This window comes from Kitasatospora sp. NPDC036993 (genome assembly GCF_055607525.1).
The window spans coordinates 55618-113288 of sequence record NZ_JBVJRP010000019.1 but is presented as its reverse complement, the minus strand read 5'-3'; the positions used below and the strand labels follow the sequence as shown (position 1 = coordinate 113288).

Annotated in this window: 43 protein-coding genes (2 of these 43 only partly in view); 9 read left to right on the top strand and 34 right to left on the bottom strand. The window is 73.7% G+C overall.

Going from position 1 to position 57671, the window contains the following annotated elements; translation table 11 throughout:
* Both ACZ7C5_RS31820 and ACZ7C5_RS31815 read right to left on the bottom strand, forming a co-directional pair.
* Nucleotides 1-1330, bottom strand: the 5' portion of a protein-coding gene (locus ACZ7C5_RS31820; RefSeq protein ID WP_470324012.1) for an ABC-F family ATP-binding cassette domain-containing protein. 308 nt of this gene lie to the left of the window's left edge; 1330 of the gene's 1638 nt are visible here — the first part of the coding sequence; it begins with the start codon at nucleotides 1328-1330; its stop codon lies beyond the left edge, outside the window.
* A 94-nt stretch (nucleotides 1331-1424) separates the two neighbouring features.
* Entirely contained in the window at nucleotides 1425-2636 is a 1212-nt protein-coding gene (locus ACZ7C5_RS31815) for a trypsin-like serine peptidase (RefSeq protein ID WP_401079567.1), read from the bottom strand.
* 544 nt (nucleotides 2637-3180) lie between these two features.
* Here ACZ7C5_RS31815 and ACZ7C5_RS31810 point away from each other — a divergent pair.
* Nucleotides 3181-4794, top strand: a complete 1614-nt coding sequence (locus tag ACZ7C5_RS31810) for an ABC-F family ATP-binding cassette domain-containing protein (RefSeq protein WP_470324011.1) — start codon at nucleotides 3181-3183, stop codon at nucleotides 4792-4794.
* A 3-nt stretch (nucleotides 4795-4797) separates the two neighbouring features.
* Here ACZ7C5_RS31810 and ACZ7C5_RS31805 read toward each other — a convergent pair whose 3' ends face one another.
* The 10 genes from ACZ7C5_RS31805 to ACZ7C5_RS31760 form a co-directional block, all read right to left on the bottom strand.
* Complete coding sequence (locus ACZ7C5_RS31805; protein ID WP_401079571.1) at nucleotides 4798-6279, bottom strand: S41 family peptidase; 1482 nt, start codon at nucleotides 6277-6279, stop codon at nucleotides 4798-4800.
* A gap of 280 nt (nucleotides 6280-6559) precedes the next feature.
* The gene (locus ACZ7C5_RS31800) at nucleotides 6560-7216 is read right to left on the bottom strand and encodes a Pr6Pr family membrane protein (RefSeq protein WP_401079573.1); all 657 of its coding nucleotides are present in this window, start codon (nucleotides 7214-7216) and stop codon (nucleotides 6560-6562) included.
* A 139-nt stretch (nucleotides 7217-7355) separates the two neighbouring features.
* Nucleotides 7356-8072, bottom strand: a complete 717-nt coding sequence (locus ACZ7C5_RS31795; protein ID WP_401079809.1) for a response regulator transcription factor — start codon at nucleotides 8070-8072, stop codon at nucleotides 7356-7358.
* 32 nt (nucleotides 8073-8104) lie between these two features.
* Nucleotides 8105-9403, bottom strand: a complete 1299-nt coding sequence (locus ACZ7C5_RS31790) for a sensor histidine kinase (protein WP_401079575.1) — start codon at nucleotides 9401-9403, stop codon at nucleotides 8105-8107.
* Nucleotides 9404-9413: 10 nt separating this feature from the next.
* On the bottom strand, nucleotides 9414-10376 hold the full coding sequence (locus ACZ7C5_RS31785; RefSeq protein WP_401079577.1) for a hypothetical protein: 963 nt from the start codon (nucleotides 10374-10376) through the stop codon (nucleotides 9414-9416).
* An 81-nt stretch (nucleotides 10377-10457) separates the two neighbouring features.
* Nucleotides 10458-11009, bottom strand: a complete 552-nt coding sequence (locus ACZ7C5_RS31780) for a GNAT family N-acetyltransferase (protein WP_401079579.1) — start codon at nucleotides 11007-11009, stop codon at nucleotides 10458-10460.
* A 103-nt stretch (nucleotides 11010-11112) separates the two neighbouring features.
* A complete protein-coding gene (locus tag ACZ7C5_RS31775; RefSeq protein WP_401079581.1) occupies nucleotides 11113-12177 on the bottom strand; it encodes a hypothetical protein in 1065 nt (354 codons plus the stop codon).
* 54 nt (nucleotides 12178-12231) lie between these two features.
* The gene (locus tag ACZ7C5_RS31770) at nucleotides 12232-13242 is read right to left on the bottom strand and encodes a hypothetical protein (protein ID WP_401079583.1); all 1011 of its coding nucleotides are present in this window, start codon (nucleotides 13240-13242) and stop codon (nucleotides 12232-12234) included.
* A 5-nt stretch (nucleotides 13243-13247) separates the two neighbouring features.
* The gene (locus ACZ7C5_RS31765) at nucleotides 13248-15395 is read right to left on the bottom strand and encodes a hypothetical protein (protein ID WP_401079585.1); all 2148 of its coding nucleotides are present in this window, start codon (nucleotides 15393-15395) and stop codon (nucleotides 13248-13250) included.
* Nucleotides 15396-15414: 19 nt separating this feature from the next.
* Nucleotides 15415-15879: a hypothetical protein gene (locus ACZ7C5_RS31760; protein ID WP_470324010.1), complete on the bottom strand. Its 465-nt coding sequence runs from the start codon at nucleotides 15877-15879 to the stop codon at nucleotides 15415-15417.
* Nucleotides 15880-16188: 309 nt separating this feature from the next.
* On the opposite strand from ACZ7C5_RS31760, the gene ACZ7C5_RS31755 reads away from it, so the two are divergent.
* The 4 genes from ACZ7C5_RS31755 (at nucleotide 16189) to ACZ7C5_RS31740 (ending at nucleotide 22006) form a co-directional block, all read left to right on the top strand.
* Nucleotides 16189-17301, top strand: a complete 1113-nt coding sequence (locus tag ACZ7C5_RS31755; protein WP_470324035.1) for a CaiB/BaiF CoA transferase family protein — start codon at nucleotides 16189-16191, stop codon at nucleotides 17299-17301.
* A gap of 2 nt (nucleotides 17302-17303) precedes the next feature.
* A complete protein-coding gene (locus ACZ7C5_RS31750; RefSeq protein ID WP_470324009.1) occupies nucleotides 17304-18446 on the top strand; it encodes an acyl-CoA dehydrogenase family protein in 1143 nt (380 codons plus the stop codon).
* 120 nt (nucleotides 18447-18566) lie between these two features.
* On the top strand, nucleotides 18567-19781 hold the full coding sequence (locus tag ACZ7C5_RS31745) for an acetyl-CoA C-acetyltransferase (protein ID WP_470324008.1): 1215 nt from the start codon (nucleotides 18567-18569) through the stop codon (nucleotides 19779-19781).
* 29 nt (nucleotides 19782-19810) lie between these two features.
* The gene (locus ACZ7C5_RS31740; protein ID WP_470324007.1) at nucleotides 19811-22006 is read left to right on the top strand and encodes a 3-hydroxyacyl-CoA dehydrogenase NAD-binding domain-containing protein; all 2196 of its coding nucleotides are present in this window, start codon (nucleotides 19811-19813) and stop codon (nucleotides 22004-22006) included.
* Between the two features lie 31 nt (nucleotides 22007-22037).
* Here the strand turns inward: ACZ7C5_RS31740 and ACZ7C5_RS31735 are convergent, their stop codons facing one another.
* The 5 genes from ACZ7C5_RS31735 to ACZ7C5_RS31715 all read right to left on the bottom strand — a co-directional run bounded on the left by ACZ7C5_RS31735 (nucleotide 22038) and on the right by ACZ7C5_RS31715 (nucleotide 27582).
* Nucleotides 22038-22847, bottom strand: coding sequence for a MerR family transcriptional regulator (locus ACZ7C5_RS31735; protein ID WP_401079813.1), 810 nt, complete (start codon nucleotides 22845-22847; stop codon nucleotides 22038-22040).
* Nucleotides 22848-22995: 148 nt separating this feature from the next.
* Nucleotides 22996-24012: a hypothetical protein gene (locus ACZ7C5_RS31730; protein ID WP_470324006.1), complete on the bottom strand. Its 1017-nt coding sequence runs from the start codon at nucleotides 24010-24012 to the stop codon at nucleotides 22996-22998.
* 86 nt (nucleotides 24013-24098) lie between these two features.
* Entirely contained in the window at nucleotides 24099-25142 is a 1044-nt protein-coding gene (locus ACZ7C5_RS31725; protein WP_223244547.1) for an isopenicillin N synthase family dioxygenase, read from the bottom strand.
* 386 nt (nucleotides 25143-25528) lie between these two features.
* Nucleotides 25529-26179 (bottom strand): response regulator transcription factor, encoded by a 651-nt coding sequence (locus ACZ7C5_RS31720; RefSeq protein ID WP_188297832.1) that lies wholly within the window; start codon nucleotides 26177-26179, stop codon nucleotides 25529-25531.
* Nucleotides 26131-27582 (bottom strand): sensor histidine kinase, encoded by a 1452-nt coding sequence (locus tag ACZ7C5_RS31715; RefSeq protein ID WP_470324005.1) that lies wholly within the window; start codon nucleotides 27580-27582, stop codon nucleotides 26131-26133. Before ACZ7C5_RS31715 ends, ACZ7C5_RS31720 begins: the two co-directional genes overlap by 49 nt.
* A gap of 276 nt (nucleotides 27583-27858) precedes the next feature.
* On the opposite strand from ACZ7C5_RS31715, the gene ACZ7C5_RS31710 reads away from it, so the two are divergent.
* Together ACZ7C5_RS31710 and ACZ7C5_RS31705 are read left to right on the top strand one after the other, a co-directional pair.
* Nucleotides 27859-28572 (top strand): ABC transporter ATP-binding protein, encoded by a 714-nt coding sequence (locus tag ACZ7C5_RS31710; protein ID WP_401079600.1) that lies wholly within the window; start codon nucleotides 27859-27861, stop codon nucleotides 28570-28572.
* Complete coding sequence (locus ACZ7C5_RS31705) at nucleotides 28569-30962, top strand: FtsX-like permease family protein (RefSeq protein WP_470324004.1); 2394 nt, start codon at nucleotides 28569-28571, stop codon at nucleotides 30960-30962. The genes ACZ7C5_RS31710 and ACZ7C5_RS31705 overlap by 4 nt, the downstream gene beginning before the upstream one ends.
* Before the next feature lie 188 nt (nucleotides 30963-31150).
* Here the strand turns inward: ACZ7C5_RS31705 and ACZ7C5_RS31700 are convergent, their stop codons facing one another.
* The 3 genes from ACZ7C5_RS31700 to ACZ7C5_RS31690 all read right to left on the bottom strand — a co-directional run bounded on the left by ACZ7C5_RS31700 (nucleotide 31151) and on the right by ACZ7C5_RS31690 (nucleotide 34433).
* Nucleotides 31151-31909, bottom strand: a complete 759-nt coding sequence (locus ACZ7C5_RS31700; protein WP_470324003.1) for a MerR family transcriptional regulator — start codon at nucleotides 31907-31909, stop codon at nucleotides 31151-31153.
* A 223-nt stretch (nucleotides 31910-32132) separates the two neighbouring features.
* Nucleotides 32133-33188: a DUF2332 domain-containing protein gene (locus ACZ7C5_RS31695; RefSeq protein ID WP_470324002.1), complete on the bottom strand. Its 1056-nt coding sequence runs from the start codon at nucleotides 33186-33188 to the stop codon at nucleotides 32133-32135.
* A 108-nt stretch (nucleotides 33189-33296) separates the two neighbouring features.
* Complete coding sequence (locus tag ACZ7C5_RS31690) at nucleotides 33297-34433, bottom strand: SUKH-4 family immunity protein (RefSeq protein WP_401079606.1); 1137 nt, start codon at nucleotides 34431-34433, stop codon at nucleotides 33297-33299.
* Nucleotides 34434-35346: 913 nt separating this feature from the next.
* Here ACZ7C5_RS31690 and ACZ7C5_RS31685 point away from each other — a divergent pair.
* On the top strand, nucleotides 35347-35913 hold the full coding sequence (locus tag ACZ7C5_RS31685; RefSeq protein WP_470324001.1) for an AAA family ATPase: 567 nt from the start codon (nucleotides 35347-35349) through the stop codon (nucleotides 35911-35913).
* A gap of 18 nt (nucleotides 35914-35931) precedes the next feature.
* Here the strand turns inward: ACZ7C5_RS31685 and ACZ7C5_RS31680 are convergent, their stop codons facing one another.
* The gene (locus ACZ7C5_RS31680; RefSeq protein WP_470324000.1) at nucleotides 35932-36522 is read right to left on the bottom strand and encodes a DinB family protein; all 591 of its coding nucleotides are present in this window, start codon (nucleotides 36520-36522) and stop codon (nucleotides 35932-35934) included.
* Nucleotides 36523-36641: 119 nt separating this feature from the next.
* Here ACZ7C5_RS31680 and ACZ7C5_RS31675 point away from each other — a divergent pair, with 119 nt between their 5' ends.
* On the top strand, nucleotides 36642-37481 hold the full coding sequence (locus ACZ7C5_RS31675; RefSeq protein WP_470323999.1) for a class I SAM-dependent methyltransferase: 840 nt from the start codon (nucleotides 36642-36644) through the stop codon (nucleotides 37479-37481).
* Between the two features lie 90 nt (nucleotides 37482-37571).
* Here the strand turns inward: ACZ7C5_RS31675 and ACZ7C5_RS31670 are convergent, their stop codons facing one another.
* The 13 genes from ACZ7C5_RS31670 to ACZ7C5_RS31610 form a co-directional block, all read right to left on the bottom strand.
* Nucleotides 37572-38144 (bottom strand): dihydrofolate reductase family protein, encoded by a 573-nt coding sequence (locus ACZ7C5_RS31670; protein WP_470323998.1) that lies wholly within the window; start codon nucleotides 38142-38144, stop codon nucleotides 37572-37574.
* Nucleotides 38145-38286: 142 nt separating this feature from the next.
* Nucleotides 38287-39024: an SRPBCC family protein gene (locus ACZ7C5_RS31665; protein WP_470323997.1), complete on the bottom strand. Its 738-nt coding sequence runs from the start codon at nucleotides 39022-39024 to the stop codon at nucleotides 38287-38289.
* Complete coding sequence (locus ACZ7C5_RS31660) at nucleotides 39021-39716, bottom strand: ArsR/SmtB family transcription factor (protein ID WP_470323996.1); 696 nt, start codon at nucleotides 39714-39716, stop codon at nucleotides 39021-39023. Before ACZ7C5_RS31660 ends, ACZ7C5_RS31665 begins: the two co-directional genes overlap by 4 nt.
* A 281-nt stretch (nucleotides 39717-39997) precedes the next feature.
* Nucleotides 39998-41062 (bottom strand): DNA polymerase Y family protein, encoded by a 1065-nt coding sequence (locus ACZ7C5_RS31655; RefSeq protein WP_401079620.1) that lies wholly within the window; start codon nucleotides 41060-41062, stop codon nucleotides 39998-40000.
* Nucleotides 41059-44490: a DNA polymerase III subunit alpha gene (locus tag ACZ7C5_RS31650; RefSeq protein WP_470323995.1), complete on the bottom strand. Its 3432-nt coding sequence runs from the start codon at nucleotides 44488-44490 to the stop codon at nucleotides 41059-41061. The genes ACZ7C5_RS31655 and ACZ7C5_RS31650 overlap by 4 nt, the downstream gene beginning before the upstream one ends.
* A gap of 228 nt (nucleotides 44491-44718) precedes the next feature.
* Nucleotides 44719-47217: an amino acid adenylation domain-containing protein gene (locus ACZ7C5_RS31645; RefSeq protein WP_470323994.1), complete on the bottom strand. Its 2499-nt coding sequence runs from the start codon at nucleotides 47215-47217 to the stop codon at nucleotides 44719-44721.
* The gene (locus ACZ7C5_RS31640) at nucleotides 47211-47870 is read right to left on the bottom strand and encodes a hypothetical protein (RefSeq protein ID WP_470323993.1); all 660 of its coding nucleotides are present in this window, start codon (nucleotides 47868-47870) and stop codon (nucleotides 47211-47213) included. Before ACZ7C5_RS31640 ends, ACZ7C5_RS31645 begins: the two co-directional genes overlap by 7 nt.
* Nucleotides 47871-47943: 73 nt before the next feature.
* Entirely contained in the window at nucleotides 47944-48681 is a 738-nt protein-coding gene (locus ACZ7C5_RS31635) for a thioesterase II family protein (protein ID WP_401079629.1), read from the bottom strand.
* The gene (locus ACZ7C5_RS31630) at nucleotides 48678-49922 is read right to left on the bottom strand and encodes a cytochrome P450 (RefSeq protein ID WP_401079631.1); all 1245 of its coding nucleotides are present in this window, start codon (nucleotides 49920-49922) and stop codon (nucleotides 48678-48680) included. The genes ACZ7C5_RS31635 and ACZ7C5_RS31630 overlap by 4 nt, the downstream gene beginning before the upstream one ends.
* Entirely contained in the window at nucleotides 49919-51676 is a 1758-nt protein-coding gene (locus ACZ7C5_RS31625) for an amino acid adenylation domain-containing protein (RefSeq protein WP_470323992.1), read from the bottom strand. Before ACZ7C5_RS31625 ends, ACZ7C5_RS31630 begins: the two co-directional genes overlap by 4 nt.
* Nucleotide 51677: 1 nt before the next feature.
* Nucleotides 51678-51884 (bottom strand): MbtH family protein, encoded by a 207-nt coding sequence (locus tag ACZ7C5_RS31620; RefSeq protein WP_470323991.1) that lies wholly within the window; start codon nucleotides 51882-51884, stop codon nucleotides 51678-51680.
* A gap of 85 nt (nucleotides 51885-51969) precedes the next feature.
* Nucleotides 51970-53178 (bottom strand): MFS transporter, encoded by a 1209-nt coding sequence (locus ACZ7C5_RS31615; protein WP_401079637.1) that lies wholly within the window; start codon nucleotides 53176-53178, stop codon nucleotides 51970-51972.
* Nucleotides 53179-53194: 16 nt separating this feature from the next.
* Nucleotides 53195-57671, bottom strand: the 3' portion of a protein-coding gene (locus ACZ7C5_RS31610; protein ID WP_470323990.1) for an amino acid adenylation domain-containing protein. The gene runs 347 nt beyond the window's last position; only the last 4477 of its 4824 coding nucleotides appear in the window; the start codon falls outside the window, past its right edge; its stop codon occupies nucleotides 53195-53197.

Sequence of the window (57671 nt, the reverse complement as noted above, 5' to 3'; positions counted from 1 at the left end):
CCGGCGAGAGCTCCGGCACGGCGGCCGCGAAGGCGTCCGACAGCGGCTCCCCGCCGAGGAACAGACCGCGCGCCTGGTCCACCTCGCCGACCACCACGCCGGAGCCCAGCGAGGCGCTGCCGCCGTCGAGTTCGAGCCGGCCGAGCAGGGCGGCCAGCAGCGTGGACTTGCCCGCGCCGTTGGCACCGGTGATGGCGACCCGGTCGGCCCAGTCGATCTGGAGGTCCACCGGGCCGAAGGCGAAGTCGCCGCGCCGCACGCTCGCCCCGCGCAGGGTCGCGACCACCGAGCCGGAGCGCGGCGCGGTGGCGATCTCCATCCGCAGCTCCCACTCCTTGCGCGGCTCCTCGACCACGTCCAGCCGCTCGATCATCCGCTGGGTCTGCCGGGCCTTGGCGGCCTGCTTCTCGGTGGACTCGGCACGCGTCGCGCGCGCGTTCTTGTCGTTGTCGGAGGACTTGCGGCGGGCGTTGCGCACGCCGTTCTCCATCCAGCCGCGCTGCATCCGGGCGCGGGCCTCCAGCCCGGCCTTGGTGTCGGCGTAGTCGTCGTACTCCTCGCGGGCGTGCCGGCGGGCCACCGCCCGCTCCTCCAGGTACGCCTCGTAGCCGCCGCCGTACAGGTTGACCTGCTGCTGGTGCAGGTCCAGCTCCAGCACCTTGGTCACGGTGCGGGCCAGGAACTCGCGGTCGTGGCTGATCAGCACGGTGCCCGTGCGCAGGCCCTTGACGAAGGACTCCAGCCGCTCCAGGCCGTCCAGGTCGAGGTCGTTGGTCGGCTCGTCCAGCAGGAAGACGTCGTAGCGGGAGAGCAGCAGCGAGGCGAGGCCGGCCCGGGCGGCCTGGCCGCCGGACAGCGCGGTCATCGGCAGGTCGAGCGAGACCTTCAGCCCGAGCGAGTCGGCGACCTCCTCGGCGCGCTCCTCCAGGTCGGCGCCGCCGAGGTCCAGCCAGCGCTCCAGGCCGGTGGCGTACGCGTCGTCGGCCCCGGCCCGGCCCTCGACCAGACCCTCGGTGGCCTCGTCCAGGGCGGCCTGCGCGGCCGTCACGCCGGTCCGGCGGGCCAGGAAGTCGCGCACCGACTCGCCCTCGCGGCGCTCCGGCTCCTGCGGCAGGTGGCCGACGTTGGCGCTCGCCGGGCTCAGCCGCAGCGAGCCGCCCTCGGGGGTGTCCAGGCCGGCCAGCAGCCGCAGCAGGGTCGACTTGCCGGCGCCGTTCACACCGACCAGGCCGATCACGTCGCCGGGGGCGACCACCAGATCCAGGCCGGAGAAGAGGGTGCGTTCGCCGTGGCCGGCGCTGAGGTCCTTGACTACGATTGTCGCGCTCATGATGGGTCGATTGTAGGAGGAGCGGGCCGGACGACGGAAAAAGCGGGGGCCGCGGCCGTCGCGGCCGCGGCCCCCGGGATCACCGCTCAGCGGGTCACTTGGCCTTCTTCGAGAAGTACTCGAACATGTGCTGGGCCACGTCCTCCAGGTACGGACCGGCCTCGTAGGTGTTCGCGCCGTTGCCGATGGACGTGTCGCTGACCAGGGCCGGCTTGCCGTCCTTGGTCGCGAACCAGCCGCCGCCGCTGCTGCCGCCGGTCATGTTGCAGCCGATCAGCAGCATCGCCGGGCGGCTCGGGTCGCCGGTCTTCCTGGACGGCTTGCCGCCGTCGCAGTGCTCCAGCTCGACGCCGTCGAAGGGCTTGCCCTCGGGGAAGCCGTAGTTGCTGACCGCACCGACCTGGTCACGCGGGGCGTTGAACCAGAGCGGGACGGAGCCGCCGACGGTCTCCTCCAGCGACTTGCCGCCCGGGCTCGGGTTGGTGACCTTGATGATGCCGAAGTCGTACTGGCTCCACGGGCCGCCCTTCTCCGGGTCGGCCTCGGCGGCCCACTGCGGCGAGACCATGCCGGCGGTGGCGGTCCACTCGCCGTACGGCTCGGCGTCCTCCAGCTTGGCCTGCCGGTTGCCGTTGCTCAGCACGCCGTTGCTGTTGAAGGCCGGGGCGAAGGTGATGTCGGTGTAGTACTTGTTGCCCTTGCCGCCGTGCAGGCAGTGGCTGGCCGTCCACACCAGGTTGCTCTTGCCCGGGTTGGCCGGGTCGGAGACGACGGTGCCGGAGCACACGTAGTCCTCGTTGCCGTCCTTGAAGAAGATCTTGCCGTTGACGTGCGTGTTCTTCGGGAACGGGTGCGCCACGGGCTTGGCCGGGACCATGGCGGGCAGCTGGTCGGGACCGGCCGGCTGGGCGGCGGTGGGCTGCGTGGTGGCCGGGGTGCCGGTCGTCGGCGCGGCGCCGGTGGGCTGGGCGGGCGGCTGGGTCGCGTCCGGCGCGGGCTGCGGCAGCGGCTTCGGCTTGGCCTCCAGCAGCTTCTGGAGCGTCCAGTAGCCCTTGACCGCCGGGGTGATCACGTTCGCCTGGGCCCACTTGTCCCAGTCCTCCAGCTTCCAGGTCTTCAGCTCTTCGAGCGTCGGAAGCTTGATCGGAGCCGCGCCCGGCTTGCCGGAGGCGCTGGCCTCGACGGTGGGAGCCGCGGTGATCGCGGGGTCGGCGTTGTCGGGGCCGCACGCGGTCGCGACCAGCATGGTCAGCGCGGCGACGGAGGCGCCCAGGACGGCACGGCCCGGCCGGGATATCGGTGACATGAGTTCAAATCCCCCTGTTGACTACCGCCATGCGGCCCGTCCCCGGGTGCGGCCCCACTCGGCCGCAGGCATGGCAGGTGAGGAGTCTGCCATGCGGATAAGGAACTCCTTACACCCGGCCCTGACGGGGGCGGGGCCGTCACCGGATCGGCACGGGATCGGCACCCGGCCTCCGTTGCGGGGGTTCCGGGGGCGTCCGTCGCGGCCGGTGTGACTGCCGTGACCGGCTCGACCTGCTCGGCCGGGCGGCCGGGCGGCCGGCAAAACCGCTTGCCCGCGCGGACCGGGGCGCCTAGCGTGGTCCGGGTCATCAGCCAGACAAGGAGAAGGCCGTTGCTCTACTGAGGTCCCGGGACACCGCCCCCGCCGCGCAGGCCCTGCTGCCGTCGCGCGGTGCGCGAGTGTGCGACCTCAGTCACGGCCCGTGGCACTCCTCTGCGTGACGCCACCCCTTCGTTCCCCTCCGGCCGTGCCCGGTTCCGCACCCGCGGTGTCTCCCCGTGTTGCTCATCACCCCTTCGGCAACCACCCCCGGGAGGCCTGTATGGCACAACACCCCACCACCACCGCCGTCCTCTGCACCGAGCTGTCGTTCGAGTGGCCCGACGGCAAGCCCGTCCTGGAGGGCTTCCAGCTCGCCGTCGGCACCGGCCGCACCGGCCTGATCGGGCTCAACGGCGCGGGCAAGTCCACCCTGCTGCGGCTGATCGCCGGCGACCTCACCCCGACCGGCGGCACCGTCCGGGTCGACGGCGAACTCGGCTACCTGCCCCAGGGGCTGACGCTCGACACCACCCTGAGGGTGGACGAGACGCTCGGCATCCGCGCCGCCCGCGAGGCCCTGCACGCCATCGAGTCCGGCGACACGGAGCAGCGCCACTTCGACGCGATCGGCGACGACTGGGACGTCGAGGAGCGCGCCCGCGCCACCCTCGACCGGCTCGGCCTGCACCGCCTCGGCCTCGACCGCACCACCGGCGAACTCTCCGGCGGCGAGGCGGTGTTGCTGCGGCTGGCCGCCCTGCTGATGGCCCGCCCCGACGTGCTGCTGCTGGACGAGCCCACCAACAACCTCGACCGGGCCGCCCGTGAGCGGCTCTACGAGACGGTGGCCGACTGGAAGGGCGTGCTGCTGGTCGTCAGCCACGACCGCGAGCTGCTCCGCCGGGTCGACCGGATCGCCGACCTCAGGGACGGCGAAGTCACCTGGTACAGCGGAAACTTCGACGCGTACGAACGCGCCGTCGCCACCCGGCAGGAGACGGCCGAGCGGCTGCTGCGCAACGCCGAGGCCGACGTCCAGCGCCAGAAGCGGGACCTGGTCGAGGCCCGCACCCGGCTGGAGCGCAGCGCCGTGTACGGCAAGAAGCGCTCGGTCACCCGCAACGACCCGCACATCTTCGCCGGGATGCTCAAACGCAAGGGCCAGGAGACGGCGGGCCGGCTCCAGGGCATGCACACCGAGCGCCTGGAGGAGGCCAAGGCGCGGCTCAGCGTGGCCGAGGAGGCCGTCCGGGACGACGCCGAGATCCGGATCGACCTGCCGCGCACCGCCGTCCCGGCCGGGCGCACCGTGCTCACCCTGGACAAGGTCAGGCTGCCGTACGGCACCATCGCCGACCTCGACCTGCGCGGGCCGGAGCGGATCGCCCTGGTCGGCCGCAACGGCGCCGGCAAGACCACCCTGCTGCGCACCATCGCGGGCGAACTCACCCCGCTGGAAGGAGAGGTCACCACCCCGGTGCCGCTGCGGCACCTCCCGCAGCGGCTCGACCTGCTGGACGACGAGCGCTCGGTCGTGGAGAACGTCAAGCTGTTCGCCCCCGGCGCCGGGGACAACGCGGTCCGCGCCCGGCTCGCCCGCTTCCTGTTCCGCGGCGGCGGGGCCGACCGGCCCGCCGCCACCCTCTCCGGCGGCGAGCGGTTCCGCGCGACGCTGGCCGCCCTGCTGCTGGCCGACCCGCCGCCGCAGCTGCTGCTGCTCGACGAGCCGACCAACAACCTGGACCTCGCCAGTGTCCGCCAGCTCACCCAGGCGCTGGCCGCCTACCGGGGCGCGCTGATCGTGGCCAGCCACGACCTGCCGTTCCTGCGGGGGCTGGGCCTCACCCGGTGGCTGGAGCTGGACGGCGCACTGCGGGCGGTGGATCCGATGTAGTGCCTACCGCTGCCGGTCCTGGTCGCCCTGGGCGTCCTGGCCGGCCTGGTCACCCTGATCGCCTTGGGCGTTCCGGTCTCCCCGGGCGCCCTGGGCGAGCATCCGGCGGGCCGTGCTCAGGGCCGAGTCCCTGAGCGCGGCCAGCTCGTCGGCGGTGAACACGGGGGTGCGGACGTCCGGCGGGATGCCCGGGCCGTCGAAGGTGCTGCCGTCCCTGGTGAGGTACTTCTCGTTCGGCAGGACGGCCAGGAAGTCCGGCGAGAGCGTCTTGATCATGATGTCGGAGAAGACACCCTGGGTGTTCTCGCCGACCCGGAGCACCCGCGGCGAGCGGCCCGTCATGGCCTGGGTGAAGGTCTCCGCCGCGCTGGTGGAGACCGAGGAGGTGAGCACCGCGACCGGCCCGGTGAAGCGCGCGCCCGCCGAGGGCCGGACGGTGATCGGCTGGGGCCGGGTGAACTTCGTCGGGTCGGCGGGGTCGTTGCGCGCCACCTTCCGGTAGGCGACGTACGGGCGGTCGGTGAGCCGGGCGGCGATCTGCAACCCGAGCGCGTCCGAGCCGCCGCCGTTCAGCCGCACGTCGACGACCAGGCCGGTGAGCCGGTCCGGCCCGGTCAGCAGGGCGTCCAGCGCCCGGTCCAGTTCGTCGACCTGGCTCCGGAAGTCGCCGTCGGTGTAGTCGTTGAAGCTGCTCACCCGGAAGTAGCCGACGCCGCCGGGCAGTCGGCCCACGCCGAGCCGGCCGTCGGCGAAGAGCTGCTCGGGGCCGGTGAGCTGGGCGGCCGAGGCCTGCCGGGCCCGCCCGGTCTGCTCCTCGGTGAGCACCGTCGATCCCGGCCGCTGCCCGCTGAAGACCTCCCTGGCATGCCCGTCGACCACCCGGCCCAGCCCGGTGTGCGCGTCGCCGAGCGGGCGGAGCATGTCCGTGAAGACGGCCTGCAACTGGTCGGCGGTCGTCGTCGCCGTGATCGTGCGCCGCTTCTCGTCCCGGACGGCGTGCCAGTCGATGCCCTTGGCGGCGAAGAAGGGGTAGTTCTCCTCGAAGTCCTCCCAGAACCGGTCGAAGACCGCGGGCGGGTCGTTCGGGGCGGGCCCGGCGCACAGCGGCGGCAGGGCGTCCAGGCGGTTGAGCGTCTTGCCGCCGAGCCCGCCCTCCTCGTGTTCCACGGCCCGGTTCCGGCCCTTGGGGGTGAGCGTCAGGCCGAGGTTGCCCACGCTGTACCGGATGGTGCCGTCCGGGCCGGGCGCCCCGGTCCGCGTCCCGGCGATCCACCCCGGTACGCAGCCGTGCGCGGTCACGTCGAAGGTGGTCAGCCGGTCACCGGAGACCGCGATCACCATCCCGTAGCCGTCCGTCCGCCAGAACCCGTCCAGCCGGTTCGCCCGTTCCCCCTGGGCGGCGGCCGCCCCCGGCGCCGCCAGCCCCACCGCCGTCGCGAGCGCCACCGCCGCGGCCGCCGCCCTGCCCATGTTCCTGCGTGTCATCTCCGGCCTCCGCCGAACCCCGGTCTCCCCCGCGGAACCCCTCCGCCACCGCTGCCGTCGACGCTACGGCCGGCCCCGCCGCCCGGGCGTCATCCGCCGAGCCGCACCCGCTTACTCCTCCGGGCGCATCGGAGCCGGGCGGAATGGTCCCCGGCGGTCTGGACAGCGACCGTTTTGACTGCGGGTGGAAATCCGCCGTCTGCGGGCCCAACTGCCTTTGACCCCGTGGTCGTTGCGATCTGCTCCGCGTGGGTCTTTTCCGGACCGGTCCCCCGTCGGGTCAGGCCCGGGTGGCGGTCGTCGGCCGGAGCCTGCCCGCGATGCGTGTCCCGAGCCTGTCCAGCCCGACGACGAGCGCGGCGAGCACCACGAACTCGACGGTCAGCAGGGCGATCTGGCCCCAGACGTAGCCGTAGCCCTCGGTGGTCGGGTCGAAGAAGAAGTAGGGGTAGGGCAGCGGGTAGTCGTCGAACAGCGCGTTGCGGGTGAGCACGATCGCGGCGTAGCCGAGCGGGAAGGCCAGCCAGAGCGGGATGTCCTTCCAGGCCGCGGCGTTGCGCGGCTTGAGCACCAGCCAGTCGGCGATCACCATCACCGGCGTCACGTAGTGCAGGAAGAAGGACGACCAGTGCGCCAGCCTGTCCGGCCCGCTGACCAGCCCGGGCAGTGGGTTGGCGCCGTGTTCGAGCAGGACGTGCGAGACCAGCCCGGTGATCAGGATGTACAGCGTGGCGGCGCCGCGCAGTCGGGGCGCGGGCGCGTCCACGGTGCCGCGCTTGGTCATCCAGTACACCGCGCCGACGAAGTAGCCGAACACGATCACGTTGCTCTGCACGGTGAAGTACACCAGCGGCGCGGTTCCGAGCGTCAGGCCGAGGCCCGCCGAGAGCACGATCCCCATGCGCCACCACAGCGCGGGGCGGGTCCGGACATTCATGCGGCCACCAGTTCTTTCCAGGCGATACGGGAGGTATCGGGCGTCGGGGGAAAGACCGCACTCTACTCGCTGGTTCCGGCCGGACGGGAATCCGTGTTCGACGCCCGGGCCGCGTCCGCCGCCGGACCCGGGTGGGGCGTCAGCCCGGCAGCACGAAGCCCGACTCGTACGCCGCGATGACCGCCTGGGTGCGGTCCCGCGCGCCCAGCTTGGCCAGCACGCTGCCGACGTGGGTCTTCACCGTCTCCTGGCTCACCACCAGTTCCCGGGCGATCTCACCGTTGTTGAGCCCGGTGGCCATCAGCCGCAGCACCTGCCCCTCCCGCTCGGTCAGCCGCCCGATCGGTCCCCGCTCCGCCGGCCCGGCCTCCCGCCGCCGGTCCGCGCCGTGACGCAGCGCCAGTTCGCGGACGGCCGCCGGGAAGAGGAGCGAGTCCCCGCGCGCGACCAGCCGGACCGCCTGCACCATCTCCTCCGCCCGGGCCCGCTTCAGCAGGAACCCGGCGGCGCCCGCGCGCAGCGCGTCGTACACGTGGTCGTCGTGCTCGAAGGTGGTGACCACCAGGACGCGCGGCGGCGGGGTCATCCCGCCGACCAGCTGCTCGGTGGCCCTGATGCCGTCGATGCCGGGCATCCGGACGTCCATCAGCACCACGTCCGGGCGCAGTTCGCGCACCAGCGGGACGACCTCGGCACCGTCGGCGGCCTCGCCGACCACGGTGAGGTCCGGTTCGCTGTCGACCACCACCCGCAGGCCGAGGCGGACCAGCCGCTCGTCGTCCGCGATCACCACCCGGATGCGGTCGGCACCCCGGGCCGCACCGTCGTTCGCGTCCCCGTTCACGTCCTCGTCCATGCCCTCGTCCGCGCGCACGTTCCCGCCCTGGTTCACGTCGTCCCTCCCACCGGCAGCCAGACGGCCAGCCGCCACGTCGTTCCGTCCTCGTCCGGCCCCGCGGTGCTGCCGCCGTGCAGGGCCGCGGCCCGTTCCCCGATCCCGCGCAGCCCGCGCCCGCCGCCGGGCCGGCTCGGACGGGCGGCGCCCAGCGGGTTGGCCAGCTCGATCTCCAGCCGGCCGTCGGCCAGCCCGACCCGCAGTCCGGCCCGGGCGAGCCCGGCGTGCCGCAGCACGTTGGTCAGGCCCTCCTGCACGATCCGGTACGCCTCGCGGGAGACCGGCTCGGGCAGGCCGGCCAGCCCGGGCGCCAGCTCGGCGTCCACCACCACTCCGGCGCGGCCGAGCTGGCGCAGCAGGTCGTCCAGTCCCGCGAGGGTGGGGCCGGCCGGGCCGGCGGCCTCCGGGTCCTCCTCGCGCAGCAGCCCCAGCACGGCGTCCAGTTCGGCGACGGCCGCCCGGGCGGTCTCCTCGATGGCCGCCAGCGCCTCGGCGGCGAAGTCCGGGTTGCTGCGCAGCACCCGGGCGGCGGCCGAGGCCTGGATGCCGACCGCGCTGAGCGCGTGCCCGACCGAGTCGTGCAGCTCGCGGGCCAGCCGGTTGCGCTGGGCGAGCACGGTGGCCCGGCGCTCGGCGGCGGCCACCCGCTCCTCCGGGGTCGGGCCGAGCAGGGCGGGCGCCCAGCGGGCGAGCAGCGCTCCGCAGACCGCGTTGGTGCCGACGATCAGCAGCAGCACCCCGAGGCCGAGGACCGGGCCGAGGGCCGGTACGGAGGGGAGGTGCCGCTCCCACATCCGGACGAACTCCTCGGTCCCCGAGAAACCGAGGACCAGCACCACCGCGAACGGCGTGCCGGCCAGCGTCATCCCGGCGACCACCCCGCCGAACACGACGTGCAGCACGTACCAGAGCGCGGTGCGCCACCGGGCCGCCCAGGAGCGGGCCGGTCCGGTGGCCAGCTCCTCCGGCCGGACCACCGAACACAGCGCCCGTGCCGTCGCGCCCTCCAGCCCCCGCACCACAGGCACCAGCGCGGTGACGGCGGCCATCGGCACCGAGGTGAGCAACGACAGGACGTACAGCAGCAGTTGGCGGGCGGGGGACTGGTCCGGGTTGAGTGCCCCGAACAGCACCACCGACAGCATCCAGTACGGCATCAGCAGCGCGCCGCCCAGCACCAGGTGCACCCAGCGCAGCCGGGCCCGCCGCCCGACCGCCGCCCCCGCGGTGCGCCGCAGGCGGCCGCCCACTCCCGCGGTGCGCCGCCGGCGCCCGTTCACCCCCGTGATCACCCGCGTGACTCTACGGCAGCGGCCGGGCGGAGGCCGCCCGTTCGGTCAGCGCGATCGCTCCGACCGCCAGGACCAGCACCGCCACCACCACCTGGGCGGTCTGCACCAGGGGCGTCAGCCCGGGCACGGCCATCCGCAGCTCGGTCACCCGGGTCGTCGTCGCTCCGAAGGCCACCAACTGCCAGCCGCCCCAGCCGAACAGCGACCCGGCCGCCGTCCAGACCACCAGCAGCGGCACCAGCAGCCGGCGCCCCGGACGGATCCGGAAGACGAGGACCAGCAGCGCCGCCACCGCGGCCACGGCCATCACCGCGGTCACCCCGTTCATCACCGCCACGCCCCGGTTCCGGTCCTCCGCCATGACCTGCGGCAGTCCGGCGGTGCCGCCGAGCGCCCAGTAGGCCCGGCCCGCCGCGACGCCCGCGGCGAGCAGCGCGGCGACGCAGGCGAGGACGCGTTGCACGGTCACGGTGGGGGAGTCGGGCAGGTCGCCGATCCGCTCCCGCAGCAGCCCGGCCCAGCGCCGGCGGGCGTACAGGGCGAAGGCGGTGAGCAGCGCCAGGCCCTGGACGGCGAAGCCGCCGTACACGACGAGGAAGACCCAGCCGCCGAGGCCCTGTTCCTCCGGGTCGGCGGGCTCCGGGCCGAGCACCAGGAGGCTCAGCAGGTACAGCGGCAGCGCGACCAGGATCGTGCCGAGCAGCCCGGTCGCCACCCACATCGGGAACGCCACCAGCCCGGCCGGCGCCCGCCGCCCCCACGGCCGGACGAACGCCAGCGCCAGCGCCACGGCGATCGCGTCCATGCCGAAGGTCAGCAGGTTGAGCAGCCACAGCCGGTCCATCGCGCCGGGATCGTCCACCCCCACCGGGTGTCCGGTCAGCCAGAGCAGCTTCAGCGTCAGGTACGGCACGGTCGCCGCCACCGCCGTCCAGGCCGCCCCGGCCCGCACCACGTTCTCGTTGGTTCTCATGCCCCCACGGTCCCGCGGGGCCCCGCCCCGGGGCCTCCGTCCGGGGCGCGATCCCCCTCCCCCGGGCGGGGGATCTCCGGCTCAGACCGACGCGGTGACCGGAGCCGTCCGGTGGATCACCCGGTCCTCCTCGTCGGTGCGGCCGTCCGGGTCGGCGACCAGCCCGAGCCGCTCGGCGAGCCGGCGCGAGGGCAGGTTGTCGGCCCGGATCAGGGCGATCACCGGGATGCCGGGGAAGCGCGGCAGCGCCTCGGCCATCGACGCCCTGGCCGCCTCCGCCGCGTACCCGAGGCCCCAGGCGGACGGCCGGAAGCGGTAGTAGAGGTTGAACACCCGCTCCCCGTCCAGCGTGTGCAGGTACAGCCCGGCGAACCCGATGACCGTCCCCGGGTCCTCCCTGGTGGCGACGGCGCAGTACCCCACCCCGTCCCGCACCCAGTCGGCGACGAACCCGTCCAGCATCTCCCGGCTCGCCGCCCGGTCCCGGTGCGGTCCGTGGGGGTTGTACCGGTTGGTCTCCGGATCACCGTGGATCGCGAACACCGCCTCCACGTCGCCCTCCTGCGGCCGCGTCAGCACGAGGCGCTCGGAGACGGCGACGGTCGTGCGGGAGGTGTGGTCAGTGGTGGTCATGGCGCGTCCCCGTGTTCCGAGTAATAGGTCTATCGCAAGATAGACTATTACTCGATTGGCCGCCCGCCCATTTCCGCCCGCCCATTTCCGACCGCACCGGGCCCTACAGGATCGGCTCGCAGCCGATCGCCTTGCCGCCGGCGGTGAGGAACTGCTTCCACGTCTCGTCGGTGCCGGGCAGCGGTTCCCGGACGGTGAGGTCGGAGTCCATCCGGAAGTAGGCCGGCCTGCCCTGGCAGGTCGCCACCACTTCCCTCCTCGTGATCGGGACCCCGGCCCAACGCGATCGGCCGAACGCGGGCGAGGCGTCCTTCTCGGGCAGCGGGCCGCGGACCCGGGGCTCGGTCGCGATGGAGAAGGAGATCGCGGTGCTGCCCCGGTCGGTGCTGATCCGGCAGACCCACAACGGGTCGAACGCGGTGTTCACGCTCTCCTTGTAGCTCTTTCCTCCGGCGCCGGCGGACGCGGCGAACCCGGGCAGGCCGCAGACCGAGGCGGGATCCAGGTCGTGCTCCTGCCCGGCCCGCGACAGCTCGTGGGGAGCGGGGAGCGGGGACTTCCCGCACCCCTTGTCCGCGGCGAGGCCGTTCGCCGCCGCCACCGCGAGGCGGGAGAGCTTCCCGGCACCGGGTCCGCCATCGCCCAAGGACGTGACCTCGACCTGCGACCCGCCGCCGCACCCCTCGGGAAGCAGCGCCCATGCCGATGCGTCGCGAGCCGCTCCGCTCGCGCCTCCGTTCGCCGAGGCGGCGAACAGCCGGGCCCCGGAGGAGGTCTGATAGGGGCCGAGGTCCGGGGCCTGGCGGAACGCCACGACGACGTGCCGCTCGTTGCCGAAGATCCCGTGACTCACCGTCGCCGTGCAGTCGGACGTGCCGTCGCCCAACTGCCCGTCACCGGTCATCTTGCCGCTCACCTGGCCGGACCCGAGCGCGTCGTTCAGCGCGTCCGCGCTCACCGTGCCCTCGCACACGCTGTCCGGCCCGAACGCGTTGGTCAGGTTGTGCGCCAGGAACGTCCCCGCCCCGGCCGCGACCGCCGCCACCCCCGCCACGGCGACCGCCGCCCGCACCCGCAGCGGCCAGGTGGTGAACCCCCGCCGGTCGAGCGCCGCGTCGACCCGCCCGGCGAGGCCGCCGACGGCCCCGTCCTCGCCCTCGTTCCCCATCGCCCGCATGCTCCCTCGTCGTGCTGTGCTGTGCCGTGCTGTCGGCCGGACCGGTCAGAGGATCGGCTCGCAGCCGATCGCCTCGCCGCCGGCGGTGAGGAACCGCTCCCAGGTCGTCTTGTCGACGAGGTCTCGGAAACCGTCCGCCTCGAACCGGAACCGGGTGGGCTTCCCCTGGCAGGTCGCCGTCACCTCGTGCTGTCCGACCCACTGGGCCCGGCCGAACGCCGGCTTGGAGTCGAGCGTCCACGGCTGGACGAGACGGGTGTCGGTGCCGATGAGGAAGGTGATCGAGGACCTGAGGTCCGCGTCCGAGTGGATGCTGCAGGCCCACAGCGGATCGGTCGCGGTGGTCACGGTCTCCTGGTAGGCGGGGCCGCCGGGCGTGTCGGGCATCGTCAGCCCCGGCAGGCCGCACACGGCGCCGCGGTTGAGCGGGCGGTCCGTGCCCGCCGGGACCAGCCGGCCCGGCGCGGGGAGCGGCGTGCCGCCGCAACCCTGCTGCGCCGCGACACGGTTGGCCACCGAGGTGGCGAGCCCGGCGAGCTTCGGGGCGTCGGAGGAAGCGGACTTGACCGTGGCCCGTTGGCCCTTGTCGCAGCTCTCCGGGAACAGCGCGAAGGCGTACGACGACTTGTGCACGGCGCCGGCCGCGCCCCCGTTCGCCGCGGCGGTGAACAGCTGGGACTCCGCGTCGACCTTGAACCTGGTGAGGTCCCCGGCCTTGGGGAGTTCGATGACGACGATCCGTTCGTTGCCGAAGATCCCGTTGCTCACCGTCGCCACGCAGGACGCGCCCGGGGTGTCCAGCTTCCCGTCGCCGTACGTCTTCGCGCTGACCCTGCCCCACCCGAGCGCGTCGTTCAGCGCGTCCGCGCTCACCGCGCCCTCGCACACGCTGTCCGGTCCGAAGGTGTTGGTCAGGTTGACCGTCAGCAGCAGCGAGCCGCCGACCGCCGTGGCCAGCACTGCCGCCAGGATTCCGGCCCGCGGGCGACGCCGTCGGGAGCGCGGCTCGCCGAGGTCGCCGGACTCCTTGTCGTGGTCGGTCTTCTCTGTCTTCACGGCGCTCACGCCTTGCCGTAGGCGCTGTGGTAAGCGGTGTCGATTCCGGTGTTGTAGAAGGATTCCACGCCCTGCATCAGGTGGTGCGGAATGCTGCCGGTGTCGTCGGCGCTCTGGCCGCCGGCACCGTACTGGTTCGCCTTCTCCGCGATCATCGCGTCCAGCTGGTGCCGTCCCGCCGAGTACCGGGAACTCACATCGGTGGCCGTGCTCGTGTCGATCTCCGCCTTGGCCTGGTTCGCGTACGAGGCGGTCCCGACGTCGACGAGGCGCTGTGCGATGTCACCCAGCGGCACCACGTTCGAGATGCCTGGCAGGACGAGCTGCGGGATCGCGTTCGCGGGCGTGCCGAGGTAGTGGTAGTTCATCCTCTGCTGCCAGTCGATGTCGGCCTTCTTCTCGTCCGCGTGGTCGACGGTCGCCTTGGCGAACGCCGCGTCGAGACCTCCGAGGGCCTTCGCGGACTCCTGGGTGAAAGCGGAGAGCTTGTGGTCCGGGCGCCCCGTCTTGTCGGGCTGGAAGGAGTCGGCCCCGAATTCGTCGAGGCGGCGGGCGATCTCCCGGGACTCGGCCTGGTGGATGATCTGGAAGTTCTCCGGGTCCTCCAGGGTGCCGCGGACCACGCGCAGCAGTTGTTCCGGCTTGGCGGTCAGCCCGTTCGGCTGGGACGGGTTCTGCAGATCCTTGCTGAGGACCTCGTGCATGTCGGGGGCGTAGCCGGCGAGCATCTCGGCGACCGGCCTGCGGAGGACCGTGGTGACCGACGCGTCCTTCGGGTCGTTCCCGCCGAGGGCCTTGAGCGTCTCGTCCATGATCCGTGCGCTGGCCCTGTCGTGCAGGGCGGGATTCTGGGGCGCGTTCGGGTCGGGCATGGTCGCCGCGGCCTGCAGCATCTCGCCGAACATCCCGTGGGAGGTCCTGCGCAGGACCTCGGCGGGGAGCCTGTTCTCCGCGTCCTCGTCGAGCCAGACGCGGTCCTTGAGCAGGTACGTCAGGTTCTTGTTGCGGCTCGGGTCGAGGAACTCCTGGGACGTCGCCGGGTCGTCCTTCATCAGCTTCACCAGCGGGGTCAGCGGGTCGCCCTCGGGGACCTTGAAGGAGTAGTCCGGGCCCCACAGCTCCTCGCCCTTGGTCTTGCTGTTCCGCTCGTAGTCGACCAGGTCGTTGCTCACCTTGAGCAGGAACGGCTTGTCGTACGTGCCGCCCGCGCCCATCAGCGAGGTCAGCGCCGGGTAGTTGTCGTTCCACCCGGCCGCCGAGCCGCCGGGGCGGCGGGCGGCCGCGAGCAGGCCGTCCTGCCACTCCTTGCCCATCCCGCCGTCGCGGGTGGCGGTGGCCAGGGCGACGGACAGGTTCTTGTAGACGTCCTGGTAGCCCGCGGCGTTGTGGTTGCCGCGGGCCAGGCCGTCGTAGACCTTGCTGTACTCCAGCAGGGCCTCGGGGCCGGTCTTGCCGCCGGCGTTGAGGCCGTTGAGCAGCGTGGTGGAGAAGTCCTTGTTCTCCGCGTTGGCGGCCATCAGGGCCTGCAACTGCTTGAGCTGGTCGTCGGAGAGGCTGCCGGCCTTGGACATCAGGTCGGTGGCCCGCTTGGCGTCCGCGACCGGACCGGCGCCGCCCGGGGCGGGGTTGAAGGCGGTGGTGCTGGTGCCGATGTCGGCCTGGAGATCGACGGTGGCCCGCTGGTCGGCGGCGGTGGCCTTGGCGACGGCCTTGCCGAGCCGGTCCGACAGCGCCTGGGCGTTGGCCCGGATCGTGCGCTCGGCCTCGGGGTCGTTCCGCGACTCCTTCGGCACGGTCCAGTTGACCGCACCGTCCGCGGTGACGCTCAGGCTGCTGTCGCCCTGGGCGTCGTGGAGCGCCGCGTCGAGGTCGCGCCGGGCGGCGGCGAAGTCCTCGGCGGCGGTCTTCATGATCGCGGCGAGCGCGGTGGCGACGGCCGAGGCCTGCTTGAAGTCGCTGTCGACGCCCTGCAGGGTCCTGGTCGCCTCGTCGGCGGCCGCGCCCTTCCAGCCGGCCCGCTGCGCGGTGCTGGTGAGGTCCTTGGCGACCCGGCCGTCCAGGGAGGTGAGGGCCTTGGCGACGCCGGACCACGCCTCGGCGGCGTCGTTGACCGCGGCGAAGTCGGCCTCGTGCAGTTCCTTGAAGGACACCATCTGTCTGTTCCCCTCCCTGCTACTGGCCCGCGCGGAGGTCGGCGGCGGTTCTGGTCTCGTTGGCGCTGTAGGACTGCTGGGTCCTGTCGAGGTTTCCGGCGGTGGTGCCGAGCTTGTCGTGCAGCGTCTTGCACTGCTGCATCCACCGCTCGGTGCTGCTGGTGAGGGCGCCGCCGAAGGAGAAGCCGCGGATCTTGGTCGACGCGGTGGTCGCGTACTCGGTGAGGCTGTGCGCGCCGGGGCCGGCCTTGCCGTTGGCGTTGTCCAGGTCGGTGGCGATCTGCCGGGCCATCCCGGCCGAGGCGTTGAGCTCGTGCGGGGTGTCCAGCCGGGTGGTGCCCAGGACGGGGCCGGGTCCGGGAGCCGGGGACGGGGTCGGAGCCGGGTTGGCGTACGGCGACTTCGCGGCAGACGTGGACGTCGCGCTCGGCGTCGGGCCCGGGGCCGGTGCGACCGGTCCCGTGGTGAAGTACGGGCTGACCATCTGTGTGCGATTCCTCCCCATGTCACCGAGCGTTGTTCCTCCGCCGCGGTATGACGACCGTACAGGTGTGGTCCGTCAGTGCACTCACCCACCCTCCGTCGCGTCCGGAGGGCGGGCGGCGGCGCGGTTCACCACGGGTCGGCCGAGGGGGAATTGGCGACTCGGCGCGGGCCCGGAGGTCTTGTTACCGGCGGGTCGCTTGCCTATCATCCCGAGTGTGACAGCTTTACTGTCAAACCCGTCGGAAGGGTTCAGCAGCCAGTGGGTGACGTGAGCGGTGCGCCGGAGGCCAAGGGGCCGCTGGCGGGTGTGCGGGTGGTGGAGCTCGCCGGGATCGGCCCCGGGCCGTTCGCGGCGATGCTGCTGGGGGACCTCGGGGCGGACGTCGTGCGGGTGGACCGGCCGGAGCCCTCGCCGCTCGGGACGGACCCGGCGTACGACCTCAGCAACCGCAACAAGCGCTCGGTGCTGATCGACCTGAAGTCCCCGGAGGGCCCCGAGCGGGTGCTGGACCTGGTCCAGCGGGCGGACCTGCTGATCGAGGGCTACCGGCCTGGCGTCGCGGAGCGGCTCGGGGTCGGGCCGGAGGCGTGTCTGGCGCGCAACCCGGCGCTGGTGTACGGGCGGATGACCGGCTGGGGGCAGCACGGCCCCCGGGCGGCGACCGCCGGGCACGACCTCGGGTACGCGGCGGTGGCCGGGGTGCTGGGGATGGTGGCCGCGCCGGGAGGTGCCGAGGAGGCGCCCGGCATCCCGGCCAACCTGCTCGGCGACTACGCGGGCGGCTCGCTCTACCTGGTCGTCGGCCTGCTCGCCGGGCTGCACCACGCCCGCGCCACCGGCACCGGCCAGGTGGTCGACGCCGCGATCGTGGACGGCGCCGCGCACCTCGGCAGCATGCTGTGGGGCCTGCTCGCGGCCGGCCACTGGCAGGACCGCAGGGGCGTCAACCTGCTGGACGGCGGCGCACCGTTCTACGCCGTCTACCGGGCGGCCGACGGCGGGCACCTGGCCGTCGGCGCGCTGGAGCCGCGCTTCTACGCGGAGTTCGCCCGGCTGCTGGAGCTCGGCCCGGACGCGCCCGGCCAGTACGACCTCGCCCGCCGGCCCGAACTGCGCGCCCTGATCGCCGCCCGCTTCGCCACCAGGACCAGGTCCGAGTGGGAGGCCGTCTTCGCCGGCTCCGACGCCTGCGTGGAACCGGTCCTGACGATGCGTCAGGCAGCCGCCGACGGGCACCTGTCGGCGCGCGGGACGTACGTCGAGGCGGACGGCGTCACCCAGCCGGCCCCCGCCCCGCGCTTCTCCGCCACCCCGGGCGCCCTGCGCCGCCCGCCGGCCCGGCCGGGCGCGGACACCGCCGAGGTGGCCGCCGACTGGGGCGTCCCCTCTCTCAACCCCGCGGCAGAGCAAGGAGAATAGCGTTGCAGCGCGAGATCTTCACCGAGCAGCACGACGACTTCCGGGGCACCGTGCGGGCCTTCCTCGCCAAGGAGGTACTGCCGCACTACGACCGCTGGGAGAAAGCCGGCATCGTCGACCGCTCCGCCTGGCTCGCGGCCGGCCGGCAGGGCCTGCTCGGCACCGCCGTCCCCGAGGAGTACGGCGGTGGCGGCACCCCGGACTTCCGCTACGCCGCCGTGCTGGCCGAGGAGTTCGCCCGGGCCGGTGCCTCCGGCCTGGCGATCGGCCTGCACAACGACATCATCGGCCCGTACCTCACCTCGCTCGCCACCGAGGAGCAGAAGCGCCGCTGGCTGCCCGGCTTCTGCTCGGGCGAGCTGATCACCGCGATCGCGATGACCGAGCCGGGCACCGGATCCGACCTCCAGGGCATCCGCACCCAGGCCGTCGACCGGGGCGACCACTTCCTGCTCAACGGCGCCAAGACCTTCATCTCCAACGGCATCCTCGCCGACCTGGTGCTCGTGGTCGCCCGCACCACCCCGGAGGGCGGCGCGCACGGGCTCAGCCTGCTGGCCGTCGAGCGCGGCACGCCCGGCTTCGAGCGGGGCCGCAACCTCGACAAGATCGGCCAGAAGGCCCAGGACACCGCCGAGCTGTTCTTCGAGGACGTCCGGGTGCCGAAGGAGAACCTGGTCGGCGAACTGCACGGCGGCTTCGTCCACCTGATGCAGAACCTCGCCCAGGAACGGCTCACCATCGCCGCGTCGGCGATCGCCGGCGCCGAGTACCTGGTCGAGATCACCACCGACTACGTCAAGCAGCGCGAGGCGTTCGGCCGGCCGCTCGCCAAACTCCAGCACGTCCGCTTCGAGATCGCCGAACTGGCCACCGAGTGCGCCGTCACCCGGGCCTTCGTGGACCGCTGCATCACCGAGCACAACCGCTACGCGCTCACCCCGGCGGACGCCTCGATGGCCAAGTGGTGGGCCACCGAGCTGCAGAAGCGCACCGCCGACCGGTGCCTCCAACTGCACGGCGGGTACGGGTACATGAGTGAGTTCCCGGTCGCCAGGGCGTTCACCGACGGCCGCATCCAGACCATCTACGGCGGCACCACCGAGATCATGAAGGAGATCGTCGGCCGCTCCATCCTCGGCTGAGCGGTTCCCGACGACCCCTCGCGACCCCCCGCAAGCCTCCTGCTCCGCAGGCCCCCCGCCACTCAAGCCCTCTGCCCCGAATACCCGCTGCCCCGAAAACCCGCTGAAAGGCGTTCCACCGTGACCACCGAAGCGTACGTCTACGACGCGATCCGCACCCCGCGCGGCCGGGGCAAGGCCTCCGGCTCGCTGCACGGCACCAAGCCGATCGACCTGGTCGTCGGACTGATCCGCGAACTGCGCGACCGCCACCCCGAGCTGGACCCGGCCGCGATCGACGACATCGTGCTCGGCGTGGTCAGCCCGGTCGGCGACCAGGGCTCCGACATCGCCCGGATCGCCGCCATCGCGGCCGGCCTGCCCGACACCGTCGCCGGCGTGCAGGAGAACCGCTTCTGCGCCTCCGGTCTGGAAGCCGTCAACCTGGCCGCCGCCAAGGTCCGTTCCGGCTGGGAGGACCTCGTCCTGGCCGGCGGCGTGGAGTCGATGTCCCGGGTGAAGATGGCCTCGGACGGCGGCGCCTGGTTCGCCGACCCGATGACCGCGTACGAGACCGACTTCGCCCCGCAGGGCATCGGCGCCGACCTCATCGCCACCATCGAGGGCTTCTCCCGCACCGACGTGGACGCCTTCGCCGCGGAGTCCCAGGCCCGCGCCGCCAAGGCCCAGGCGGACGGCCTGTTCGACCGCTCGGTCGTCCCGGTGCGCGACCGCAACGGCCTGATCGTGCTGGAGCGCGACGAGTTCATCCGCCCCGGCACCACCGTCGAGACCCTGGCCGGCCTCAAGCCCTCCTTCGCCGCCATCGGCGAGGCCGGCGGCTTCGACGCCGTCGCCCTCCAGAAGTACCACTGGGTCGAGGCCATCGACCACGTCCACCACGCGGGCAACTCCTCCGGCATCGTGGACGGCGCCGCGCTGGTGGCCATCGGCAACCGCGAGGTCGGCGAGCGGTACGGGCTGCGCCCGCGCGCCCGGATCGTCTCCGCCGCCGTCTCCGGCTCCGAGCCGACCATCATGCTCACCGGCCCCGCCCCGGCCACCCACAAGGCGCTCGCCAAGGCCGGGCTCACCGCCGCCGACATCGACCTGGTCGAGACCAACGAGGCCTTCGCCGCGGTCGCGCTCCGCTTCATCCGCGAACTCGGCTTCCGCCACGACCAGGTGAACGTCAACGGCGGCGCGATCGCGCTCGGCCACCCGCTCGGCGCCACCGGCGCGATGCTGCTCGGCACCGTGATCGACGAACTGGAGCGGCGCGACCTGCGCTACGGCCTGGTCACCCTCTGCGTGGGCGGCGGCATGGGCATCGCCACCGTCGTCGAGCGCATCTGACGTCCCTCCCCGCAGATCTGGAGAACCCCATGAGCGACACCACCACCATCCGCTGGGAGCAGGACCAGGACGGCGTGGTCACCCTCGTCCTCGACGACCCCACCCAGTCCGTCAACACCATGAACGAGGCCTTCACCGCCGACTTCGAGGCCGTCGTCGAGCGGCTGGCGAACCTCGGGGACGCGCTGCGCGGCGTGGTGGTCACCTCCGGCAAGAAGACCTTCTTCGCCGGCGGAGACCTCCGGATCCTCTCCGCCGCCCGGCCCGAGGACGCCGGCACCGTCTTCGAGAAGTCGCTGCGGATCAAGCGCGCGCTGCGCACCCTGGAGACCCTCGGCAAGCCGGTCGTCGCCGCCCTCAACGGCAGCGCGCTCGGCGGCGGCCTGGAGATCGCCCTCGCCTGTCACCACCGGATCGCGCTCGACACCCCCGCCGGCCGGTTCGGCCTGCCCGAAGTCACCCTCGGCCTGCTGCCCGGTGGCGGCGGAGTGGTCCGTACGGTACGGCTGTTCGGCATCACCGACGCCCTGCTGAAGTTCCTGCTCCAGGGGCGCCAGTACCGCCCGGCGCAGGCGCTGGAGCACGGGCTGGTGCACGAACTGGCCGACACCCCCGAGGAGCTGACCGCCCGGGCACGCGCCTGGATCGAGGCCAACCCGGCCGCCGTCCAGCCCTGGGACGTCAAGGGGTACAAGATCCCCGGCGGCACCCCGGCCACCCCGGCCTTCGCGGCGAACCTGCCCGCCTTCCCGGCCAACCTGCGCAAGCAGCTCAACGGCGCGCCCTACCCGGCCCCGCGCAACATCCTGGCCGCCGCCGTGGAGAGCGCCCAGGTGGACGTCGACACCGCGATGACCGTCGAGGCCCGCTACTTCACCGAGCTGGCCTGCGGGCAGACCAGCAAGAACATGATCCAGGCACTGTTCTTCGACATGCAGGCGGTCAACTCCGGTGCCGGGCGCCCGAAGGACGTCGAGAAGCGGCTGGTCCGCAAGGTCGCGGTGCTCGGCGCCGGGATGATGGGCGCGGGCATCGCCTACACCTGCGCCAAGGCCGGCATCGAGGTCGTGCTCAAGGACGTGAGCGCCGAGGCCGCCGAGCGCGGAAAGGCCTACTCCGCGGGGCTGCTGGACAAGGCCGTCGCGCGCGGGCGCTCCACCGTGGCGAAGCGCGACGAACTGCTGGCCCGGATCACCCCCACCGCCGAGGTCGCCGACCTGGCCGGCTGCGACGCGGTGATCGAGGCGGTCTTCGAGAACACCGAGCTCAAGCACAAGGTGTTCCAGGAGATCGAGGACGTGGTCGGCCCCGACGCGCTGCTCTGCTCCAACACCTCCACCCTGCCGATCGGGCTGCTCGCCGAAGGCGTCCGGCGCCAGGACGACTTCATCGGGCTGCACTTCTTCTCGCCGGTCGACAAGATGCGGCTGGTGGAGATCATCCGCGGTCCGCGGACCGGTGCCGGGGCCCTGGCCCGCGCCTTCGACCTGGTCCGGCAGATCGACAGGACGCCGATCGTGGTCAACGACTCGCGCGGCTTCTTCACCTCGCGGGTGATCGGCCAGTTCCTCAACGAGGGCGTCGCCATGGTCGGCGAGGGCATCCACCCGGCCAGCGTCGAGCAGGCCGCCGCCCAGGCCGGCTACCCCGCCAAGGTGCTCTCCCTGATGGACGAGCTCACCCTCACCCTGCCGCGCAAGATCCGCGACGAGTACCGGCGCTCGGTGGAGGCCGTCGGCGGCACCTGGACGCCCCACCCGGCGGACGCGGTGGTCGACCGGATGGTCGACGAGTTCGGCCGCCCGGGACGCAGCGGCGGCGCCGGTTTCTACGAGTACGGCGAGGACGGCGCGCGCGGGCGGCTCTGGCCGGGGCTGCTGGAGCACTTCTCCGGGGCTCCTGCCGACGGCTGCGGCGAGGTCCCCTTCGAGGACCTCAAGGAGCGGATGCTGTTCAGCGAGGCACTGGACTCGGTGCGCTGCCTGGAGGAGGGCGTGCTGACCTCGGTCGCCGACGCCAACGTGGGCTCGATCCTCGGCATCGGCTTCCCGGCCTGGACGGGCGGCGTGTTCCAGTACATCAACGGGTACGAGGGCGGCCCGGCCGGCTTCGTGGCCCGCGCCCGCGAACTCGCCGCCGCGTACGGCGAGCGGTTCGCGCCGCCGGCGCTGCTGGAGCGGGTGGCGGCCGAGGGGCGGACGTTCACGGACCGACCTGCGGCCTGACCCGCGGACTGACCCGCGGCCTGTCCGCGGACTACGCGGACCGGGGTGGGGCCGTGCGCCGTACGGCCCCACCCTCCTCGCCGTCCTGTCCCGGGTCCTCGGCGGGTTCCTCCCGGAGTTCCTCGCCCAGTTCCTCCCGGAGCGAGCGCTGGAAGGCCGTGACCAGCGCCTGGGCCACCATCGGCTGGATGTGGTCCGTCAGCGCCCGCATCCGGGTCAGCTCCTCCGGCGTGGGCTCGCTCTCCCGGTACGGCTTCCACACGGTCTCGCGGAACAGCCGCTGCAACTCCCGTGCCGTCGCCCGGCTGTGCTCCAGCACCACCGCCCGGGCGGCCAGCAGCGTCCCCAGCGGAATCGGCACGTCCAGGATCCGTACGCCCAGCGGCAGCAGGCCGGGATCCACCCGGAACACCTCAGGGTCCGCCGTCCGCTCCACCGCCCCCATCGCGACGAGCCGCTCGACCTGCTCCTCCGTCAGCCCCCGCCCGGCCCGCCGCTCCACCTGGGCCCTGGTGGCGTCCTCGGGGGTCTCCGGCGTCCAGGACGCCACCAACGCGCGGTGGATCGCCAGGTCCAGCGGCGTGCTGTCCTCCGGCAGCCGCGCCAGGTAGCGCTCGATCGCGGCCAGGGTCAGCCCCTGCCGCTGCAACTCCTCGATCAGCCCCAGCCGGTCCAGGTGCGCCTCGCCGTACAGCCCCACCCGCCGCGGCCCCAGCTCCGGCGGCGGCAGCAGCCCCTTCGTCCCGTAGAACCGCACCGTCCGCACCGTCACCCCGGCCCGCGCCGCCAACTCGTCCACCGTCAGCCGCATCCCGCCCCCCGCCCCGCCGTGCTCCCCCATCTGCAGCCTCCCGCGCACTGGCACACTCCTGCTGTGACAGCAGCAGTGTGACAGCGCGGCGCGACCCCGGTCCACGGGGAGGGGCAGCCCGGCGCCGTGCACCGGCTACCGCGGATACCGCCGCTACCGCATACCGCCGTTACCGCAGTTACTGCGCGGGGCAGATCCGGTTGGTGGACTCGGTGAGCTGCCAGTGCTCCCGCTTCACGACGACCGTGTGCCGGTCGGTGGAGTCCCAGAGTCTGATCCAGTCGCCCGACGCGGGGAAGGCGACGAACGGGTGCGCGACCTCGACGGCCGTCCCCTGGAACGGCAGAGCGGGGGAATCGGCCGGACGGAGACAGACCCGGCGCGGTGCGAGACCGAAGTACGGAGTCGGTTGCCGGCCGGCGGTCACTTCGGTCTCGGCCGTGACGGCCGCGCGGGTGGCCGGATTCAGAACCTGGCCCCAGAGCAGACCGATGGTGAACACCAGGGCCATGGACAACAGGGACACGCCGACCGAGAGCCCGGCCGTGGTCCGGAACGCGTGGAAGTGCCGCGCGTACCCCAGGAGGCCCAGGACGACGACGGGGCCCGCGGCGACGACGAGAGCCTTCGTCATGGCGATGAACTGCCAGCTCCCGGCGATGAAGACCTCTTCCCGGCTGAAGCCGAAATGGTCGAGGTAGTAGGTGTACAGCGAGATCCCGGGGACCGGCAGGACGGAGAGTGCCAGCGGGATCAGTGCCGGGAGGAGCCAGACGGCCGTCACCTTCCACGACAGGTTGCGGAACAGCAGACGGAGCCCGTTGCAGGTGAGGTAGGCGGCGAACATCGCCCAGGAGAGCGCGAGGCCGTTCGGTGTTCGCCACTCCATCAGCAATCCGAGGAGGGTGAGCCCGAAGCCGAGGAGCCAGCCGCAGGCCGCGCGCGTCAGGAGGCTCCGACGAGAGGGCGGGGCTTCGTCGCGGGCGGTCAGGAGGAGAGCCGGCGTACCCAGGAGGAGCGGGAGCAGGAATGCGACCGCCGCTGTGGTCAGTGGATGCAGCCGGGCCGAACCGAGGGACACCGAGAGGAGCAGCAGCACCACGGAGGCGTGGATGACCAGGGGGAAGGCGATCCGCTCGGGTACCAGGTGCTGCCGGGGGTGAGGATGGTTCGGCTCATCGAACCGGCGCGCCACCTGGGTTCAGGGGGCGCGCCGGTCGTGTTTCTCGCTCGGATGCGATGGGTGGGATGGATGCGGGGGGCAGGTAGGTGCCGCTCGGATCAGGCGAGGGCGGCGTGATGGCGGCGGGTGACCTCGGGGTGGGCCCTGGTGTAGCCCTTCCACTCGTTGAGGCCGAAATCGGCGAAGAGCGGGTTGTCCGGGTCCTCGGTGGCGCCGGGGGCGTGATGGGCGAGCGGGAAGTCCAGCGGCTCGATGTGGGCGTCGAGGCGGGGGTTGTAGAAGAACGGCACGGAGAAGCGCTCGCGGGCGCCGGGCGGGCTGACCACGCGGTGGCTGGTGGCCTTGAGGTAACCGTCCGTGGCCACTTCCAGCAGTTCGCCGAGGTTGACGACGAAGGCGCCGTCGAGCGGCGGGACGTCCAGGAAGGTGCCGTCCGCGCGTTCGACCTGGAGGCCGCCGACGGTGTCCTGGAGCAGCAGGGTGATGAAGCCGTAGTCCTTGTGGGCGCCGACGCCCTGTCCGGCGCCGTCCGGGGCGCTGCCCGGGTAGCGGACCAGCTTGAGGCGCAGGTGGGGGTGGCCCGCGAAGGCGTCGTCGTAGAAGTCGGGGCGGGCGCCGATCGCGATGAGGAGTTCGTGCAGCAGACGGCGGGCGACCAGGCCGAGGTGGTCGATCCAGCCGAGCGCGGCGGTGCGCAGCTCGGGGAGTGCCTCGGGCCACTGGTTGGGCCCCTCCAGCCACCAGTACGGGGGCTCGCCGCTGCCGGGGACGTGCGGGGGCAGCTCGGCGCCGATGTCCAGCTGGTCGCGCCAGTCCTGGCTGCCGCCGGTGCGCTCGTCCCCGGTACGGGTGTAGCCCCGGAAGTGGGGGGAGTTGAGGTTGCTCACGGCGAGCCGGTCGGCCTCGGGGAGGGCGAAGAAGGCACGGGTGGTCCGGGCGAGCGCGGCCGTCTCCTGCGGGGTGACGCCGTGGCCGACGAGCTGGAAGAAGCCGACGCCGGTGGCTGCGGCGCGGAGCTCGTCGTGCAGGCGGCGGCGGTCGTCCTGGCCGCCGTCGGCGAGCGAGAGGTCGATCACCGGGAGGGCGTCCGCCGGGGTGGAGCCGGTACCGGTTTCGGATATGGGCGTGGACTGCTGCGTCATGTGTGACATCCGCTGGGTCTCGTCCCGGCTGGGCCCGGTGGTCGACCGGGGAGGGACGGGGCAGCCGCCTGGTGCGGCGGGTGCTCCGGGAGCCGGGAGGTGGTGGCGGCCGGGCAGGGGCCGCCGCTGAGGGTGGGTGGCGCGAGGTTCAGCCGGAGCGTCGACAGGACATGGTCGTCACGCGGAGCAGGTCCACGTGGCGGCGGCGAACAAGGATGAGCACTCCACCAGCCTAATTGACCCGTTCCGCGGTGGGCGAGCCCCGTGCAGCGGAAGGCCACTCGCTATTTGTCGGTGATCCACCGGTTTGTGGGGCAATGGTGTGGGTGTGGGTGTGGGTGCGGGGTCCGGGCGCTGGTGGCTCCCCCCCCGAGGTGTGGACCCGCTCAGGGGTTGTTGAGGTAGGCCAGGACGGCCAGGACGCGGCGGTTGTCGTCGTCGGAGGGCTGGAGGTCGAGCCGGACGAAGATCGACGCGGTGTGCTTGGCGACGGCCCGCTCGGTGATCACCAGCTGCTGGGCGATCGCCGCGTTGGACCGGCCCTCCGCCATCAGCCCCAGCACCTGGCGCTCGCGCGGGGAGAGGGTGGAGACCGGGCCGGCCGAGGAGTTGTGGGTGAGCAGCCGGGTGATCACCTCAGGATCCATGGCGGTGCCGCCCTGGGCGACCCGCCGTACGGCGTCGATGAACTGGGTGCCGTCCATCACCCGGTCCTTGAGTAGGTAGCCGATTCCGCCGGTGCCGCTGCCGGCCAGCAGTTCGCGGGCGTACAGCTGCTCCACGAACTGCGACAGCACCAGGACAGGCAGGCCCGGGTGGGCCTGACGGGCCGCCAGCGCGGCCCGCAGGCCCTCGTCGGTGAAGCCCGGGGGCAGCCGGACGTCGACCACGGCGATGTCGGGCCGGTCTGCGGCCACCGCGGCGAGCAGCTGCTCGCCGTCCTCCACCGCCGCGGTGACCTCCATGCCGTTGGCCTCCAACAGCCTGGTCAGGCCGTCCCGGAGGAGGAAGAGGTCTTCGGCGATGACAACGCGCACGGGATCTCCAGGTTCACGATGGTCGGCCCGCCGGACGGACTGCTGATCGCGAGCACCCCGTCGAAGGCGGCCAGTCGGCGTTCGGTTCCGCTGAGGCCGGTTCCCCGGGACGGGGCGGCGCCTCCGCGCCCGTCGTCGGTGACCGATATCCGCAGCAGCCCGTCACTGTGCCCTATCTCGATCCACACGTGCGAGGCACCGGCGTGCTTCACCACGTTGGCCAGCAGCTCCGACACCGCGAAGTAGGCGGCCGACTCCACCGGGGCGGGCGCCCGCCCCGGCAGGGCACCGCTGAAGCTGACCGGCAGCGGAAAGTCCAGCGCCGTCGCCTGCACCGCGTCGGCCAGGCCGCGGTCGGCGAGCACCGGGGGGTGGATGCCGCGGACCAGGTCCCGCAGCTCGCCGAGCGCCTTCACCGAGGACAGCCGGGCCTCGGCCAGCAGCGGCCCGAGGGCGTCCGGGTCCTCCTTCAGCTGTTCGGCCACGGTCAGCAGCATGCCCAGTGCGACCAGCCGGGCCTGCGCCCCGTCGTGCAGGTCCCGTTCGATCCGGCGCAGCTCGGCCGCCCCGGCGTCGATGGTGTCCGCCCTGGTCCGCGAGAGGTGGCTGACCCGGCGGGCGAGTTCGGTCTGCCGGGAGGGCCCGAGCAGGGCCCGGGCGGCCTTCTCGTGGATCCGCAGGACCGGCGGGGCGGCCCACAGAGCGGCCGCCGGAGCGACGCTCAGGCCCATCCCGTAGACGACGCCCAGTGCGAAGAACCGTCCGTCCCGGCCGAAGATCTCGAAGACGACCGGGCTCAGCAGGACGACCGCGGCGGTGAGCAGCACGGCGGCACCGGTGAGCAGCGTCCAGGCGAAGTCCCGCCAGGTCGCGGGGTCGGCGAGCCAGCCGCCGGCCCGCAGTCGCTGCCAGGGCCCGGCTCCGGGCTGACGGCGGTACGGCACCGGGATCGGCTGCCCGCTCCACTTCCCGACGATCCGCCTGCCCTCCGTCGCGCTCCAGCGGGCGCCGAACAGCCCGAGTATCAGGAGCGAGGGCGCCAGCCAGAGCGAGACGGACCGGCCGCCGGGCGCCGCACCGCCGTAGAGCTGCGTCGCCAGCAGCGCCACCGTGCCCGGGGTGAACAGCGCGGCGCCGAGCGCCCGGCCGCCGCCCCCGGTGGCCCAGCAGAGCGCCCAGAGCGCGACCGGCGCCATCGGCACCGCCAGGATCAGCGGCCCGCCCGGGTGGAAGAACGGCCGGGGCTCGTCCGGGCCGAACAGCGCGGTGGCCAGCAGGACCGGCCCGGCCAGCAGCGCGAGGAGGCCCGTCACGGCCAGCGTCACCGCGTACCAGGCACGCACCCCGTCCACGCAGGCCCGGCCGAACCGCAGGGCCATTCCGTTCAGCACTCCCACGTTCACGACGCTCCCCCTTCCCTTCCACGGCCCCCGTCCGGAGGCCTCGAACCGCGGCGCCGAGGCCCTGCCGAGGCCCCGGTTCCGGTCTTTCGATGGGTCAGTCTGCCTCGCCGGGACGCCCGGCGCTCTAGGCCTGAACACCCAGTTCGGGGTGTATCTGGATACACCCCACAGAGGCCGTCCAGACGGCTGTCGACACCCCGCCGCCGATTCGTAGCGTGATGTCCCGTCAGCCGGCCCGGGGCTTCCCGGCGCCGGACCCCGAACCGTGGAGGGCCTGTGAACGCGCCGATCATCCGGATCCGCGGCGTCAGCAAGACGTACGACCGGTCCGATGCCGCCCGCCCCGCCCTGGCCGGGCTCGACCTGGAGGTCGGGGCCGGCGAGGCGCTCGCCGTGCTCGGCCGCTCGGGCAGCGGCAAGTCCACCCTGCTGAACCTGATCGCCGGGCTCGACCGCCCGAGTGCGGGCGAGGTGGAGGTGGACGGCGTGCCCGTCCACCGGCTCGGCGAGGCCGGGCTGGCCGAGTACCGGCGGAGGCGGATCGGCATGGTGTTCCAGTTCTTCAACCTGCTGGAGGACCTGAACGTGGCGGACAACGTGATGCTCCCGGCCCAGCTGGCCGGGATGCGGCGGGAGCAGGCCCGCGCCCGGGCGGAGGAGCTGCTGGAGCGGCTGGGGGTGGCCGGGCACGCCAGGGCGTTCCCCGGCCGGCTCTCCGGCGGCGAGCGCCAACGGGTCGCGGTGGCACGGGCGTTGATGAACCGTCCGCCGCTGCTGCTGGCCGACGAGCCCACCGGGGCGCTGGACACCGCCTCGGCCGCCGACGTCCGCGACCTGCTGCGCGGGCTCAACGCGGAGGGCCAGACGATCCTGCTGGTCACCCATGACACCGCGCTCGCCGAGGCCTGCGCGGACCGGACGATCGAACTGCTCGACGGCCGGCTGGTCCGGGACACGGCGGCCGTGCCGGCGGCGGGCGGTGGCCGATGAGCGCGCTCGGCAGGGTGGTGCGCGCCGGGGTCGGCCGCAGGCGGGTGCAGACCGTGGTCATGGTGCTCACCACGATGATGTCCGTGACGGCGTGCATCCTCGCGCTCGGGTTGCTGGTCGCCGCCCGGGGCCCGTACCGGCACTCCTTCGCCGACCAGCACGGCGCCCACCTCAACGTGCTGTACGACCGGACCAGGGCGAGCCCGGAGCAGCTCGCCGCGACGGCCCACGCGCCCGGTGTGGCGGCCTCGGCCGGTCCCTATCAGGCGGTCACCGTCCGGCCGCGCTCCGGCCCCGGCAACGAGATCCCGCCGGCCGGCAGCCCGCTGCCGCCGATGACGCTGGTCGGCCGCGCCGCGAGCGGCCCGCTGGACGACCTGCGGATCACCGACGGGCGCTGGATCGCGGGCCCCGGCGAGGTGGTGTTCCTGGACGGGCACTCCCCGCTGGCGGTCGGCGAGAGCATGGAGTTCCCGGAGCTGCCCGGGCGGCCGACGCTCAGGGTCGTCGGCTTGGCGGCCTCGGTCTCCTGGAGCGCGGCCGGCTGGGTCGCCCCCGAACAGGTGGCCGGGCTGACGGCGCCCGGCACGACGCCCGCCGCCCAGTACCTCTACCGCTTCGCCCGCGCCGGCAGCGACGCCGAGGTGGAGGCCGGCCGTGCCGCGCTGGCCGCCGCGGTTCCGGCCGGGGCACTCGCCGAGGCCACCTCCTACCGGCCCGTCCAGGAGGAGGCGAACCGGACGGCCGCCACCTTCGTCCCGTTCGTCACGGCCTTCGGGCTGCTCGGTCTGGCCATGTCGGTGCTGATCATCGGTGTGGTGGTGAGCGGCGCGGTCAGCGCCGCCACCCGGCGGATCGGCATCCTCAAGTCCCTGGGCTTCACCCCGGCCCAGGTGGCGCGCGCCTACGTCGGCCAGGCGCTGATCCCCGCCGGGGTGGGCACGGCGCTCGGGGTGTTCCTCGGCAACCTGCTGTCCGTGCCGGTCCTGGGGCTGGCTCGCAAGGCCCTGCGCGGCGGGCTGCTCGGCATCCCGGTCTGGGTGGACCTCGTGGTCGCGGTGGTGGCGCTGGGAGCGGTGACGGGCACCGCGCTGGTACCCGCGCTGCGGGCCGGACGGCTGCGGACGGTGGAGGCAATCGCGGTCGGCCGCTCGGCCCCGGGGGCCAAGCGGGCGGCCGCCGGCCCGGGCACGGGGGTAGGGACGGGGGTGGGCCCGTTGAACCGGGCGCGGGAGCTGTTCGGCCGGCTGCCGGTGCCGCGGGCGTTCAGCCTCGGCCTGGCCTCCCCGCTCAACCGGCCCGGCCGCTCGGCGACCACCGCCGCCGCCGTGGTGCTCGGCACGGTCGGGGCTACCCTCTGCGTGGGCCTGACGCTCTCGCTGGGTTCGCTCCAGGAGGGCCTGACGGCCGACCGCGCGGGCAAGGTGCTGGTCCAGGTCCCGATCGAGGGCGCCGCGAAACCCGTCGACCACGTGGACGAGGCGGCCGTGGGCAAGGCCATCGACTCCCGTCCCGGCACCCGGGCCTGGTACAGCAGCGTCCCCACCCCGGTCGCCCTGGCCGGGAACACCGGGCGCTCGGAGGTGGTCGCACTGAGTGGCGACGCTTCGTGGAGCGGCTTCCAACTGGTCTCCGGCCGCTGGTTCCACGGCCCCGGCGAGGTGGTGGTGGCCGCCGCCTACCTACGGGCCAACCAGGCGAAGGTCGGTGACACCGTCACCCTCACCGACCACGGCCGCAGCACCCCGGCGAAGATCACCGGAGAGGTCCTGACCACCAATGACCTGGTGTTCACGGACCGGGCCACGCTGGCGCCGCTCGGCGGCACGATCCAGGCCGAGGCGCTCTCCTTCCACATCGACCTCACGCCGGGCACCGACACGAAGGCCTACACCGACGGGCTGGACCAGGCCGTGCAGCCGTTGGGCCTCGGCGCCGAGCCCGGCGGGGAGCACATCAACATCGTGGTCCTGGCGATGAACACCCTGGCGGGCACGCTCACCCTGCTGCTCTCCGTGGTGGCGGGGCTCGGCGTGCTCAACACCGTCCTGCTGGACACCCGGGAGCGAGTGCACGACGTCGGAGTGCTCAAGGCGCTCGGGATGTCGCCCCGGCAGACCGTCGGCATGGTGCTCACCTCGGTCTGCGGCAGCGGACTGGTGGCCGGGCTGATCGGGGTCCCGATCGGCGTCCTGGTGCACCACCAGGTGATGCCCGCGATGGCCCGGGCCGCCGGGCTCGGGGTGCCGGACACCGACCTCACCGTGTTCACCCCGTCGGTGGCGGGGCCGCTGATACTCGGCGGCCTGGTGCTGGCCCTGTTGGGCGCCGCCCTCCCGGCCATCTGGGCCGCCCGCACCCGGACGGTCACGGCGCTGCGCACGGAGTGACGGCGAGGGAGGGGCAGGAGGAGCGGTGGTCGCTCCCCGGCCCGGCCTGGGAGCCCCCGTGGCGCTCCCAGGCCAAGGGCCAGAGTCAGGACCGGGCAGGCCGGGCAGGCCAGACCCAGCAGGGAAGGCAGGGCAAGAGCGGACCAGGCCGGTCAAGCTCAGCCCACTCCGGTCAGGGCCGGCCCGGCTCAGGACAGCCGCGCCGCCGCGTACGCCTCCATGGCGGCACGCTGGTACCCGGCCAGGCCTGGGGCGATGGCCTCGTACGCGGCGCTCCACTGCTCGTTCTCGGTGCAGGAACGGGCGATCGCCAGGTACTCCTCGGTCGGGACCGACCGGATGGTGCCGAGCAGCCGGTACTCCGCGTCGATCACGTCCTGCACGGGCTCGGCGTCGGCCGGGTGGCCGGCCGCCATCAGCTCCGCCAGGCGGATCATGCGGGTGGTCCGCTCGCGCTGTCCGGCCTCGATCTCGGCCGGGGTCAGCGCGGCGGTCGCGCGCCGGGCCGCTTCGGCGTGCTCGGGGAAGTCACGCAGGCTCGCGTCGACGTCGTCGGGCTGGATGCCCTCGAACAGGTTCTCGGGGCGGTTGATGGTCATGGGCGTGCCGTCCTTCCGGGAGCGTTCCAGGTCAGCGATCGTGCGGGAAACGGTGCCGGCGAGGGCGTCGAGCCGGTCGCGCTCGGCGACCAGCCGCCGACGGTGGTCCCGCAGGGCCTCCAGCTCGTCCACCTGGTCGCCCAGGATCCGGGCGATCTCGGTCAGCCCCACGCCCAGCGCCCGCAGTACGAGGATCTGTTGCAGTTGGAGCAACTGCCGCTCCTCGTAGTAGCGGTGGCCGTTGGAGCCGATCCAGGCCGGGGGCAGCAGCCCGATCTCGTCGTAGTGCCGCAGGGTCCTGGCGGTCACCCTGGACATCCGGGCCACCTCGGCGATGGGCCAGGCCATGGCCACCTCCCTCATCTCCACGTCCCCACGTCCCCACGTCCCCACGTCCCCACGTTCGCGTGGACCGGGGCCGGTTCTCCGGCCCTGGTCACTGGTCACGACGGTAGAAGCTGCCGCTGCGGCAGCTTCAAGCCCGAAGTCCCGGCTTCCCCGTCACCCTCGCCGCCTGTCCTGCCGACCGAGCCTCTGCTGGTCACACCCCGGCCGACTGCGTCCCTGCCGACTACGCCTCGTCGAACCAGTCCAGCGACTGCCCGTGCGGCCCGGTGAAGGCCACCGGCCGCTCGTCCAGGGCGAGCACGAACAGCCCGGGGCCGGACGGGGCCGGGCGGGGGAGGCGCCGGGCGACGGCCGGCAGTACGGAGACCGCCTCGTTGGAGATCCAGTGCCCGGGCAGTCGGCGCACGGTCGCCGCGAACTCCTCCCGTTCCTCCGGCGGCAGGTACGCGAGCACCGCACTGTGGAACACCACCGGTGTCGCCCCCGCCGGGGCCTGTGCCACCAACTCCCGGACGGTCGCGTTGAGATCGCCGCGCACCAGCAGCGGCGGTTCGGCCCGGGCGACCCGCACGGCGCCGCGCAGCCGCTCCAGCCGATGGGTCTGCTCCGGCCAGACCAACGACTCCAGCCAGCGCATGTCCTCCTCGGCCCGCACGTCCAGCGGATCGAGGTCGATGCCGGCCCGCCACACCACCTCGGGCAGCCACTCCCGCAGGGAGCCGGGGAATCCTGGAGAGTCGGGCCGGCCGGGGAACGGAACCGGCCCGCTCACCGCGCAGTCCAGCGTCACCAGGCTCACCACGGCGCCGAACTCGGCGACCGGAGCGCCGGCCTCGCGCTCACGCCCGCCCTCCTCCCGGGCCGGGAACCGGTACCGGTACCGATACCGGTCCGGGTACAGACAGAGTCCCGCCGAGGCGCCCACCTCGATCAGCGCGAGCGGCTGCGGCAGTGCCGCCAGCAGCGGCAGCAGGGTGGCACAGCGGCCCGCCTCGTTGGTCTGCGTCCGTCGCTCCAGCATGGTCGCCGACACTCCGGCCCATTGCTCCGTCGTCCAGTCACGGAAGGCCGGCCAGCCCTCCGTCACCGGCCCGCCCAGGTGCCGGACGGCAGCGAACAGCAGGTTCGGCTGCCGCTTCACAGCCGGAAGGCCGTCCAGCAGCGCGCCCAACTGCCCGTCCTCGGCGACGCGTTCGGCCAGTTCCTGGTAGATCGGTGAGTTGCCGTGCGCCTCCCGCTCCGCGAACGCCCGGTAGAGCTCCCCCGTGTCGCTGTGCATCCCCCGCGTGTCCCTTCGGCGCCCTGTCGAGTGATCGAATCGCCACAGCCTATGTGCGCTGTGTCCGCTGTGGGCGCTGTGCGCCGGGCCGGGGGAGGCCGCGGCGGCTCAGCCGAGCAGGCCGCCCATGTGCCCGTCCTCGGCGAGCAGCCGCCAGGAGCAGTCGGGCGAGGCGAACGCCTCCGGGTCGACGCCCTCGACCAGCCGGTCCACCACCGCGCTCAGCAGCGACTGCGGGTCGAACACCGCCCAGGTGTCCCGGGCCCGGCCGCGGTCCCAGCGCTCCCACTCGGCGCGCAGCCGCTCGTACGTCCAGAGGGCGTAGAGCAGCGCGGACAGGTCGCGGTTCAGGTAGGCCTCGGGCTGGCCGTCGTCGTACCAGTCCGGCAGCTCCAGCCGGCCGGTGGCGCCGTCCAGGGCGATCGTCAGATCGGTCGGCCAGTCCCCGAGGGCGAGGAAGTCCCGCTGGTACGGGCGCTCCTCCTCGCCGTCGAAGTACTCCGGGTACGCCTCGCCCATGGTGACCAGCGGCTCCTCGCACACCCCGAACATCGCCCCGCCCAGCGGCAGGCCGACCTCGGTCAGCAGCCGCCGGGTCGGCCCGTGCACCAGGGCGGCGGGCAGCGCCTCGGACCGGAAGCGGTGCACCCGGCCCGGACCGCCGTCCTGGTCCGTCAGCGCCGCGAGCTCCGCCACCAGCTCCGGGGCGATCTCGTACGCGGGCCCGCCGGGCCCGCCCGGCAGCGCACCCCAGCCCAGCGCCCGCACCAGCAGCGCGGTGCCCCAGTGCGGGGGCGGCGCGGAGTCGTCGCCGAACAGCCCGGGGTCGATCTCCCGCATCCGCTGCCCGGCCTCCGCCAGCACCCCGGCCATCACGGCCGGACCGCGCAGCCCGTCCAGCGCCTCCGGCCGCCGGGCCGCCTCGGCCACCGCGTCCACCTCGCGCACCAGGCCGGCCAGCGCGGTCAGACCGGAGGCCAGCAGGTCACGCCGCGGACCGCCGTTGTCCAGGAAGACCTCGCCGGTCACCCCGTCCAGCAGCACCAGGTCGTCGCTGGCCGCGAACGGTGTGCAGTACTCCGTCTCCCCGAGGACGAACAGCCGCTCCGGATCCGCGGGGAACGCCGTCAGCTCCCCGTTCCCGAGCGCCCCGAAGTCGAGGAACGCCCCGGACGCGGGCAGCCCCTCCCGCACCAGGAACTCCCGACTCCCCGCGTGCACCACCCCGTCCGGCAGCTCCGCCACCCGCTCACACCCCACGTGCCCCGCCCTTTCCCCGCTCGTCCCCGTGACCCACAGACCCTAGCGGCCCGCCCCGACAGCACCGGGGCACGGCCCCGCGGGCGGCGGCCGGTCGGGCAAGGGAGCGCATGGTGCGGCAGCGGGCACGACGGGGACCCGGCATCGCCGCCCCGGCGCGGGAACCCGGCGCCACCGGGCACGGCGCCGGCCGGCCGCAGGGCTCACGGGAACGGGACCTCGTCGACGTTCCAGCGCTCGGGCAGGTCCACGTCGCAGAAGACGCAGACGTAGTGCTCCTCGCGGACGAGGTTGCACCGGGCGCACCGCGGGGGCAGCGGCGGAAGACCACCGGGTGCGTGAAGGCGCCGGGGTGCGGCAGCCCGGTGAGGGTGAGGGCGGCGGCGACGGCGGGCCAGGAGGCGCTGTCGGGGCAGTAGCCGGTGGAGTGGTTGCTGATCGTCCCGACCTCCCACCCGTGCCGCGCCCGCCGGAAGCCGCTGGGCACCTCCGCCGCAACACCCTGCCCGGCCGGCCGTGCCCGCCTGGACGCCGCCGTCTCGACGGCCGGCCCGCTCGGGCCGAAGTCCCGCAACACGTCGCGGACATCCTGCGGCGCGCCCTCCGAACCTGCGGCCTCCGAACTCGCGCCCTCCGAACCCGCGTCCTCGCGGCAGGCGGCGCCGCACTGTGGGCAGGAGCGCTCGGCGTCCCACCCCGACTCCCGTCCGCGCGCCAGGAACTGTCCGACGCTCCGGACGGCGGTGCCCCCGCAATCCGGGCACGGAACGGCCGCCCCCGCACCCTGCTCGTCACCCGCCATATCCACCACATCCACAACATCCATCACATCCGTCATTTCCGTGCCAGGCGGCCTACGGGCCCCCCGACCCCGCCGCCGGGCCCGTAGGGTGCGGGGATGAAGCGCTACCTGCTGACCGGCACCCCGGGGGCCGGGAAGACGGCGATCCTGCGGTGGCTGGAGTGCGAGGGCTTCCCGGTGGTCGAGGAGGCCGCCACGGACGTGATCGCCCTGCGGCAGGCCCAGGGTGAGCCGGAGCCGTGGGCGGACCCGTCGTTCGTGGACGCGGTGGTCGCCCTGCAGCGGCTCCGGCAGGAGGGGGCCGCGGGCCCGCCGGGGGAGGTGCGGTTCTTCGACCGTTCGCCGGTGTGCACGTACGCCCTGGCGGTGTACCTCGGCCATCCGGTGAGCCAGGCCCTCGCCCGGGAGCTCGACCGCATCCGGGCGGAAGGGGTCTACGAGCACCGGGTGTTCTTCGTGGAGAGCCCGGGCTTCGTCACCCCGACCGAGGCGCGGCGCATCTCGTACGAGGAGTCGCTGCGGTTCGAACGGATCCACCGGGAGGCCTACGCCCGGTTCGGGTACGAGTGCCTCCCGATCGCTCCCGGGCCCCTCGCCGACCGGGCGGCGGCCGTCGTACGGCACGTCGGCGGGCCCACCCGGCGCGGGCGGGGCGGAGGCTGACGCAGCGGGTTCCCCGCCTCAGCCGAGCCCGCCGGCCTTCCTGGCCGCCTGCTCGACGCGGTCGTGGTGGGCCCGCCACCAGCGCGCGTCGCCCTCCGCGGTGTTGACGCCGTCGGGGCGCTGCCCGATGGCGCCGTCCACGAGTTCGCGGACCAGGTCGGCGTGGCCGACGTGGCGGTGGCTCTCGGCGATCATGTGGACGAGGACCCGGTGCAGGGTCTGCTCGGGGCGGTCGCCGAACGGCAGCCGGCCGGTGGCGTCCAGCGGCAGGGCCTCGATGGTGGCGTCCGAGTGCGCCCAGACCCGCCGGTAGCGTCCGGTGATCTCCTCGGTGCTCTCGTCGGCCCGCGCCCACAGGTCGGCGTTCGGCTCGGTGCCGCCGGTGAACCACAGCGGGGCCGGCTCGGGGAAGGGGCGCCCGAAGGTGTCGCCGAAGTACATCGCCTCGGCGCCGGTGAGGTGCTTGACCAGGCCCAGCAGGTTGGTCCCGGTGGGGGTGAGCGGGCGGCGCAGGTCGTACTCGGAGAGGCCGTCGAGCTTCCAGAGCAGTGCGTCGCGGGCGTCCTGGAGGTAGATCCGGAGGTCGGTCCTGTCATCCGTCACAGTCATGGGACCAGTCTGTGGAGCGCCGTCGTCCTGTCCAGCGATTTCCGGTCCTGGCCGTCCGTCAGTACCCGTGCCATGATCGGGACCGTCGGCCGGGAACGAACCTCCGCGGGGGAGCAGGCGTGAGCGGTACCGAATGGACCTGGGACGAGACGCTGTTCGCCGGGACGGCCGCCCACTACACGCGCGGCAGGGTCCCGTACGCCCCCGGACTGGCGGAGGCGCTGGCCGGGGCGCTGGGGCTGGACGGCCGGGGGCGGCTGCTCGACGTGGGGTGCGGGCCGGGGACGCTGGCGCTGGAGCTGGCGCACCTGTTCGCCGAGGTCGTCGGGGTGGACCCGGACGCCGGGATGATCGCCGAGGCGCGGCGGGCGGGCGCGGCGGAGCCGGTGGTCACCTGGGTGCGGGCCCGGGCCGAGGAACTGCCGCCGGACCTCGGCACGTTCACGCTGGCGACCTTCGGCCAGTCCTTCCACTGGATGGACCGCGACCTGGTGGCGGCGACCGTACGGGGCGTGCTGCGCCCCGGCGGCGCGCTGGCGCACATCTCGGACCTGAAGGGCGAGTCGCGCCCCACCGAGGGGCTGCCGCACCCGCCGGTGCCGTACGCCGGGATCGGCGAGCTGGTCCGGCACTACCTCGGGCCGGTCCGCCGCGCGGGGCGAGGGCTGCTGCCGCACGGCACACCGGGTGACGAGGCCGCCGTCCTCGCCCGGGCGGGCTTCGCCGGCCCGCAGCGGATCGTCGTCCCGGGCGGGCGGCCGCTGGTACGCACGGCCGACGACGCGGTCGCGGGCGTCTTCTCGCTCTCCTCCTCGGCCCCGCACCTCTTCGCCGAGCGCCGTCCTGCCTTCGAGGCGGACCTCCGCGGCCTCCTCGCCCGGACCTCGCCCTCGGGTCTCTTCTCGGAGCGGCAGCCGAGCAGCGAGGTGTTCATCTGGCGCACCGCGCAGGAGCGTTGACGGGCCGGAGAAGGCCGGGGAAGGCCGGGGAAGGCCGGGGAAGGCCGGCGGGCCGAACAGGGCAGGGGGAAATGGGAGGAGGGGAGACGGTCAGCGGACGACGTCGAAGACCTGCTTCTGGAGGCCGTTCCCGTACACCTCGTGCTCGACCAGCCTCAGCTTCTGGGTGTCCTTGTCCGTCGTGCTGAACAGGCGCTTGCCGGCGCCGAGCAGCAGCGGGAAGACGAGCAGGTGGTAGCGGTCGATCAGGCCGGCGTCCGAGAGGGCGTGGTTCAGGGTGGCGCTGCCGTGCACGATGATCGGGCCGCCCTCGGTCTCCTTCAGCGCGGCGACCTCGTCGAGCGAGCGCAGGATGGTGGTCTCGCCCCAGTACCCGACCAGGTCGTCCTCGGCGAGCGTGGTGGAGACGACGTACTTCGGCAGCGTCCGGTAGTGGGCGAACTCCGGCATGTCCGGCCACACCGGGCTGAACGCCTGGTAGCTGACCCGGCCGAGCAGCATCGCGGTGGACTCCTCCTGTTCCCGCCCCTTGATCTCGAACGCCTCGGGGAGGAACTCGATGTCCTTGAAGGTCCAGCCGGAGTTGCGGTAGCCGGGCTCGCCGCCGGGGCCCTCGACGACGCCGTCGAGGGAGACGAAGGCGGTGCTGATCAGGGTGCGCATGGGTGGTTCCTCGGTTCTCGTGCGGGTCTGGTCTGTCGGGTCTGGGTGTGTCGGGCCGGGGGTCTGTCGGGTCTGGGTCATGTCGGGTCCGAAGGGATCTGCCCGGCCTGCCGGACGGGGAGGGTCCGGCAGGCCGGGCAGCTCAGGCGAGGGCCCCGGCCAGCCACCGCTGCCAGGCGGCCTCGGCCCCGTCCGGAGCCCGGCCGAAGAGGTGGTGGAACATCAGCACCAGGCCGGAGCCGTGGTGGAAGGTGTAGAGCCCGTCGGCGGTGCGGACCCCGAAGCGCTCGTCGTCCGCCCACACCACCTCGCCGTCCAGCGGCGGCAGGCCCGACGGTCCGCCGTGGACCCGCGCGCTCACGGCGACCGGGAGCGGCAGCGCCAGGGCGCGGGCGAGGGCGGCCCGGACCTCGGGCCCCGGCCGGCCGGCCGACGGCGCGGCGGCGAAGACGGGGACGGCGGTGCGTCCGGGGAAGTGGGTGAGGTACTCGCGGAGCGTGTGGAGGTGGAAGGGCCAGCCGCGGCGCAGCGCGTCGTACTCGTCCTGCCAGTCGTCGCCGAGCAGGCCGCTGTGGACGACCCGGAGCACGGCGGCGGCGCCGTCCCGGCCCTCGATCAGGTACTCGAAGGCCATGAACCGGCCGTCCTCGCCGGTGGCCGTACGGGTGGCCAGGCGCTTCCCGGGCTCATAGGCGGTGACGACCGCCTCCTCGCGGTGACCCCCGGTCTCCATGGCGGCGGTGCCGCCCTCGCGCGGGTCCAGCTCGTTGCGGCCCATGAACCAGGAGTCGATCCCCGGACCGGTGGCGATCGCCTCCCAGACCTGTTCCGGGCTCGCCGGCAGGGAGGTCTTCAGCTCGATCTCGAACGGGTGGGTCATCGCGGGTTCTCCCGGTTCGGTGCGGTGCCGGTCTCCTCCGCCGCCGGGCCGGCAGGGTCGGTGAGGCCGGTGGGCCCCGTCCCAACCCCCGCGCCGGACTGCGCGCCGGGCGGGGCGGCGGGGATCTGGTGGAGCCCCACGACCACCCGGTGGCTGCGGCCCCCGGGGGCGGACTCGTCGTGGTAGCGGCTGACGAGGGTGGCCACGGACTGTGCCAGCTCCTCGGCGAAGGCGGCCCGGTCGGCGGCGGAGGCGAACCGCACCTGCGCGTCGATGCCGAAGGTGGCGACCCGCTGCCGGGCCCGGGAGGCCCCGGTCAGCAGGGTCCCGACCTCCTGCACCAGCCGGGAGCCGAGTGCCAGCAGCCAGCGGGCGGAGAGCTGGTCGGGGGAGCGGGCCGGGTCCGGGCTCACGGCGGCGAGGGCGCTGGGGGAGATCACGTACGAGGCCGCGGTGGCGCGGTACACCCGTTCGGTGACGTTGCCCTTGCGGCGCTCCTCGGCGAGTTCGACGAGGCCGTGCCGCTCCAGCTCCTTCAGGTGGTAGTTGACCTTCTGCCGGGGCAGCTCCAGCCGGGCGGCCAGCATGGCGGCCGAGCCGGGCTCGGTCAGGGCGGCGAGGAGGCGTGACCGCATCGGGTCCAGCGAAGCCTCGGCCGCGGCGGGTTCTTCGATCACGGCGACTTCCAGCACCGTTCCAGCATCCAGCCGACAAAAAAACTTGTCAAGGAAAAAATACTTGTCGGGAGCCTGAGGGTGAGAGTGCCGCCCGGCGGTCCACGCTCTCAGGAGGCGGCCCCGCGAGATGGTCCGCATCCATCCGATCGTCCAGCACGTCGGGCAGCCGCGCAGGGCGAGCAGCCCCACCGGCAGGAGGACGAGGCCCATGCGGGCCGCCCACGGAAGGCCACCTACGGAAGGCCACCTACGGAAGGCCGTCCACGGAAAGCCGCCCGCGGCGAACGAACGCCCCGTCACACCCGCCGGGCCCGCGGGCGGCGCGGTTCCACGAGAGCGGCCGGGTGCACGGCGCCGGTGCCGAAGCGCAGGCCGGCCCGGTCGATGACCGGCTCCAGCGTGCGGGCGTTCTCGATGAGCCGGTCGAAGGTCAGCTGCTCGGCCCCGCGGGCCGCCGCGGCCAGTTCGCCGACCCGCACCGTCACCGCCCGCACGCGTGCCCGTTGCAGTGCGAGTGCGGAGAGCAGCTCGTACAGCCCCCGTTGCAGGGCCGGGGTGTGGGCGGTCGGCTCGCCGAGGGTGCGTGAGCGGGTGCTGGTGGACCGGTCGGCGTAGGTGACCTGTAGTTCGACGCCGCGGGCGATCTGCCCGGCCGTCCGCAGCCGGGTTCCGAGGTCGGTGGCGGCGGACAGCAGGGCGCGCCGGAGCTCGGCCGGGTCGAGGACGTCGCGGTCGAAGCGGCGTGTGCTGGTGATGCCGGCGGGCGGTCCTGCCGGTGCGACGGTGCGCCGGTCGGTGCCGTGGGCGCGCTCGTGCAGGAGGCGCCCGGTGGAGGCGCCGACGACGCGCTGCACGGTGGCCAGGGGAAGGTCGGCGAGGCCGCCGACCGTCTCGATCCCGTACCGGGCCAGCTGGCGTTCCAGGGCGGGGCCGACACCGGGCAGGGCGCGCAGCGGGCGGCCGCGCAGGAACCGCTCCGACTCGGCCCGGTCGGCGGGCAGGACGTGGACGGTGCCGGGCGTGGCGGCGTCGGCGGCCAGGGTGGCGAGCATGCGGTTGGGCCCGATTCCGCCCGTGCTGGCCAGTCCGTAGCGGGCGGCGAGCCGGGTTTGCAGCCGGTCCGCGAGCTGTTCCGGTGCCAGCCCGAAGTAGCGTGTGGCGCCGGCCAGGTCCAGGAGCGCGCTGTCCGGGGGGAGTGCCTGGACGACGGGGGTGGTGTCGCCGAGCACCGTGAACAGTTCGCGGTAGGTATCGAAGCCGGCACGGTGGACGCGCAGGTGAAGAATCGTTCCCGCGCTGGTGTCGGTGGGAGTCAGCGGGTGCGTGGCCATCCGGCGGGTGGTCAGCGGGTGCGTGGTCATCCGGCGCTCCCCTGGCTGGCGTGCCACAGCCGGCCCGCGCCACGGCCGGGCCTCGGCCGGCCCCTCTCCACACCGTCCGCACCATCCGGGCCGTCCGCACCATCCGGGCCGGAGTGTGGTGCGGGATCGGTGGCGAGCAGGGCCCGGACGGCGGCGGTGCCACCGTCCTGGTGGGCGTCGGCGACCTCCTCCAGGTTCCAGGCGTGGCTGCCGATCACGGTGACGGACCTGCCACGGCGTGAGACGGTGCCGCGCGCGAGCAGCAGGAAGTGGTGGAAGAGCGGATAGGCGGCCTGCTCGTGGGTGTCGTCGAAGTAGGTCAGGTCGACCTGGCCGCCCTTGCCGCCGTCGTCCAGCGACACGAAGACGGTGCGGCGCCCGGAGCGCATCGGCGGGGTCTGGATGGCGACCTTCGCGCCGGCCACCAGTACGGTCGCGCCGGCCGGCTGCTCCCGCAGCAGATGGGAGGGGGTGACGCCGAGTTCGTCCAGCAGCGGGTGGAGCGGTTCCATGAGGTGCCGGGAGGCGTCCAGGCCGATCACCTCCAGTTCGGCCTCCAGTTCCTGGCCGGGCGTCATCGGCGGCAGTCCGCTCGTTCCCGCGGGCGGGGCGACGGGCGGGGCGAGGGTGAGCTGGCCCGGGCCGACGGCGGAGCGGTGGTGCCGGTGGAGTTCGTCGATCTGCAGGAGCAGGTCGCGGCGTCCGCTCCCGGGGGCGAGGGTGGCGAACGCGCCGATCCGGGCCAGCCGGTCGGCGACCGGCTGGCCGGGCCGGGCGCGGGCCCAGAAGTCGGCGAGGTCGTGGAAGGGCTGGCCCTCCTGGATGCGGGCGGCCTGGTCGGCGGTGATGCCGCGGACGTCGGCCAGCGAGACGCGCAGGCCGAGGCGGCCGTCCGCGAGCTGCTCGGTCCGGTAGCCGGTGGCCGAGTGCTGGACGTCCAGCGGCAGGATCGCCACGCCGCGCCGGCGGGCGTCGGCCAGCACGAGGCGCTTGGGGTACATGCCGGGGTCGTGTTCGAGCAGCCCGGCGTAGAACGGCGCCGGGTGGTGCGCCTTCAACCAGGCGCTCTGCAGGGTCGGCAGGGCGAACGCGGTCGCGTGGGCGCGGGCGAAGCCGTAGGCGCCCATGTTCTCCAGCATCCGCCACACCTGGTCGACCACCGCCGGCCGGTATCCGGCTTCGGCGGCGCGTTGCCGGTACCAGCGCTCCAGCTTCGACAGCCGCTCGGGCTTCGCCAGGGCGCGCCGGGCTTCCTCGCCCATCGCCAGGTCGGTGCGGGTCATGGTGGCGAACAGGCCGGCCACCTGCTCGTTGTAGATGACCACGCCGTAGGTGGAGCGCAGCCACGGCTCCAGGTCGGGGTGGGGGTAGCTGACGGGCTTCCTGCCGTGCCGGCCGAGGAGGAAGGGCCGGATCATGTCGGCCTGTACCGGGCCCGGCCGGAACAGCGAGATCTCCGCGACCAGGTCGGCGAAGGTCTCCGGCTGGAGGCGGCCCAACAGGTCCTTCTGGCCGGGGGATTCGAGCTGGAACACGCCCAGCGACTCGCCCTCGCGCAGCAGCTCGTAGGCGGCCGGGTCGTCGAGGGGCACCTGGGCGGGGTCGTCCAGGTCGATCCGCTCGCCGGTGGTCCGTTCGATCTCGCGGATCGCGTACGCCATGGACGACTGCATGCGCACGCCCAGCACGTCGAGCTTCAGGAGGCCGAGACCGTCGCCTTCGACGTCCTCCTTGTCGAACACCGTGGCGGGAAAGCCCTCGCCGGCGGTCGGCACGACGGGGGTGCGCCGCAGCAGGGTGGCGTCGGAGAGGATGACGCCGCACGGGTGCATGGCCGTGCCGCGGGGCAGTGCGTCGAGGCCTTCGACCAGGTCCCACAGCCTGTCGTACCGGCCCGCCACGGCGGCGACCTGCCGCAGCTCCGGCAGTTCCCGCAGCGCGGTGCGGGCCGAGCGGGCGGTGATGTGCGGGAACGCCTTGGCGAGCCGGCCGACCTCGTCCGGGGGCAGGCCGAGGGCCAGGCCGGCGTCGCGGATCGCCCACCGCACCCGGTAGGTCTCCGGCATCGACAGGGTGCACACCCGCTCGGTGCCGAACCGGTCCATGATCCGGCGGTAGACCTCCAGGCGGCGGGCGGACTCCACGTCGATGTCGATGTCCGGCAGGGAGCGGCGGCGCAGGTTGACGAACCGTTCCATCAGCAGCTCGTGGTCGAGCGGGTTGGCGAAGGAGACGCCGAGCAGGTGCACCACCAGGGAGCCCGCGCCGGAGCCGCGCGCCTGTACCCGGATGCCCATCTCCCGGACGTCGTCGACGATCCGCGCGACGGTGAGCGCGTACGAGGGCCAGCCGAGCGTGTTGAGCACCTGGAGTTCGGCCTCCAGGCGGGCCCGCATGGTGGGGGAGCGGTCGTATCCGTGGCGGACCATCGCCGCCTCGCACCGCTCGCGCAGCACCTGGGCGGACCGGCCGGGGGCGACGCCGATGACGTGCTCCTCGGGGAAGTGCACCCGGCCGATCCCGAGATCGGCGTACGGGTCGAGGCGGCACTCGGAGGCGGTGCGGGCGGTCGCGGCCAGCAGGTGCGCCGCCCCACCCCGCTCCTGCCCGGCCGCGCGGACGACCTCCTCGGCGAGGCCGGCCATCCCGGCGGCGTCCTTCAGGGACCGCTCCCCGTTGCAGACCCGGCCGGGTCGGATCGGGGTGAGCAGCCGGGCCGAATCCAGGACGTCGGCGATCGGAGCCCGGTCGCCGGTCGCGTAGCGCACGGCGTTGGTGAGGACCGCCGGCAGGTCCAGCTCGGCGGCGAGGCCCACGGTGCGGGCGGCCAGCCGCAGCGAGCCCGGGCCGGTGCCGGTGCGGCGGTGGTGCACGGCCTCCAGCCGCAGGTACGGCCCGAAGACGTCACGCCACGGTGCCAGCAGTTCGGTCGCCAGGTCCGTGCGGCCGTCGGCCAGCGCCCGCACCGGCTCGGACGCCGGACCGAGGAGTACGGTCAGGCCTTCTCTGTGCCGCCGGATCGCGCTCCAGGGCACGATCGGCTGCCCGCCGCCGGCCTGTTCCCTGGCGGCCCAGCCGGCGGTGACCAGCGCGCACAGGTTCGCCCAGCCCTGCCCGTCACGGGCCAGCAGCGTGACCCGGGGCGCCGAGTCGGCGACGAACGCCCCGCCCCGTGCGGGCGTGCGGCCTTTCGACGGCGCCGGCCGAGCGGACTGGAGGAGCGGGACGGCGAGGTCCGCCCCGAACAGCGGCCGGACCCCGGCCCCGGCGCAGGCCCGGGCGAACCGCACCGCCCCGGCCACCGTGTCCCGGTCGGTCAGTGCCAGCTCCCGCAGGCCCAGCTCCACCGCCCGTTCGACCAGCCGGCCCGGCAGTGAGGCGCCGTAGCGCACCGAGTACCCGGAGGCGACGTGCAGATGCGCGAACATCCGACATCACCTCCGGTTCCCTGCGCTCGGCCCCCTTCGTCGACACCCGGCTCCCCTTCCGATTTCTCCAGCGTAGACCGTATTCGATCGTTTGTTCGACAAGCTCGTCAAGCCGTTACCCCGGGTGGGCCGACCGTGCCGTACGGTGACGGGGCCTTGCGCCGGGCACCAGGACGGGCCGGCGCGTCGTGCCGCGGGCGGGGTGGCGGCGAGGAGGGAGCGTGCCGGCTACCGGTCCCCGCCGGCGAGCGCGGCCGCCAGGACGGGCCCGATCCGGGCCAGCGCCGCGGGGCGCATCATCCGCAGATGCGTGGTGGCGATCGCGTGGGTCGTGATGCGGCCGCCGATGTGCGGGCGCCACTCCTCGGCCAGTGCGTTCGGTCCGGCCGTGCACAGCAGCAGGTCGCCGCCGAACCGGCCGGGGGTGAAGCGCTCGCGCAGCCGGCCGGTGTGCCCGAGGGTGGCGGTGATCCGGGTGATCGTCTCCTCCGGCAGGCTGGCATCGCCGATCTCCTCCGCGAGTGCCTCCTCGCGCGTGGTGCCGGCCGGGTCCTCCGCCTGCGCGCCGTCGGTCTCCGCGGCCACCGGCGCCACGTCCAGAACGGCCAGCAGCGCCACCTCCTGTCCCTCCCGTTCGAGCCGGACCGCGATCTCGTGGGCGACCAGCCCGCCGAACGACCAGCCGAGCAACCGGTACGGTCCGCTCGGCTGCACCGTGCGGATGCGGCGCAGGTAGTCCGCCGCCAACTGCTCGACGGTCTGCGGCATGGCGCAGTCGCCGCTCAGGCTCGGTGCCTGAAGCCCGTACAGCGGCGTCTCCGGATCGAGGTGGTGCAGCAGGCCGGCGTAGGACCAGCTCATCCCGCTGGACGGATGGACGCAGAACAGCGGTGGCCGGCTGCCGTGCCCCCGCAGTTCGAGCAGGACGTCCCGGGCCCCGCCCTCGGTGCTGTGACCCGCGATCAGCCGCGCGAGCGCGGCCGGTGTCGGTGCCTCGAACAGGGCGCTGACTCCCAGCTCCACCCCCAGCGCGGTCCGCACCCGGTTCACCAGACCCGTCGCCACCAGCGAGTGCCCGCCGAGGTCGAAGAACCCGTCGTCCGGGCCGACTTCGTCGATGCCGAGCACGTCGGCGAACACCGTGCACAGCACCGCCTCCACCGGCGAGCGAGGACGGCCGGCCGACACGTCGAACACCGGCGCGGGAAGCGCCCGCCGGTCGACCTTGCCGGTGGGCGACGACGGGAACTCCGCGGAGACCATGACCACCGCCGGCACCATGTGGGCGGGGAGCTGCTGGGAGGCGAACTCCCTTGCGGCCGCGCCCAACCGCGACGGGTCCACCGGACCGGCGGGCCTGCCCGGCGTGACGTGCCCGACCAGGCACCGCTCGCCCCGGCCGTCGGTGCCGGCGACGACCACCGCGTCCGCCACGCCGGGGCACCGGGCCAGCACCGACTCGACCTCGCCCAGCTCGATCCGGAACCCCCGGATCTTCACCTGGTCGTCCATCCGCCCCGAGTACTCCAGCCCCCAGCGCCCCCAGCGCACGAGGTCGCCGGTCCGGTACAGGCGCTCGCCGGCACCGCCGAACGGATCCGGCACGAACCGGTCGGCCGTCAGCCCTCCGCGGCCCCAGTAGCCCCATCCCACGCCCGTGCCGCCCACGTACAACTCGCCCACCACACCGGGCGGTACCAGGTTCAGCCCGTCGTCCAGGACGTAGCAGCGAACGCCGGGGAGCGGCCGGCCGACCAGACCGGTCACGGCCGTCCGGTCGTGGCCGAGGGCGGCGTGGGTGACGTGCACGGTGGTCTCGGTGATGCCGTACATGTTCACCAGCTCGGGTTTGCCCGGACTGTGCCGCCCGTACCACTCCTCCAGTCTCGCCAGGTCGAGCGCCTCGCCGCCGAAGACCAGGTAGCGCAGGGCCAGCCGGCCCGAGGTGGCCGGGTCCTCGGCATCGGCCCGCGCCAGCTCGTAGAACGCCGACGGGGTCTGGTTGAGGACGGTGACCCGCTGGTCGGCGAGCAGCCGCAGGAAGTCCGGCGCGGACCGGGCGGTGTCGACCGGGACCACCACCAGCGTGCCACCGTGGAGGAGCGCGCCCCACAGCTCCCAGACCGAGAAGTCGAACGCGTAGGAGTGGAACAGCGTCCAGACGTCCTCGGGCCCGAAGTCGAACAGGTCGCGGGCGGCGGCGAACAGCGCCATCACGCCGGCGTGCGGGACGACGACGCCCTTCGGCCGTCCCGTCGACCCGGAGGTGTAGATCATGTAGGCGGCGTCGCCGGGATCCCGCACGACCGGCGGAGCGCCGTCGGGGGCCTGCGCCAGCCGGGCCGCCACGGCCGGATCGTCCAGCAGGAGCACGGGGCCGTCCCCGGGCCGCGGCACCCCGGACGTGCCGACGACCACGACCGGGCCCGCGTCCCGCACCGTCCACGCGACGCGTTCCCCGGGATAGCCCGGATCCAGCGGCAGGTAGGCGGCGCCGGTCTTCAGCACGGCGAGCAGCGCCACCGGCAGGTCCTGGGACCTCGGCAGGCACACCCCGACGAACGCGCCGGGGCGGGCACCGGCCCCTGCCAGCAGGCGGGCCAGCCGGTTCGCCCGGCTGTCGAGCTCCCGGTAGGACAGCGACAGTTCACCGCACACCACCGCGACGGCGTCCGGTCGTCGGCGCGCCTGCTCCTCGAACAGGTCGATCAGGTTCGCGGTCACCATCGAAGACCTTCCCTTTCCCTCGGCGCCGGATCGGAAGAAGCACTGAGCCGGACCCAGGTGGCCTCCGCCCGGCCGAACTCGGTGCCGTCCGGACCGAACAGCGCGCTGGCCACCCGCGCGGTCCGTCCGACGGTCGCGAGGCGCCGGGCCACGACGACCGCGGGCTCGCCGGGCGGAGGGACCGCGTGGACGCGCGCGGACATCCTGCCGAGCACGTAGGGAGAGCCGCTCTGGTCGAGGGTCCAGCCGCCGGGGCAGTCCAGCACGGCCCACACGGTGTCCGGGTCCCGGTCACCGGGGGTCCAGGTGCACGCGACGACATCCGGCAGGCCGTCCACACCCCCCGGGGTCAGACGCAACGCGGCCGGGTCGGTCCTGGCGGTTCCACACACCACGCACTCCGGGAACGGGTGCGCCGCCGCACCCGCGAAGGACCCGCCCGCCCGGTCCGCGGCGGTGGCGGTGACGAACGGCGCCACCGCCGGCCGGTCGTGCGCCGCGGCGGACACCGTCGCGACGAGCTCGTCCCCGTGCCAGACCAGCGCCCGCCCGCGGTGCGGGCGGACGGCCAGCTCGGTGTCGAGCGGCGGGGCCGCGTGCAACTGGACCACCGCGGCCGTCCCGACCACGCCGGCCGCGGTCCTGGCGAACATCCCGCACGCGTATCCGCCGTTCGCGCTGCCGGGTGGGCCGTTGTGGGTCCGGGGGATCCGGCAGGTCCGCACCTCAGTCATCCGAGGCCATTCCGTCGGCGAACTGCGCCAGCAGCGCGTCCGGGGCGTCCAGGAACGTGTGGTGCACGCCCGGCAGCACCACCCGGTGGACCTTCTCGGAGTACTGGTCCCACCCGCCCATGCGCTCGGGGGCGACCTCGTGGTCGGCCGACCAGCCGATCGTGGTGATCGCGGTGTCCAGCAGCACCGGCCCGGCCGGCCGGTAGGCCCTGTTGGCCTCGACGTCCGCCCGCAGCACCTCGGTGACGAGATCCAGGACGGAGTCGTCGAGCTCGCTGTCGCTCAGCGCGACCAGTTCCGCGCGGAGCTGCTCGTCGGTCATCGTCAGGTAGCTGCCGTAGGGGCCCTCGTGGGGCGCGACCTGGGAGGAGCAGAACAACCGCCGTGGCATCGGCAGCCCCTCGCGGTGCAGCACGACGGCGACCTGGAACGCGATCAGCGCGGAACTACAGTGCCCGAACAGCCCGAAGGGGCGGTCCATGGCGGGCAGCAGCGCCTCGACCAGGTCCTCCGCGAGCTGTTCGTAGGTCCCGAAGTGCGGTTCGCGCAGCCGGTTCTCCCGGCCGGGCAGCTGCACCGGGCAGAGGCCGGTACCGCCCGCGGCGTCCGGCCACCGGCCGAACATGGAGGCGCCCGCGCCCGAGTAGGGCAGGCAGAAGATCCGCGACGGGGTCTCCCCCGGCGGCCGGGGCAGCCACCTGCGCAGGGGAACAGCCGGTCCGTTCGTCATGGCCGTACTCCTCGTGCCGTCACCGGCAGGCTGGTGTATCCCGCGATGAAGTTCGACCGCAGCCGCACGGGTTCGCCGACGACCTCGATGCCGGTGAAGCCGGTCAGCAGCTCGTGGAACAGGACCCGCAGCGCGACCCGGGCGACGGTGTGCCCGACGCAGTAGTGCGGGCCGACGCCGAAGGCGATGTGCTTGTTGGGACGCCTGCGGACGTCGAACGTGTCGGGCCGCGCGAACACCGCCTCGTCGCGGTTGGCCGAGCCCAGCCAGGCGACGACCGCGTCGCCCGCGTGGACCGTGACGTCACGGATCCGCACGTCCCGCCTGGCGTAGCGCATGAAGTGCTGCGCGGGAGAGGACCAGCGCAACGCCTCCTCCACCCCGCTGACCAGCAGGTCCGGGTGCGCCGCCCAGTCGGCCAGCGCGTCGGTTCCGGCGAGTTCGAGCAGGGCGGCGCTCGGCGGCTGGGCGGTGGTCACGTTGGCACCGAGCAGCAGGCTGTAGCAGTTGGACACGATCTCGCTCGGCGCGAGCCCCTCCCCGTCGACGCGCATGCCCAGCATCACGCCGATCAGGTCGTCGCCGGGGGCGGCGGCGTGCCGCTCCGCGACCACGTCCTGGAAGTAGGCGAACAGCTCACGGTGCGCTCTGACGAGCGTCCTCTCCGGGCCGCCCGGGCCGGCGAAGACCGGGTCGTCCGGCGCGATGGACGCGCCCGTCAGCCTGGTCAGATCGGGCCAGTCCGACCGGGGGAGCCGCATCCACGAGCCGATGACCGCCATCGGCACGGCCGCCATCGCCGCGGCGAAGTCGAACACGCCGCCGTCCTTCATGGGGGCGAGCAACTCCCGGACCAGGGACCGGATGCGCGGCAGGTCGCGCTCCACCTCCCGGACCGACAGGGCGCGTTGCAACGGTTCCCGCATCCTCGCGTGCCGGGGCGGGTCGGTGACCGCCATCTGCCGGCCGCCGGCCGGGTCGCCCTTGCCGAGGAGGGTGAGCAGCGATCCCTGTTCGGAGGTGAACGTGCCGTGGTCGCGCAGCACGTGCTGCACGTCGTCGTACCGGGTCACGGACCAGAACCCGCCGTCGCCGACCGGATGCCAGCTGACCGGCGCCTCCCGTCGCAGGGTGCGCCAGACGGCGTGCACGTCCGTGGTGGCGAACGTCCCCGGCTCGAACAGGTCGACCGCCGGGGCGGCGTGCATCGGGCACCGGCCCGGCTCCACGGCGAGGGTCATCGCTGCGCCCCGCTCCGGATGGCGGTCTCCAGCTCCTCGCCGAGTTCGCGAAGGGTCGGCTGCAGGTAGAGGACGCGGGCCGGGAACGCGACACCGAACTCCGCCCGCACCGAGCCGAGCAGGTCCGAGGCGTTCAGCGAATGGCCGCCGAGGTCGAAGAAGTCGTCGTCGGCGCCGATCGGCTCCACGCCGAGCACGCGTGTCCACAGTTCGGCCAGGCGGTGCTCCACGTCGGTCCTCGGCGCGACGAACTCGTTCGGCACGTTGCGCGCCGTCAGGTCCGCCTCGGGCAGCGCGCCGCGGTCGATCTTCCCGTTGCCGGTCAGGGGCAGGGTTTCCCGCACCAGGACGGTCCACGGGACCATCGGCGCGGGCAGGACCGCGCGCAGCTGTTCGCGCAGCCGCTCGCCCCAGTGCGGCGCCGGATCGTCCTCCGGCACGACGTGGGCCACCAGCCGTTTCGTCCCGTCGGCGGCGGTCCGTACGACGACGGCGGTCCGGCTGACCCCAGGCAGGCGGTGCAGCGCGGCCTCGACCGCACCCGGCTCGACCCGGTGACCGAGGATCTTGACCTGGTCGTCGACCCGGCCGACGAACTCGCAGGCGCCGTCGGGCCGCAGCCGGACGAGGTCGCCGGTGCGGTACATCCTCGCCCCCGGCTCGGGCGCGAACGGGTCGGGGACGAACCGGTCGGCCGTGGCGCCCGGCCGGCCGAGGTAGCCGAGGGCGAGCCCGGCTCCCGACGCGTACAGCTCACCGCAGGCGCCCGCCTCGACCGGCCGCAGACCGGCGTCCAGCACCGCGATCCGGGTGCCGTTGACGGGTGTTCCGATCGGAACCGTGTCGAGGCCGTCCCCGGCGCCGGCGTCGGTCGTCCAGGTCGTGGTGAAGGTCGTGTTCTCGGTCGGACCGTACCCGTTGGTGAACGTGATGCCCGGATGCGCGGCGAGCAGACGCGCGACCGGACCGGGCTGGATCACGTCGCCGCCCGCGACGAGGTGACGCACGCCGGCGAACGCGCCGATGTCGTGCGCGGCCACCTCGTGGAACAGGCCGGCGGTCAGCCACAGCACCGTCACACCGTGCCCGCGCAGGGTCCGCGCCACCACGTCCGGGGTCATCCGGCCGGCCGGCGCCACCACGAGGTGGCAGCCGTGGGTCAGCGGTGCCCAGATCTCGAAGGTGGCGGCGTCGAACGCCAGGGGAGCCGCCTGGAGGAACACGTCGTCCCGGCGGACGGTCATCCAGTTCATGTCCGTGACCAGCCGGAGGACCGCGCGGTGCGGGACCATCACGCCCTTCGGCTGCCCGGTCGAGCCGGACGTGTAGCCGACGTAGGCGAGGTCGTCGGCGGTGGTGCTCGCCGGAGCGCCGGAGGACGGGCCCGCGGCCGACGGCGAGAGCGTGGTGAACCGGCCGGGAACGCACTCCCGCAGCCGGTCGTCGGCCACCACGACCTCCACGCCGGCGTTCGCCAGCAGGTCGCTCCGCCGCTGTGGCGGGTCGTCGGGGTCGATCCCGACGTAGGCGGCGCCGGCCCGCAGGATCGCCAGCAGCGCCGGGACCAGCTCGGTGGAGCGCCTCATCAGGACACCGACGACGTCGCCCCGCCGGACGCCGGCCGCGGTCAGCGCGTCGGACAGCCGGTCCGCCCGGCGGACGAGCTGGTCGTAGGTCAGGGTCTCGCCGTCGAACGTGACCGCGGGGGCCGAGGGATTCCGCACGGCCTGCCGGAGGACGCTTTCGTACAGCATTCTACTTTCCGTCCATTCGCCGGCGGACACTCAGCGGCCTCATGTCGGTCCACACGAGGTCGATGTGGTCCAGGCACTCCTGCCGGGGCCCGCGGAACCCCTCGACGGCCCACCCCGCCGGAACTTCGCGGCCGGCCAGGAGAATCGAGTACTGTTCCTCGCCGTTGAGCACGACGACGTAGTCGACGTCGTCGTCGATGTCCACCATGACCGACCTCCGCATTTCTTCGACAAGCGATGTGAACTGTTGTGGGACACCGTCCGATCGCACGTTTCCCTGCGATCGGACATCTCTATGTCCGCCCGACGCGAGTCGTCGTCACCACCACGACCGCGACCAGCGGTGCCAGTGCCGCCAGGAGCAGACCCGCCCCGGCGCCGAACCGCGTCACGAGCCAGCCGGCCGCCGGGCTGGCGAGCGCTATGCCCACGTAGCCGATGGCGGAGAAGTATCCGAACGCCTCCGCCAGCCGCGCCGGCGGAGCCTGTTCGGGGACCAGCAGGATGACCGCGCTGTCGCCCGGCGCGAAGGCCACTCCGGCGACCAGGAAACAGGCGACGGCGAGCCACAGCCAGGGTGCCGCGGCGGCGCCCGCCAGGACGGCGCCGTACACGGCGATCAGTGCGCACGCCACCGTGCGGGTCCGCGCCTTCCGCAACGGGTTCGTCGACGGCAACGCGGCGTAGACCGAACCACTGACCGCACTCGTGGCGAAGAGGCCGGCGAGCACCAGGCCGCCGTTCGTCGCGGCCGAGCCGTGGCTGGTCATCAGGGCCGGCAGCGACACGTCGAGCGCGCCGAGGTTGATCCCGATCCCCGCGTTGAGCACGAGCGGCGCCCACAGCGAAGCGAGCAACGCGCGCACCGAGGAGCGCTGTTGCGCCGGGCTGCCCGGTTCCCTCCTCGGCAGCGTCCAGCTGAGCAGGGCGCCCGCGGCCGTCACGGCGGCCACGACGCCGATGCAGGCCTGCGGTCCGACCGCGGCGGCGACCACGGCCGCCAGCGCCGGACCACCGATCCAGGCCACCTGCACCGCGACCGCGTCGACCGCGTACGCCCGGGAGAGCTGCGCGGAGGGGAGGAAGTGGGGCAGGACCGACCGGTAGGCCCCGCCCACCCCGGCGCCGGCGGACGCGGCCAGCACGACGAACACCAGCAGCAGCCACAGGGGAGCCCCCGCGGCCGCCGCGACCGACGTGGCGACGAGCCCGGCGGTCGCGGCGAGCAGCGACCACCCGAGGGCGCGGGGCAGCAGGGCCCGGTCCATCTGCCGGCCGCGCCACGGGGCGCACAGCGCGTAGGTCATCGCGCTCGCGCCGCTGAGCAGTCCACTGCCCACGAAGGACCCGGTCATCTCGTGCGCGGTGAGCACCAGCGCGACCGGAAGCGCGGTCTGCGGCAGTCTGGCCAGGGATGCCGCGGCCAGCCACCGCAACCAGATCGGATTGTGCCGCAGCGGCTTGGCCGGCGCGTTCACCGGTGGGCTGGCGGTGTCCTGCACGTGCTGTCTCCTCATCTCAGATGGGCATCGCGCCGCTGAGCAGCGCTTCGCGCTCGCTGGGCAGCAGCACGTCGGCGGTGTCGAGCCGGGCCGCCGGATCGGCCACCGCGGCACGCATCACCTGGACCAGCCGCTGGGTGAGTGCCACGACGGTCTCCTGGTCGAAGACGTCGTCGGCGAACTCGACCAGGCCGGCCATGCCTTCGGGGCTGCCGTCGGCGCCGCGCCGCTCGGTGAACGAGAACGACAGGTCGAACTTGGCCGTCTGTACGTCGATCTGACGCCTGGTCACCGCAACGCCGGGCAGGTCGAGCGCGGCCTCGCCAGCGCTCTGCAACGTGAGCGTCACCTGGAAGAGCGGGTTGTAGCTCAACGAGCGCGTCGGCTTGAGCGCCTCGACCAGCCGCTCGAACGGCACGTCCTGGTTGGCGTACGCGGCCAGGTTGGTCTCGCGCACCCGTGCCAGCAGGTCGCCGAACGTCGGGTTGCCACCGGTGTCGGTGCGCAGGACCAGGGTGTTGACGAAGAAGCCCACCAGGTCGTCGAGCGCGTCGTCGTTGCGGCCGGCGATCGGCGCACCGATCGGGATGTCGGTACCCGCGCCGATCCGGGTGAGCAGACCGGCCAGCGCCGTCTGCAGCGCCATGAACAGGCTGGCGCGTCCGGTGCCGGCGAACCGCGCGAGGCCGGCGTGCAGATCGGCGTCCAGCTCGAAGTGCACGGTCCCGCCGCGGTGGCCGCGCACGGCCGGGCGAGGCCGGTCCAGCGGCAGCTCCAGCGGCTCGGGCAGGCCGGCCAGCTGCCCGGTCCAGTACTCCACCTCGCTCGTGGCGGCCCCGCCGTCGGCGCCGAGGACCTCCCGCTGCCACAGCGCGTAGTCCGCGTACTGGACCGGCAGCGGCGTCCACCGCGGTGCGCTGCCCGCGCGCCGGGCCGCGTACGCGGTGGACAGGTCCCGCAGCAGCGGCCGCATCGACCAGTGGTCGGTGGCGATGTGGTGCAGGCAGATCAGCAGCACGTGCCGGCTGGGGCCGAGCCGGAAGAGCACCGCCCGCAGCGGCGGCGTGCCCGCGAGGTCGAACCGGCGGTCCACTTCGGACGTCATCGCGTCGGCGATCCCGGACTCCGAGGAGTCCACGGTGGTCAGCACCGGGCTCCCGGGGTCGAGGACGTGCTGCCACGGCTCGTCGCCGGACACCGGGAACGCGGTCCGCAGGCTTTCGTGCCTGGTCATCACGTCACCGATGGCCGCTCGCAGCGCGGTCGCGTCCAGCTCGCCGGTCAGCGAGAAGGCCGAGGGGAGGTGATAGGCGGAACCGTGCCCGGCCGACGTCTCCAGCTGCTCGACGAACCACAGCCGGCGCTGCGCGAAGGACAGCGGCACGCGCTCCGGGCGGCGCATGACCCTGGCGGGCGGCCTGTTCGGCGCCAGCTCGTCGATGGCGTTGGCGATGCCCGCGACGGTCTGCCGTTCGAAGATCACCCGCACCGGCAGGGCCACGCCCAGCACCGAACGCACCCGGCTCGCCAGCTTGGCGATCTGCAACGAGTGCCCGCCGAGCTGGAAGAAGTCGTCGTCGACCCCGACCTCGGCGATCTTCAGCACGTCGGCGACCAGCCGGCACAGCAGTTCCTCCTGCGGGGTGCGCGGGGCACGGCCGCCGGCCGTCCACTGCGGTGCCGGCAGTGCCGCCGCGTCCACCTTGCCGTTGGCGTTCACCGGCATCCGGTCCAGCACGACGAACGACGCCGGTACCATGAACGCGGGAAGGGCATCGGAGAGGTAGCGCCGCAACCGCGCCGGTACGAGCCGGGTGCCGTCCACCCCCACCGCGTACGCCACCAGCCGGACGTCCCCCGGCACCGGCTCGACGGCGGTCACGACCGCCTGCGCCACGTCGGGGTGTTCGAGCAGGGTCGCCTCGACCTCTCCCGGTTCGACCCGGTAGCCCCGGATCTTGACCTGGTGGTCGGCCCGGCCGGCGAAGACCAGGGTGCCGTCGCCGGTCCACCGGGCCAGGTCGCCCGTGCGGTACATCCGCGCACCGGTGCCCGCGAACGGATCGGGCAGGAACCGCTCCGCGGTGAGTCCTGGCCTGGCCAGGTAGCCGCGGGCGACGCCGTCACCGGCGACGAAGATCTCGCCGACCACTCCCGGCGGGACCGGTCGCGACTCCCCGTCCAGCAGGTAGACCCGCTGGTTCCACACCGGACGGCCGATCGGAACGGCCGTGGACCGTCCCTCGGCGGCCTCCCGGCCGGGCTGGGCGAGCATGCTCACGGCGTGCGTCTCGGTCGGACCGTAGTAGTTGAGCAGCCTGCGCTCCACGGGACCGCCCAGCAGCGTCCGCATGTCCTCGCTCAGCATCAGGGCCGATCCCGCCTGCGCGACGTCGGTGAGCGCGGGCAGGTCGAGGCCCTCGGCGACGGCGGCCGAGCAGATGCTGTCGATCATCAGGTTCGGCGCGATGACCATGGTCACCCGGTGCCGGTCCAGCCAGTGCACCAGCCGTACCGGATCGGTGCGCACGTCGGGTTCGGGAATCGCGACCGTGCCGCCGCTGATCAGGGCGGGCAGGGTCTCCTCCAGGGACACGTCGAACCCCACGCTCGCCAGGTGCGCGATGACGCCGTCGGCGCTCCCCGTGGCGCGGTCCGCCTGCCAGCACAGCATGTTGAGCAGACCGGCGGCGGGCATGACCACGCCCTTGGGCCGGCCGGTCGAGCCGGAGGTGTAGATCAGGTAGGCCGCGGCGGCGGGGTCGGAGGGGGGACGTTCGTCCCCGGTGAGCGCCGTCGCCGGGTGCCGCTCGATCCGCGCCGTGTCGTCGGGGGAGTCGACGACCAGGGCACCGGGCACCCGGTGGGCGTGCTCGCGGTGGGTCACCACGACCACCGGCGCGGCGTCCCCGACCATGAAACCGAGCCGCTCGTCGGGGTAGTCCGGATCCACCGGCAGGTAGACCGCCCCGGCCTTGACCGTGGCCAGCAGCGCGACCAGGAGGTCCACGGACCGGTCCAGCAGCACCGCGACGACGCGCTCCCGGCCGGCGCCCCGGCTGATCAGCTCCCTGGCCAGCCGGTTCGCCCTGGCGTGGAGCTCCGCGTACGTGACGCTCGCGGTGTCCGTGACGACGGCGACGGCCGACGGTGTCCGTGCGGCCTGGTCGTCGAGCAGGGTCACCAGGTCGGCGGCCGGAAGGGACCGGGCGGAGTCGTTCCACTCCGTCAGCACCCGGTGCCGGCCGGCCGCGGACAGCAGTTCGCCCCGCGAGACCGGCCGGTCCGGATCGGAGACGGCCTGCGCCAGCACCAGGCGGAAGTGCTCGGCCACGGCCTCGACGGTGCCCCGGTCGTACAGGTCGGCGGAGTACTCGACCACTCCGTCGATCCCGCACGGCGTGCCGTCGGCGGATCGCCGTTCCTCGACCGAGAAGAACAGTTCGAACCGGGACACCCCGATGTCGACGGGGTCGAACCGGGAGACGACGCCGGGCGCGTCGAGCGCGGGATCGACGTGCGTCTGCACCGCGAGCATCACCTGGAAGAGCGGGTTCAGGCCGAGCGAACGAACCGGGTTGAGCGCCTCGACCACGTGCTCGAACGGCACGTCCTGCGCGTCGAACGCGGCGAGATCGGTCGCCCGGACGCGCTCGACCAACTCACGGAAGGTCGGCTCGCCTGAGGTGTCGGTACGCAGCACCAGCGTGTTGACGAAGAATCCGACGAGGTCGTCGAGCGCCGCGTCCGTACGCCCGGCCGCGGGTGCGCCGATCGGCAGGTCGGTGCCCGCGCCGAGCCTGGTCAGCAGGGCGCCGAGGCCCGCGTGCAGGAGCATGAACAGCGTCGCCTGGTGCTCCCGGCCGAGATCGGTGAGCCGCCGGTGCAGGTCCGCGTCGAGACGGAAGGGCACGCGTCCGCCGCGGTAGCCGGCGGCGGCGGTGCGGGGGCGGTCGGCGGGCAGGGCGATCTGCGCGGGCAGGTCCTCGAGCGCCGTCAGCCAGTAGCCCAGCTGCCTGGCGAGCATCCCGTCGGTGTCGTCCTCGGCGAGTTCCCGCTGCCACTGGGCGTAGTCGGTGTACCGCACGGGCAGGTCCGGCCACGTCGGAGCCGCACCGGCCAGCCGGGCGCGGTAGGCGGCGGACAGGTCGTGCCGCAACGGCTCGAACGACCAGCCGTCGACCGCGATGTGGTGGAACGAGAGCAGGAGGACGTGCTCCCGCGGGCCGAGGACGAACAGGCACGCCCGCAGCGGCGCGTCGACGGTCAGGTCGAAGCCCTCGGCCGCGCGCCGCCGGACCGCCTCCGGCGCCTCGCCGGGCTCGACGTGGACCACCGGAAGGACGGTGGCCAGGCCGGGAACCTCCAGGACCTCCTGCCTCGGCGTGCCCGACTCGGCCGGGAAGACCGTCCGGAGGACTTCCTGCCGGGAGATCACGTCGCGCACCGCGTGGCGGAGGGCGTCGCGGTCCAGCTCGCCCGACAGCCACATC

Coding starts and splice junctions, on each gene's coding strand:
- ACZ7C5_RS31815 (WP_401079567.1), bottom strand. CDS start 2,636: ATGTCACCGATATCCCGGCCGGGCCGTGCCGTCCTGGGCGCCTCCGTC.
- ACZ7C5_RS31810 (WP_470324011.1), top strand. CDS start 3,181: ATGGCACAACACCCCACCACCACCGCCGTCCTCTGCACCGAGCTGTCG.
- ACZ7C5_RS31805 (WP_401079571.1), bottom strand. CDS start 6,279: ATGACACGCAGGAACATGGGCAGGGCGGCGGCCGCGGCGGTGGCGCTC.
- ACZ7C5_RS31800 (WP_401079573.1), bottom strand. CDS start 7,216: ATGAATGTCCGGACCCGCCCCGCGCTGTGGTGGCGCATGGGGATCGTG.
- ACZ7C5_RS31795 (WP_401079809.1), bottom strand. CDS start 8,072: ATGGACGAGGACGTGAACGGGGACGCGAACGACGGTGCGGCCCGGGGT.
- ACZ7C5_RS31785 (WP_401079577.1), bottom strand. CDS start 10,376: ATGAGAACCAACGAGAACGTGGTGCGGGCCGGGGCGGCCTGGACGGCG.
- ACZ7C5_RS31780 (WP_401079579.1), bottom strand. CDS start 11,009: ATGACCACCACTGACCACACCTCCCGCACGACCGTCGCCGTCTCCGAG.
- ACZ7C5_RS31775 (WP_401079581.1), bottom strand. CDS start 12,177: ATGGGGAACGAGGGCGAGGACGGGGCCGTCGGCGGCCTCGCCGGGCGG.
- ACZ7C5_RS31765 (WP_401079585.1), bottom strand. CDS start 15,395: ATGGTGTCCTTCAAGGAACTGCACGAGGCCGACTTCGCCGCGGTCAAC.
- ACZ7C5_RS31760 (WP_470324010.1), bottom strand. CDS start 15,879: ATGGTCAGCCCGTACTTCACCACGGGACCGGTCGCACCGGCCCCGGGC.
- ACZ7C5_RS31740 (WP_470324007.1), top strand. CDS start 19,811: ATGAGCGACACCACCACCATCCGCTGGGAGCAGGACCAGGACGGCGTG.
- ACZ7C5_RS31735 (WP_401079813.1), bottom strand. CDS start 22,847: ATGGGGGAGCACGGCGGGGCGGGGGGCGGGATGCGGCTGACGGTGGAC.
- ACZ7C5_RS31725 (WP_223244547.1), bottom strand. CDS start 25,142: ATGACGCAGCAGTCCACGCCCATATCCGAAACCGGTACCGGCTCCACC.
- ACZ7C5_RS31705 (WP_470324004.1), top strand. CDS start 28,569: ATGAGCGCGCTCGGCAGGGTGGTGCGCGCCGGGGTCGGCCGCAGGCGG.
- ACZ7C5_RS31700 (WP_470324003.1), bottom strand. CDS start 31,909: ATGGCCTGGCCCATCGCCGAGGTGGCCCGGATGTCCAGGGTGACCGCC.
- ACZ7C5_RS31695 (WP_470324002.1), bottom strand. CDS start 33,188: ATGCACAGCGACACGGGGGAGCTCTACCGGGCGTTCGCGGAGCGGGAG.
- ACZ7C5_RS31685 (WP_470324001.1), top strand. CDS start 35,347: ATGAAGCGCTACCTGCTGACCGGCACCCCGGGGGCCGGGAAGACGGCG.
- ACZ7C5_RS31680 (WP_470324000.1), bottom strand. CDS start 36,522: ATGACTGTGACGGATGACAGGACCGACCTCCGGATCTACCTCCAGGAC.
- ACZ7C5_RS31670 (WP_470323998.1), bottom strand. CDS start 38,144: ATGCGCACCCTGATCAGCACCGCCTTCGTCTCCCTCGACGGCGTCGTC.
- ACZ7C5_RS31665 (WP_470323997.1), bottom strand. CDS start 39,024: ATGACCCACCCGTTCGAGATCGAGCTGAAGACCTCCCTGCCGGCGAGC.
- ACZ7C5_RS31655 (WP_401079620.1), bottom strand. CDS start 41,062: ATGACCACGCACCCGCTGACCACCCGCCGGATGGCCACGCACCCGCTG.
- ACZ7C5_RS31650 (WP_470323995.1), bottom strand. CDS start 44,490: ATGTTCGCGCATCTGCACGTCGCCTCCGGGTACTCGGTGCGCTACGGC.
- ACZ7C5_RS31645 (WP_470323994.1), bottom strand. CDS start 47,217: ATGGTGACCGCGAACCTGATCGACCTGTTCGAGGAGCAGGCGCGCCGA.
- ACZ7C5_RS31640 (WP_470323993.1), bottom strand. CDS start 47,870: ATGTTCGCCAGGACCGCGGCCGGCGTGGTCGGGACGGCCGCGGTGGTC.
- ACZ7C5_RS31635 (WP_401079629.1), bottom strand. CDS start 48,681: ATGACGAACGGACCGGCTGTTCCCCTGCGCAGGTGGCTGCCCCGGCCG.
- ACZ7C5_RS31630 (WP_401079631.1), bottom strand. CDS start 49,922: ATGACCCTCGCCGTGGAGCCGGGCCGGTGCCCGATGCACGCCGCCCCG.
- ACZ7C5_RS31625 (WP_470323992.1), bottom strand. CDS start 51,676: ATGCTGTACGAAAGCGTCCTCCGGCAGGCCGTGCGGAATCCCTCGGCC.
- ACZ7C5_RS31620 (WP_470323991.1), bottom strand. CDS start 51,884: ATGGTGGACATCGACGACGACGTCGACTACGTCGTCGTGCTCAACGGC.